Here is a 57,469-nt window from a genome sequence, read left to right as displayed (position 1 = left end):
ATGTGTTTCCACGCTTCGCGGTGACTCAAAAAGCAACCAATCTGAGAAGGCGTCAAATCATAGTAGTAACGCGCTTTATTTAAATCGGGGCAATAGTGCTTTAGATACACGTCTTCACAAAGAGATTGACCGCACACAGCAGCAATGCGCTCATAATGCAATTGATGCGCCTCTAATTGCGCTTTCGATTTTGCTAAACGATCGGTACTTCTATCTAAATTAATCAGGTAGACAGGGGTCATGTTGCATTTGCCATATTCAGCAGCGCTAAACACAATGAGGGTTGCATTTAGCGGGGTAGTAACTAACTTCTAGATTGAGGGATATACATGACACCTTTACGAAGAAAGTATGACGATTTGATGTCGGTTAAGTGAAATAATACGAGGTGCGTTTAAAATGTAATGCATGTATTTATTCATAGCTTAACGACGAAGGGGAAAGTACAATATAGGCTGTTAAAAATGAGTGCTGGTGGTATTTTGTGCAAAAATAGTACGTAAAAGTAACCTTTTTGTACTTTCTTATTGAAATGATCCTACCTTTGCTGTATAAAATGCGCCCTCTAATTTATAGTAATACGTCATTTGACCCAACCACTGTTTGAGCGCTTGGGATTAACTGACGCGACAGTTATCGTTGTTCTGGAGACAAATACAATGTCAAGAGTATGCCAAGTAACAGGTAAGCGTCCAACGGTTGGTAATAACCGTTCACACGCACGAAATGCGACTCGTCGTCGCTTTTTACCAAACCTTCAAACACACCGTTTTTGGGTTGAGAGCGAAAGCCGTTTTGTAAAACTACGTTTGTCTGCTAAAGGCATGCGTATCATCGATAAGAAAGGTATTGATTCAGTACTAACTGACATCCGTGCCCGTGGTGAGAAAATCTAAGGAAGCCGACAATGCGTGATAAAATTAAACTAGTTTCTTCAGCAGGTACAGGTTTCTTCTACACCACTGATAAAAACAAGCGTAACATGCCTGGCAAGATGGAGATCAAAAAATACGATCCCGTTGTGCGTAAGCACGTTATGTTCAAAGAGGCCAAAATCAAGTAATTAGCTTGCTTTTGTCTCCACGAAAACCCAGCCTTTGCTGGGTTTTTTGCGTTTTACCCCTCAATTATTATCCCCTTTACAGATCGCAGCAGATCATCCTAGCGCATACGACAGATCCCTATCTATGCGGATTGGTATACAGACTTTTTTCGAATTGAATTAGCGTCTGTATCAATGAGGCATTAGTATATTGGGCTATCGGTTACTTTTAATGTTCATGGGTGTAAAGCGTGGCTAGAATTTCACAGCGAGCAATGAATAACGTCGTTATCATCGCTATGCTCATCATGATCGCGCTGTTTAATTTAGACAGTCTCCGTCCTCAAAAAAATAACGTGCAGACACGGCGATTATTGCCTGAAGACACTTATGTGCTAAAAATTGAGCACGATGGAAACAGCTTAGAGCGAGTGGGGCAGCAGTGGCGTCAAAAAGGACAGGTTCAACACCTAGCCATTACGCCCGATGTGCAGTTCTCTCATTGGCAGCGCGCCGAATTAACGCCTGCCACTGAAATTCCAGAATCGGTGTTAGCAATTCAGCCGTATATTACCGTTGTATGGCTCGCTGGTAACGCTAATGGCCTTTTGTATGCCATCTACCCAGATCCAACATCAACAGTGATCAAATTTGAAAATAACTGGTACACATTAACCAATACCGACCTTGATAAGCTTTTACCCTGGATTAAATAAATGCCTGAGTTACCAGAAGTTGAAGTAAGCCGTATGGGCGTTTCTCCCCACCTTATTGGCAACACCATTACAAAAGTAGTGGTTCGTGAGCGAAGAATGCGCTGGCCGATACCTGATGAGGTGTTTAGTGTTGAAGGACAAGCGGTGACATCCGTTAGTCGCCGAGCGAAATACCTGCTCATTGAAACGGCTACAGGCACGCTAGTTTTACATTTAGGTATGTCGGGCAAATTACGGGTCATTGATGCAACAACACCCGTTATCAAACATGATCATGTCGACATAGTATTAAACACAGGTAAATGTTTGCGTTTAAATGACCCTAGACGCTTCGGTGCTGTGTTATATCAAGCGCCTGATACCCAACTTGCCATGCTAGACAATTTGGGCCCAGAGCCACTTACAGACGATTTTGATGATACCCGATTGTTTTCGTTATCGCGCAACCGAAAAGGCCCAGTCAAAAACTTTATCATGGACAATGCTATTGTGGTGGGAGTTGGTAATATTTATGCAAACGAAGCGCTGTTTTTAGCAGGCATAGACCCCCGAAGAGCTGCGGGCAACATAAGTGAAGCGCGCTATAAAGCACTCACCGCAAGAATAAAACAAGTGTTAGCCAAGGCCATTGAACAAGGTGGGACCACCTTAAGAGACTTTGCGCAAACCGATGGAAAACCGGGCTACTTTGCTCAGCACTTAAACGTGTATGGAAGGAAGGGAGAGCCGTGCGAAGTGTGTGGAAAAGCGATAGAAAGCAAGGTCATTGGGCAGCGCAATACGTTTTTCTGTACCCGCTGCCAGCGTTAGGTTTGTACTGCGCTTGTTTAAGGCGTTCAGTCTTTTTTACCTAGCCTATCTCTTAATGCTTGTTCCACAACGGGATGACAAAACCCGCTCACTGCGCCTCGGTGTAGTGCAACTTCTTTAACCAATGTGGAAGAAATAAACGAGTTTTCTTCTGCTGGCGTTAAGAACACGCTTTCAAGTTTCGGATTTAAGCGTCGATTCATGTTGGCCAATTGAAACTCATACTCAAAATCAGACACGGCGCGCAGACCTCGAATTAAGATTGTAGCATTTTGCTCATCGGCAAAATCAGCGAGCAGGCCAGTAAAACCGACGACTTCAACATTAGGTAAGTCGGCGGTAACTTTCTTAATCATTTCTACGCGTTCTTCTAACGTAAACAGCGGCTTTTTACTGGGGTTGGATGCGATGGCTACGATTACATGAGAAAATAGCTGCGATGCGCGTTCAATGAGATCGGCATGCCCGTTAGTAATTGGGTCGAAGGTGCCGGGATAAAGTGCTCGTGTGTGCATAAGGTATAGTCTTATCGTTATAAGTAATTTATGTGTTGAACGTGGTTAATGTAACACAATAATCACGTAAGTTTAGCGCTGCTGGCAACACTACCTGACAAGAACGCATTATTTCGCTATCACCGCATTATATCCGTCCATGCACCATGCCCAATGCGTTTCTTCCCAATGGAAAACGGTATTTTTTACTTTTTCTTTGCGTAACGAACGCAGTAAACGGTCCATGTTACCTTGTTTCCATCCTTCGCCCTCTTTTTTACAACAACGATCAAAATCGATTAGCCAAACCTGTTTGCTATCGTCAATCATAATATTTCGGACGTTGGCATCGTGATGGTACACTTGGCAGTTGTGCATCGCCGCGAGCGCGTGTCCTACTTTTTGCCATTCGTCTTTCGATAGCGATTGGCTTGAAAGTAAATGGTGCAAATCCCGACTGTTAGGAATGTTAAGCGTGATGAGATCGCCGCGATATATGAGCCCCCTGCGGTGAATGCGAGCTGCGACGGGGACAGGAACACACAAACCTTTTTCACGCATATGTGTGAGCAATCTAAACTCTTCGAAAGGGCGTGAACGTTCAACGCCAAGAAAGGCATACTGATCGCTCAGTATTCTTCCCACTAGACCACCGCGTTTGAAATGACGCAAAACCCAGTGCTGGCGCTCGTGCTCGATAAAGAAAGTGGTACCACGTCCTTTTGCTTGACCTGTAATCTTGTTTTGCCCATGCCAGAACTCGGGGTTAAACATATCTGTGTTGGGCTGCTTGATCAGCGTGTCGTCGAAAATAAAGTGGTGTCCAGCACCGATGTCTCGTCGTATTGTCGCCATGTTGCCCACAACTTATGGTAAATTTCACATTCTAATGATTTATTTTAGTTTTTCAGCAACGAGAGAGCTTCTGTGGGTAAAAAGATTTGTTTAATGCGCTTATCAGCCATAGGTGATGTTTGTCACGCCGTGGCTATGGTCACTCGAATTCAAACACAGTGGCACGATGCTGAAATTACATGGGTCATAGGAAAAGTGGAATACCAGCTGGTTAAGCTGATGCCCAATGTCAGATTCATTATTTTTGATAAATCACAGGGCAAAGCTGCGGTTGAATCGTTAAAAGCTGCTGTAGCAAATGAAACCTTTGACGCACTCCTGATGATGCAGGTGGCCCTGCGGGCAAATATGGCGTCACGCGTAATTAAAGCGAAGCAACGCATTGGGTTTGACTGGGCGCGTAGCAAAGAACTGCATTGGTTATTTGCAAATAAGCGTATTGCTGCAACAAAACACGCCCATGTACTTAAAGGTTTTATGGATTTTGCCGATGCACTAGGCGTTCCTGAAAGTGAGTCGCTGGCGTGGAATATTCCAGTCAGTTCAGAAGATGAAGCTTGGGGAGCAGAACAAGCCAATGCACTTGGAAAATATGTGGTTATTTCCCCTGCTGCGAGTAAGGCAGAAAGAAATTGGTTACCGCAGCGATACGCGAGTATCGCTGATTATATCCAAGAGGCGGGAGTCAACGTGATATTGTGCGGTGGTCCGGGGAAACTCGATCGGCAAACAGCCGATGCAATCAAAGCTAACGTAAAACATCCGCTTAAAGACTTCACTGGGCAAACGTCATTGCATCAACTCCTTATGTTGTTAAAGCATGCTCACCTTGTTATTGCTCCTGACACAGGCCCGGCCCATATGGCCACGACCGTAGGCACGCCGGTGATTGGGCTGTATGCGCATTCAAACCCTCGTCGAACAGGGCCTTATTTGGACCTTGATAAAGTGGTGTCTGTTTATGATGAATGCATTGAAGCGCAAAAGGGGAAATCGTGGGAACGTCTTTCGTGGGGAGTCCGTGCGAAAGGCAGTGCGTTAATGGAAAAAATCACAGTGGAGATGGTGCAGAAGAAAGTCGCCCCATTTATCCAGTGATTTACTTTGTTGTAAGGTAAAACAATCAGCTATTATCTACACTTAGCTTTGCAAAGTGTACCTCCGTTATAACAGGGAGTCGTTTCTGAATGAAAAAGCCAGCGTTGCGGTGGCTAACTCACGTGCTTGCTTTAAAAAAGCTTAAATTGGTGCTGCTTATCATGGCGGCGCTCGTTATAAGTGTGCCTAAAGTAAACGCCTCAGAGCTATACGTCATGGTGAACGAAAGTGTGATGGTAGCAGAGTTAAGCCGGTCTGAGCTTCGTCAGATTTTTACAGGGCAGCGTCAGTATTGGAACAACGGCACTAAGATCACCGTATTTGTACTTGAAGATAGAGACGAACTGCACAAGCAGTTTTGCCGCGACATACTTCAAATGTTTCCTTATCAACTGTCTCGTATATGGGACCAAATCACCTATTCAGGTCAAGGAGTGACGCCGGTGAGAGTAACGTCGTATCAAGCGTTAATAGACGCTTTGGAAAATACCGAGGGTGCCATAGGCTATGTCGAGCGCAATGATATCGTGAAGCTACGACGCGTAGAGGTAAATTTATAATGAAAAAGTATATTGTTTACGCGTTGTGGTTAGCCAGCTTCAATACTGTTGCTTCCTCCTCCGACTTTTCATGGCATGGTTATGTTTCCCAAGGGGTTACCCAGTCGAAAGGAAGCCGCTTTATTACTGACAATGATGATGTGACGGGAGAGCTTACCGAAATCGGTCTCAATGGCTATTATCAACTGGCTGAAAACATATCGATTGCGGGGCAAATTAACTACTTAGATGGTGGCAACCGTTTTGAGCAAGGGGCTCGTCTAGATTACTTATTTGTAGATTGGAAATTGCCAGATTTGCCCGGCGGATGGCGCGGTCAAATTCATGCAGGGCGATTTAAAAATAGACATTGGCTCTATTCGGTAACGCGAGACGTACCGCAGACACGCTATACCTCTGTACTTCCCCAATCGGTCTATTTTGACGGCTTTCGAGATGTCGCGCTTGGCAGCAACGGTATTCAGACGAGCTTTTCCCATTTTGGAGAAAACAATATATGGGAACTTAACTGGAGTTATGGACGCTCGAACATCAATGACTCTCAGCGAGATTTCCTGTTAGGGAATGAAGCAAAAGGTAAAATTAAACAGGACTTTGTGCATCAAGCCAGTGTGTTTTGGCAGCCTGCTTCAATGACTTGGAAGCTAGGAGCAAGCTGGCTGAATTCTGACTTTAGGTATACACCGTCAGAAGAGGATAGCCGTATTGCAGGTGGCGCGAACATTGAGCGAATTATGCTATCGGGCCAATACTTCGCCGAGAATTGGGAAGTTTCAGCTGAATTGATCCGTGAAGTTCAAGACAGCCAGGGATTGTTCTTTCCCGACTTCGTTTCGAAACGTACAGGTGAAGGTGGTTTTGTTCAACTTAGATATTTGTTCAACAACGACGTAAGCGGGCTTATTGGCTACGACACTTATGTCAATGACACCTCAGACAGGGACGGCAAACAGCTTGAGGCGATGTCAGGCGGTCTAGTACCTGCGTATTTTGGTTATCAAGATACCTATACAGTTGGTGTGCGCTGGGACATTGCACCTAAGTGGAGACTTCAGGGCGAGTATCATTGGGTAGAGGGGGCAACGCGTGTGGTCAGTCTATTAAATATGGACGTTGCATCTCATGCAGACAAACACTGGGAAATGTGGTCTCTGCAGTTGATGTATTGGTTTTAAGGGAAAAAATGAAGGTTCAGGTATCGTTTACCACCAAAACCATCCTCATCTTGTTGGCAATGGTATTAACCGTTGCTATTGTCATTTCGGCTGTTTTGATCCAAGAGTCTGACGCGCGCGTGCTGCTTCAGCAGCGGGAAAGCCAAATAAGCAACCATCGCCGCGTTCAGCTTTTTGAAGATATACTTCATGGGCGTATGGTCACCCTTATCGACATCATCAGTCGAAGAAATGATGCTTACTCGACAAACATAAATGAATTACACCAGTCGTTGAGTGATCTGAGTGAGTACCTCACATTAACTTATCAAGTAGAGTCACTGTTATTATTCGACGAAGAGGGCGTAGTAGGAAGTCCGGGTAGACCCGTCGATACAGACATTCAAAACCTTGTTAACACAACACGCGTAACGTTTGAAAGTCGCTCGTTATTGGCCTGCGACACGGTGTGTACCCACTACATTTCAATACCGGTGATGGCAGACGGTGACGTTATACCCATTATTGTCGTTTCAACATCAATGCGCGAATTATTGTACTTGTTCAGTCGCGCGACAGATGTGCACAAGGTCGCCATTGTCCAAGTCAAAGAAACGCCAAATAATGCAGCAAGGTTTACCATTGCAAGCCAAGTCTCTGCAGCAAACCGCCAGTATTTACAGTCGCTTTTTAACGCGTTGCCCGAGCAATGGCGACTGGATGACTTGGTGATAAAAGGCATCAAGGTTGAGCTTGAAACTAAACAATTACTCGTAAGTTTACTGCCATTTGAACACGCTACAGGCGATCGGCCCTATATGCTGATAGTGCAAGACGTGTCTGCTACCGTGCGTCAAAATGAACAATATCAATTTGTGGTAATTTCAAGTGCAATTGGGCTTTTCTTAGTTTTTTCATCACTTCTTTATCTGTTCTTAAATCAATATCGCACTCGGCTTGTAGGTATAAGCGAGCGCTTACCTATGTTAGCCGAGCATAAATTTAGTGAGTTTTATACCAGTGCTGCCAAGCGCCGTGCGTCACCTGTTTTCAATTTCACTGATGAACTTGACGTTGTGGAAGAGGCCGCTAACGATTTAGCTCGCCAACTCGAGAGTTTTGACGGTCAAATGGCAATAAACACCGCTAAACTAGAAAAAATGGCGATGTTCGATGTGCTAACAGGGTTGCCCAATAGAAACATGCTGACCTTTCAAATAGAGAAGCAGTTGGCTCGCTCTATCAGAGATGAGCGGCTAGTGGCATTGATGTTTATGGACTTAGATGACTTCAAAAAAGTGAACGACAGCCATGGCCATGACGTAGGCGATAAGCTGTTAAAAGCGGCTGCCATGCGCATCTCCCGTCCTATCAGAGAATCTGACATTGCCTCGCGATTCGGCGGCGATGAGTTCGTGATTCTGTTGTCAAATATTGAGAATAAGAACCATATCGGTTATGTAGCGCAAAAAATAATCGATGAATTCAAAGAGCCTATAATCGTTGATGGGGTGACATTTTACGTCTCTATCAGTATTGGTATTGCGATAACCAGCCATGCTCGAGCAACGCCGGTGGAGCTATTACGTCATGCTGATATTGCCATGTATGAAGCAAAAGCCAAAAAGGGCGCTGCGTTTAGGGTTTATGATGCCACCATGAACCTTAAAGTTATGCAAAAAGTGGAATTAGAGTCTGAGGCAAGAGAAGCGCTGAGAGACAACCAGTTCAGCCTAGCCCTGCAGCCTCAAATAGAAATGCATAGTGGCAGGTTAGTGGGGTTTGAAGCGCTACTGCGTTGGAGCCATCCAACCAAAGGGCATATCTCACCGGCAGAGTTTATTCCATTGCTTGAGAATACCTCGTTTATGCTTGAATTAGATTACTGGGTGATCGCGCGTTCCACCTATCTTATTCGCGAATTCAACAATAACGGTTATTCAGATATCAAGATTGCTATTAATTTGTCGGCTGGCCAGTTTTTAGACCCAACGCTGCCTGAGTTTTTACAACAGCAGATCATTCAGAATGACATTGCCCCTAACCAAGTCTGTTTAGAGCTGACTGAAACCGTGCTCGTTTCTGACATCAAACGTGCAACCAGCATTATGAAAACCATCCAAGGCATGGGGTGTATGCTTGCAATTGACGATTTTGGAACGGGCTACTCATCGCTTAGCTATTTGAAATCGCTGCCGGCCGACTACATTAAAATCGACCGCTCATTTGTGGCAAACATAGCCAGCAGTGCTGACGACAGAAACATCGTTCACTCTACGATATCCATGGTTCGTAACATGGGAATGCAAGTAGTGGCAGAAGGTATCGAAACCAGCGAGCAGTATGAATTATTGTGTCGTTTTGACTGTGATATCGGTCAGGGCTACCTGATTAGTAAGCCGGTGTCAGAGACCGATATTTGGGAAGTACTGAAAAGCAAAGTTGAATATAACCTTTGGAAAGATTTCGCCTAGCGATTTACTTCACCGCTGCGCGCACGTATTCCCCCCAAGTGTGCTGAATAATTTACAAACTTAGTCGACAAACCCATTAAATACACCGCACGGGTGTGTACCCTTTAACTTGCTTTCATTACACTATTGGCTTTTATATATCTACACTCGGAGAATGGCATGTCTGCGGCATTTATCTCTCATTTGCAATCGCAAATTGAAGCCACGAAAGAAGATGGTTTGTACAAGAAAGAACGTGTTATCACGTCGCAACAGCAAGCAGATATAGGCGTTGCTGGTGGCGAGCACGTTATTAACTTTTGTGCTAACAACTACCTTGGTCTAGCAAACAATGAAAGCCTGATCGAAGCGGCGAAAAACGGCCTGGATAGCCATGGTTTTGGTGTAGCATCTGTACGATTCATTTGCGGCACACAAGACATTCACAAGCAACTGGAAGCGTCTATTAGCGACTTTTTAGGTACAGAAGACACCATTCTTTATCCGTCTTGCTTCGACGCCAACGGTGGTTTGTTTGAAACCCTACTTGGCCCAGAAGATGCCATTATCTCTGACGCGTTAAATCACGCCAGTATCATTGACGGTGTGCGTTTGTCGAAAGCCAAGCGCTATCGCTACGCCAATAACGACATGGCGGCGCTAGAAGAGCAGTTAAAGCAGGCGAATGCCGATGGCGCGCGCTTTAAAATTATTGCGACTGACGGCGTATTCTCGATGGACGGTGTTATTGCCGACCTTGCCTCAATTTGCGACCTGGCAGATAAATACGATGCCATGGTAATGGTTGATGACTGCCACGCAACAGGCTTTCTTGGTGAAAACGGTAAAGGTAGCCATGAATATTGCGGCGTAATGGGCCGTGTCGATATAATCACCGGTACCCTAGGTAAAGCCCTTGGCGGCGCGTCAGGCGGTTACACGTCGGGCAAAAAAGAAGTCGTAGAATGGCTGCGTCAGCGTTCGCGTCCTTACCTTTTCTCTAACTCTGTTGCGCCACCTATTGTTTCAGCGTCACTAAAAGTGTTCGAAATGATGAAAGACGGCGATGAGCTACGTGCTAACTTATGGCGAAACGCCAATCATTTCCGCAAGCGTATGGAAGAGGCGGGCTTTACCCTTGCAGGTAAAGATCACGCTATCATCCCCGTCATGCTTGGCGATGCACGCCTAGCCAGCGAAATGGCCGATAAGCTTCTAGAAAAAGGCATTTATGTTATCGGCTTCTCTTACCCAGTTGTGCCAAAAGGCCAAGCCCGAATTCGTACGCAAATGTCAGCAGGCCACAGCCTTGAGCACGTTGATAAAGCCATTGACGCGTTCATTGAAGTGGGCCGTGAAATGGGAGTTATCTCATGAAGTCGCTAGTAAAAGCGAAAGCAGAAAAAGGCATTTGGCTTCAAGATACGCCAAAGCCAGAAGTAGGGCATAACGACCTACTCATTAAAATTCGCAAAACCGCGATATGCGGTACCGATATGCACATTTACAACTGGGACGAGTGGTCACAAAACACCATTCCAGTTCCTATGGTTGTAGGTCACGAATACGTGGGCGAAGTTGTGGGTATGGGCCAAGAAGTAAAAGGCTTCAAGGTTGGTGACCGTGTATCTGGTGAAGGCCATATTACTTGCGGTCATTGCCGCAACTGTCGTGCTGGCCGCGTACACCTATGCCGTAACACAGAAGGTGTAGGCGTGAACCGCCCGGGCGCATTCGCAGAGTACTTGGTAATTCCTGCGTTTAATGCATTTAAAATTCCTGACAATATCAGTGACGACCTTGCGTCTATCTTCGACCCGTTTGGCAATGCGGTTCACACCGCGCTGAGCTTCGATCTCGTTGGTGAAGACGTGCTAATCACCGGTGCGGGCCCAATTGGCATTATGGCAGCAGCGGTAGCGAAGCACGTAGGTGCGCGTCACGTCGTTGTTACCGACATCAATCCATACCGTCTGGAACTTGCTAAAAAAATGGGTGCAACCCGTGCGGTTGACGTTAGTAAGGAAGATTTAAAAGACGTCATGAAAGAGTTAGGCATGACAGAAGGCTTCGACGTGGGCCTTGAGATGTCAGGTGTGCCGGTTGCTTTCAGAGACATGCTTAACAAAATGAATCACGGTGGAAAAATAGCGATGCTAGGTATTCCGCCACAAGATGTCGCTATCGACTGGAACCAAGTTATTTTCAAAGGCTTAGTGATAAAAGGTATCTACGGTCGTGAGATGTTTGAAACCTGGTACAAAATGGCAAGCCTGCTGCAAAGCGGCTTAGATTTGTCGCCTATTATCACTCACACCTTTTCTGTTGATGACTTTCAGAAAGGGTTTGATACCATGGGGTCAGGACAATCAGGTAAAGTTATTCTGGACTGGCAATAATGACAACATTTACACACATTAGCGTAAACGACGTAGCGAATTTTCAAGGCGACGTCGCCATTGTGGACATCCGCGATCCTCAATCGTTTGCTAATGGGCATATGCCGAACGCAGCACCACTAAACAACGACAACTTTGCAGCGTTTATCGAAAAAACGCCTAAAGACATGCCTGTGGTGGTGGTTTGTTATCACGGCGTCAGCAGCCAACAAGCTGCACAAGTCATTGCGCAACAAGGTTTTGAAACCGTCTATAGTATGGACGGCGGCTTTGAGGCGTGGCGACAGGCAAATCCGGTAGTAACCGAATAGCAATTTGATAAAGGTGCACAGTGTGCACCTTTTTTTATACTTTTCAGACCCAATACATTCCAGTATAAAGGGGTTATCTATCGCCCCGTCACGACACGTTACATCGCGTTATTCATTTTATGCTTTAGGGTAATAACTAGCTTATGGGCCATCCTTTAATTGCGTTCAACCAACAAAGTCCAGCACATCTTCTCGCAAACTACTTAACCAGTCAGGGTATTGCTGCATCGGTAGTACAAGACGAGAAAGAGTTCGTCGTCGTCCTTGATGATGCTGTTCATCTCGACCGCGCAAAACGCATCGCAGAAGACTTTTTGACCAACCCTACCCACCCAAAATATCAGCAAGCCGCTTGGGACAGTGGAAAGAACGTGCAGTTAGCGCCGTCTGGTAGTGGTTTTTCAATGGGAAATATCATAGAGGATGCGATTAAAGCACCGTTCACATCCATCGTGTTTCTTCTTTGTGTGGCGGTTTATGTGTTGTCTTTACTGGGGCTTTTTGCGCCAATTGCGCAACACTTACTCATGCAACCTTTCTCTGTATTATCGGAAAACCACGAATGGTGGCGATTGCTGGGCCCCGCATTTATTCACTTTTCAGCGCTACACATCATATTTAATCTACTATGGTGGGGCATGCTAGGCGCAAAAATAGAACGGACGCTCGGCGTTAGCATGTTACTTATTGTGTTCTTAGTGTCGGCCGCGATCTCCAACGCCGCTCAGGCGCTATTTAGCGAGCCGGTACAGGCCAATTTATATTTGTTCGGCGGATTATCTGGTGTTGTCTATGCCGTTATGGGCTTTGTATGGTGGTTAGGCTGGCTTAGACCAAGCTGGGGCTTGTCACTACCAAACTCTATAGTGGGCTTTATGCTGGTATGGTTGGTTTTAGGTTATGCAGACATCTTGTGGGTAAATATGGCAAATGCTGCTCACACGGCGGGTCTTATATCGGGCTGCTTACTGGCCGCGGCATTAAGCTTAGGCGCTAAAAAGCGCTAAAAGGTGATAACAGGGTTAACGTTAACCGCCTTGGTATAAATATTTAGTAAAGATGACATTTTTAACTACTTCGCCGCCAGTCTCTTGTTTCATGTGATCTTGAAGGGCTTTAAGGATCGCGCGGCGAATTTCTTCACGACCGGTTAGTGATTTGACCTTCTCTGCAGGCTGCTGACCAAATATCTCAATGGTTGTAGAGCGCAATAGAGGCAGGTGGTGCTCGGCTATTTCCAGTTGGCCAACATCGTTGATCATCAATTCTACCGATACACGCACATAGCCTAATTTTTGCGCGCTCTCGCTTATGTAGTTGGTAACAATTTCTGGTTCTAAACTTAAGTAAGCAAAATTAGCTTTCTCTTGTGCAATCGCTGGGCTACTGCCGATAACCATTAAACCAAGCGCAAAAACGCGTAAAACTAACGACTTAAGCATAGTGAAATCCGAAACACCAAAGTAAAAAATTCAGTAGTAGTTTAGCAAAACTCTGATTAAACACACTACTGCAAAAGTTTAACCTAATGAAAATATTTGAATATGACGTGTTATCATACTAACAGATTCATTATTCGGGTTTTTCGTGTGAGTTTTAATGCCACTTTTCCAGTGGGGTTGGCGGTTAACTGGCAAGCACCGTCTGGCATCACTATTCCTAATGCGCAGTTAAAAAGCTGGCTGCTAGACACAGGTTCGCTAACTGAACGCGTTCAATCGTCAAGCAAACATTTTGCTCTCGAGTTAATAGGTCAACAAACTCAAGTACCTCACGACAATGAACTGTCTCTTTTGCACGCTAATGGCGAAACCAGCTATCAAGCGCGGGAAATATTGCTTTGTGGTGATCATACGCCGTGGGTATTTGCGCGCTCTATAATCCCTCAAGCGTTTGTTGATAGTGAGCTATCAAACTTAGGGCGAGAGCCTTTAGGAAAGCGGCTGTTCAACGATACCCGCTTCATACGCTCTGCGTTCCAAGTATGCCAGGTATCAGCTTCCCAATTTGGTATCAGCAGCAATCAAACCCTGTGGGGCAGGCGATCGTTGTTTACATTAGATAATTACAGCATGATAGTGGCAGAGGTCTTTCTTCCCGATTCACCGGCTTATAGTCACCTAGCTACAAGCGAAAAGGAACGCGAACAACACTTATGAAGCACAATTGGAATGCGTATGCGCGACTTATGCGCCTTGATAAACCCGTAGGCATTTATTTACTGCTGTGGCCAACACTGTGGGCACTGCTAATGGCGGCGCAAGGTCTCCCCCCTCTGAGCACGGCATTCATTTTTGTGGCCGGTGTAGTGGTGATGCGCTCGGCAGGGTGTGTCATTAACGATTATGCAGACAGAAAAGTAGACGGTAGCGTAAAGCGCACCGCGCAGCGCCCACTAGCGACGGGCGAAGTCACAGCTAAACAAGCGCTTCAGTTATTTGGGGCGCTTATTGCTATCGCATTTGTGTTAGTGCTATTCCTCAACTGGCAAACCATTGCGCTGTCGGTGGTAGCCTTACTCCTTGCAGCAAGCTATCCCTTCATGAAGCGCTACACCAATTTACCACAGGTAGTATTGGGCGCAGCATTCGGTTGGGCTATTCCTATGGCATTTATGGCCGTAATAGAAACAGTACCCACGTACGGCTGGTGGTTGTTTGTGGCAAACCTATTATGGACGGTCGCTTACGACACCATGTACGCCATGGTAGACCGCGATGACGACTTACAAATAGGCATCAAATCTACAGCCATATTGTTTGGCAAAAACGACGTGCTCATAGTCATGCTGTTACAGGCTGCTGCTCTAACCATACTTTGGTGTATAGGCAGCGCTATTAACGCCACTTGGCCATACTACATCGCAGTACTGTTTTCGGCCCTATTGTGCGTACGCCAATATCAACTGATTAAACGCCGTCAGCGCGAAGGTTGCTTCACTGCATTTATCGAAAACCACTATATCGGGCTTGTTATTACGCTGGGTACGGCGCTTCACTTTTATTTGGTTTAGTTAGGTAAAACTAACCAACAGCAAAATGGATTGCTATTGTGCGCTGGAATGGCCTTAAGGAATCGCAGTACTACAAGACGGTATCAACCTGTACCAACGTCCCCCTTTAGCTTAAAGATAGCCAGTTTAAAGTATTTGCTAGCTAATTCAGGCACGCACTTTCATCACGCAATATTTTCAAAGTCGTGCACAAAGTGTGTTACTAGGTGTTATACTTTAGGTGTTGAATGGAATCTATACGCATATACAAATTGAAGTGGTTCAAGAGGTGGGCGAGTAAAGAAGGCGTATCAGACGGTTTGCTAAAAGTAGCAATTGCAGAGATGCAAAAGGGATTAGTTGACGCAGATTTAGGTGCAAACGTATATAAAAAGCGAGTGCCTCTTTTGGGGCAAGGAAAAAGTGGAAGTGTAAGAACCCTCATCGCCTTTCAAGTAGATAACAAAGCCTTTTTTATTTACGGTTTTTCTAAAAACGTCCGCTCTAACGTTAGTGTCAAAGAGACAAAGGCTTTAAAACTCTTAGCTAAAGAACTATTGAACTATAGCGATGCTCAGCTTAAGAAAGCTATTGATTCAGGTAGTGTTGAAGAGGTGAAATAACGTGAAAGAAAGTATTTTAGATGTAGTGCATAGTGCCGCAGAAGACTTAAGCGAAGCCGGGGTAATGGATATGCAGACTATGCATCGTTTCGATGCATTATGTTTGCCCAAACTAGATCAATACGATGGTCAGCGAATTAAGGCAATACGTGAAAAAGCAAGGGTAAGCCAAGCCGTTTTTGCGGCTTATTTAAACATCACGCCATCTACAGTGAAGCAGTGGGAGCAGGGGAGCAAAAAGCCTCGAGGTACGTCTTTAAAGCTATTAAATCTCGTTGAGCAAAAAGGCTTAGAGATCTTGATGTAAGGTTGTAGCGCTTTAAGCGTTTAAGAACGTTAAAGGCTGAGAATGAATATTCTCTTTTATCCAGCTCAACAAAAAGCGCCATAAAGGCGCTTCTTAATTTTTATAAATAGAAAGTGATTACTTTTCTGCTAGCTTCGCTTCAAGCTCAGCAATGCGGCTTTCCATGGCGTCTAATTTTTCGCGAGTGCGAATGAGCACTTGGCTTTGAATGTCGAATTCTTCGCGAGTCACCAAATCGAGCTTCGATAACTGCGACTGCAAAACCGCCTTCACGCGGCTCTCGGCTCCTTCAGCCATATTTTTAACACCGGGTGGTACAGCATCAGCAATTTGTTTCGCTAAATCTTCGAGTTTCTTCGGATCCAACATGGAATTCCCTTATAATGCGCAGCTCAAATTATAAAAGCCATTCTATCGGTATCGACACGACATGCAATGAAAAGTGTGTCGAACCTACGTGAACGTTGTTTTAGGAATTAAATGAAACTAAATGAAGCTCAAGAATCTGCCGTAACCTACGTATCTGGACCGTGCTTGGTGCTAGCGGGTGCTGGTAGCGGTAAAACCCGTGTTATTACTAACAAGATTGCTCATTTAGTACGAAACTGCGATATGCCGGCGCGCTATATTGCAGCGGTAACTTTTACCAACAAAGCTGCACGTGAAATGAAAGAGCGTGTGGCGCAAACCTTGGGTAAGCCCGAGGCCCGCGGGTTAAAAGTATCTACCTTTCACACCATGGGTTTAACCATTATCAAAGCCCATGTGAAAGACTTAGGCCTAAAACCAGGTTTCTCGTTATTCGATGACAAAGACTCGTTTGCCCTGCTTAACGACTTAACGTCCGACACCCTAGATGGCGACAAAGATCAGCTTCAGCTTTTACAAAGCTGCATATCGAACTGGAAAAACGACCTCATTTTACCCGACGCGTTATTAAAGTCGGCAACGAGCACCGGCGAGCGAGAGTTTGCAGAAGCCTACAAGCGTTACCAAGACAATTTAAAGGCGTATAACGCGCTGGATTTTGACGATCTTATTCTGCTGCCTACGCTACTTTTAAAAAGCAGCGAGGCAATTAGAACAAAATGGCAAAGCAAAATTCGTTACCTGCTGGTGGATGAGTACCAAGATACCAACACCAGTCAGTACGAATTAGTAAAGCTGTTAGTAGGCGAGCGCGCACGCTTTACCGTGGTGGGTGATGACGACCAATCTATTTATTCATGGCGTGGCGCGAAGCCGCAAAATCTGCATTTGCTAAAACAAGACTTTCCGCGCTTGAACGTAATAAAGCTTCAGCAAAACTACCGCTCATCAGGGCGTATTCTTCATTGTGCGAATATTCTTATTCAAAACAACCCGCACTTGTTTGATAAAACGTTGTTCTCAGAGCTGCAGTACGGCGAGCCGCTTAAAGTGATCGAGGCGAAAAACGAAGAGCATGAAGGCGAGCGTGTGGTGGCAGAATTACTGGCGCACAAGTTTATGAACCGAACCCAGTTTAAAGACTACGCCATTTTGTATCGCGGAAATCACCAAAGCCGTATTTTCGAAAAGCTACTGATGAGCAACCGCATTCCTTACAAAATAAGTGGCGGTATGTCGTTCTTTGGCCGTGCAGAAGTAAAAGACATCATGGCCTACTTGCGGCTGTTGGTGAACCAAGATGACGACAATGCTTTACTTCGTATCATCAACACGCCGGGGCGGGGTATCGGCCGTGCTACGCTAGAAAAATTGGGTAACTTTGCGAATAGCTTGGGCGTATCCATGTTTGAAGCGGCGACACACCCGAACCTTAATAGTGTGCTGCCCGATAAAGCTTTTCATGCGGTTTCTTCCTTCGCCCGCTGGGTAGTGGAACTGTCGGACAACGCCGAGCGTGGTAACACGGCAGAAGCCGTACGTACCATGATCCGCACTATGGGCTATGAAGAATGGCTATATGAAACCAGTGCCAGCCCAAAAGCCGCGGAAATGGCCATGGCTAACGTGAGTACGTTATTTGGTTGGGTGAACGATATGCTTGAAGGTAACGACCTAGATCAGCCTATGACCCTAACCGAAGTGGTAAACCGTTTAATATTGCGTGACATGATGGAGCGTGGTGAAGACGACGGAGAAGGGGACCAAGTACAGTTAATGACGCTACACGCGTCTAAAGGCTTAGAGTTCCCCATTGTATTCTTAGTCGGCATGGAAGAGGGGTTATTGCCCCACCAAAGCAGTATTGATGAAGATAACGTGGAAGAAGAGCGCAGACTCGCCTACGTAGGAATCACCCGCGCCCAACGAGAACTGATTTTTAGCCTTGCCAAAGAACGCCGACAGTTTGGAGAAGTCATCAACCCAGAGCCCAGTCGCTTTCTATTCGAGCTTCCGCCTGATGATGTGCAGTGGGAAAATCAAAAGCCTAAAGTGACAAAAGAAGAGCGCCAACAAAAAGCGCAAGTGGGTATTGCGAACCTTCGAGGTATTCTTGGGAAAAAGTAAAGGGATTTAATAGGTCAGGCTTAAGTGAGTTTTTATTAGTAGTAAATACTTACTTTTAGCCTGCCAGCAAGTTCATATCAAGCACTTTTGCATGTTTCAATATTTTGCCTTGCCCATAAATACATTCAATTTCATTAAGTGCATCTAGCTGGGCTTGAGAGTCAACGCCTTCGGCTATTACCTTAAACTTCAAATGCTCAGAAATAAGCATGACAGATTGAATCAGTTTGAGATTACGTTGAGACCGTGGCAGCGACTTCACAAATCGATGGTCAATTTTAATATAGTCAAACGGGTAGGCAAATAAATAACTCAGTGAGGCCAAACCGCTTCCGAAGTTATCTAATACCAAGGTTACCCCTGCTCGTTTTAACTTTTTAATGGCTGGGAGAATAAATTGAGAACGACGGTTCAAATCGTTTTCGTCAAACTCGAAAACCAGCTGACTTGGGGTAATGCCAGACGTTTCTATGACATTCAACATTTGATTGACCATAGAGGCCTGCAATAAATGGTTGATTGAAACGTTCACGGCAATCTTGTTGATAGGATCGTCGGTATTGGCGTAATAGTTGAGTAACTCGCAAGCCTTGGTAAGCTGAAACAGGTCGAGATCTAACGTCAATCCACTTTGCTCAGCGACCTGTCTAAATTGCTCTCTGGCTATTTTGCCGTAAGCTGGGTGCGACCAGCGAACATACATCTCTCGATAAAGCGTACTATTATCGTTAAGCTTTATTACGGGCTGCAAGAAGTAGTCGAACTCCTCTTCACGCAACGCGCGTCTAAATTCGTTTTCAAGTTCAAGCTCTTCAATAAGCCTGTCGCGCATACTTTTATCAAACATGACAAAGCGACCGCGTCCAAGCGTTTTGGCTTGATACATCGCGGCATCGGCATCACGCAATACTTCGTCTGCGCCGCGATAATAACTCTCTAAATGCGCGATACCAATACTGGCGCCGGAATACATTTCACGGCCATCCAGTAAAAACGGTTCAGAGATAGAAGAAATAATGCGGTTAGCCACTTCTTCCACATCGGCCTCATCTTCAAAGTTATCCAGCAGCACAACAAACTCATCGCCCCCGAGTCGGGCCAATAAATCGTGGCCGCGAATACAAAGCGTAATACGCCGCGCAACTTCAATAAGGAACTCGTCACCGGCATGGTGACCTAGTGTGTCATTAATAACCTTAAATCTATCCAAATCTATGAACAGAACCGCAAACATGCTATCGCTGTAGCGTTGCTTGCTGGCTATCGCTAACTCTAAGCGGCTGGTAAACATCGAGCGGTTAGGCAAATCCGTTAACGCATCGTGATGCGCATCGTGAATCAACTTAAGCTCAATTTCTTTACGCTCTTCTATCTGCTGTTTTAAAAACTTATTGGTACGGTTTAGTTCGGCCGTGCGTTCCTTCACGCGTTCTTCAAGCTGCATGTTATAGCGCTGCATCGATTCAGTATTGCGTTTACGTTCAATGGCAACCGCAATATGGTGCGACACAAAGCGCAACAGCTCTTGGTCTCGTAAATTGTATTTCGCCAACTTTCCGTATGTTTGTACCGCGATAACACCCGCTATTTCGCCATCAACAACAAGTGGCGAGCCCAGCCATGAGTTTGCGCTATTCAACATGGTTTGTGCTAGCGAAACGTCTATCTCGCCTGACTCTGCTAGTTCCAATACTCTTGGTGGGTTGATAAGTTCTGCTTGACCCGTACGCAATACAAATTCAGTAAGCCCCAAGCCGAGCGGCCTGGCGCTAATTTCACTTTGCTTGGAATCGCTGAAGTAAGGGAATTCTAACAGCCCTTCTTCTTTGTTATGAATGGCAATGTAACAGTTCGGTGCGCTGATAAGCCTTGCCAATATCTCATGTAGGCTGGAGTAAAATACATCCATATCGCCTTCGAGATTCGCGGCAAGTTCAGAAATCTCAAAGAGTGCCTGCTGTAACGACTCCACCTTTTGGCGTTCAAGAATTTCTTCTTGAAGATCGTCGTTAATTCTACGCAGTTGACGGGTACGTTCGCGAATAGTGCGTTCGGTAAGTTCTCTGTTTTTTACTCTGTCGACGGTAGTCACAATGTGCTGTGAGACAAAAAGCAGCACTTCTAAATCTTCTTGGGAATAATGCACACCGTCGTCGTAGGTTTGCACAACCATCGCGCCTATCACTTGGCTACCGCGTTTTAGCGGCACGCCCAACCATTCAACCGGCGGAGACCCGACAAGTTTAATGCCGTATTCTTCCGATAGTTTGTCTTCGTCATCACGTTTGTAGAATAAATGATGACCGGTCTTCAAAATGTAACCGGTCATGCCATCCATCAATTGCTCTGCAGGCAGTTGCCTAACGGTTTTTTCGTCAAATTCATCAACAAAATAGGCAAAGTCAACAACGTGAGTTTCTGGTTCGTAGAAGGCGACAAAAAAGTTATCGGCATTCATGAAATCGGCAATGATTTCGTGAATAGCGGAATAAAGGCGGTTTAAGTGGCTTACAGAGCTGGCAAGTTCGGAAATATCAAAAAGCGCCTTCTGAACACGTTCAGCACGCTTATATTTATCGGTGAGTTGTTGAAGCTGCGGAATAAGTTCGCGCAGTTCTTCTTCCGTCAACTCGTATTGCGTCGAATCTTTTGACATTCCGCTCGCCAGTTAAAAAAGTAACGTCTACCCAACCGGTTAAATTACCCGATTAGTCGGTAAAACGCTACTTTTTCCATCAAGTTGTAGACATTGTGCAGGTATTAGATACCTTCAATCATATACTCGATTGCCGCTTTAATTTCGTCATCAGAACAGTTGCCACATGTGCCGCGCGGAGGCATGGCGTTAATACCGTTCAATGCGTTTTGCCATACACCGTCAAGACCGCGTTCGTCTAAACGTGGCTGCCAATCCGCCGCATTGTGAAGTTTAGGTGCACCTAATACGCCTGCTGAGTGACAGGCAACACATGCTGAGTTGTAAACGTCTTCACCTGACTTTGCACCGCCTGCTGCCGCAGCGCTACCTTCAGCTGCTGCGCCTGCCACGTGTACCTGACCTAACGGTTTAATACGCTCGGCAATTTCATCGTTACTCATTTCTTGTGCTTGTGCTGCAAAAACGGTTAGCGCAGTAGCAGCAACAGTTAACCAAGTCTTTAATTTCACATCTGTCTCCAGGCAATGATGAATTTGTTTAAAATATAACTGGCCAGATTATAACGGTAAATTGGGGCTGAACAACTATTTGAGGCCAATTACCCATAAAAAGTAAGGATTTTTAACGCAAGAGCCAACCCATCTGAAGAGATTTTAATAAATGAGTTGAAGCTAACTCTTAGCGTAAGTATGATTACGCCCCGTTTACAGCACACGTGTTGCCTCATAGCTCGTTGATGTAAGCGTTCAGTTTTTATTACACTGGTTCTACAAACCGCCCTTAGCTCAGCTGGATAGAGCGCGGCCCTCCGGAGGCCGAGGTCAGAGGTTCGAATCCTCTAGGGCGGGCCATTTCCTTTTCTGATGACCTATGAAGGAATAATCCCCTTAAGCGTTTCTATATCAGTATCGGGTACTCCAACCCTATTAAAATAAACTATCCATTCATTAGTTAAGGCTTGCACGCTAGAAAGGATGGTTCTAGCTTTTGCTTGAGAAAGTCCAAACCTTTTAGATTGAGACAGCGCATTTTCAAGCGTTCCTTCTCTGCCGTGAACCCCTATTCCAATTCCATGTTGGCGAGAATTGTTTATCGGCAATACGTCGTAGGCTGGAGATAAGCGCCAGTTTCTATCTGAGAAAGAATATAAAAACGCGTGATTCCTAGAATGATCATCAGTGTTACCCATTAAGATGTTAAAAACCATGCGTGTATACAGTTCATGGGAGTCTCTAGGTTCTGCTCCGTGCTTCATCACAAACTCCGCTAAAGCACCATAACTATAATTCTCGGTTAGTGCCTGATTCGTCAGCGTTTCTTGGTTTATTAGTGAGTTAGCACTTAAGAAATGGTGTGTTGGTCTATCACTGTTACAGTCGAAGCGCTCTACTAATAATATATCTTCTTGTTGGCTGTTCACTATAGACGTGGCTGCAACTCTCACGCCTAGTTCTTTTAGCATTGTCATTGTTGCGTGTTCTACTAAACATACGTTGTATAAATCATCTGGACGGTTGAATTTCGCTAAGTAATTTATGCCGTTGTTTTCAATCAGTGTTTTAGGTCGTGCGCCACCCGTACTGGACCCGTATTCAAATGCTTTTTTGACTTCCTTAGGAATATCTTCATTTTTCAAAATTGCCCTTTTTCCCTGCAATAGCATGGGGATATCGCCAAGCGTATTCTTATTCTTCTTTGGTTTACTTGCACTTCTAGATAAGCTAAACATAAGTGCGCCAACACCCATACCAGAACCAGCCAGAACGAGTTCTAGGTCATTGTTAGGTTTAGTTGAATGCAGCGACAAAATAAGCCTTTTACCCCAGCTATCTGCCCCAGCATCTAAGATAGCGCCAAACATTCCCTTATTTACTCTAGTAAGAAACTGATTGCTAAGTAGGGGCAGGTGAATTGGATCTAGTGGAAATGCATCATCCCTTTGAAGGTAGCTTTGTCCATATCGAAACTTTCCGATATTAGTCTTTGGATCTAACTCAACAACGGCACATATAACCGGATTATTTTCGAGTCCATCAATAAAAACATAAGCTCTAGAAGTCATTAGGTAACTCCTTTTCTACGAGTGAGCTTTTTCTCAAAGGGTTATTGCTTACTAACTCGTACTCCTTTTCGATGGTTTCAATAAGTGGGTCAAGCACTTCCAGTTGATTTAATATTGTAAGCAGCGTATCTGAATTTATGCCTTTTCCACGCTCTAACCTACTAACAGTATTTTTGCTAGTGCCGGTTCTAAGCGCTAACTCTTGTTGATCCATAGAAGTGGCTCTCGCTTGCTTTACGAGGTTACCAAGTAGTTTTTTCGTATATTCAACCTTGTCCATAAAACACCAAAAATAGCCATTAGTAACGTAATTATTTACTATGGCTACTTAATAGGGTGTGTCAATTAAATAACCATAAATGGCTAATAGGGCTTTAATTTGCCATTTATGATGTTTTATAAGTAAAGCAAACTTTCATTTTGTTCTTTTAGGCAGCACTTATTGGCTGAAAGAGCCATTGTTTTCGAAGGCACTATGCGCATCCTAAGCCTATCCAACGTTAAAGTCATTCCAACGCATAGCAAAGTCGCTATACTGTTTTCACAACTTTATTTTTTAGCGTATTAACAGGACTTTCATGTCGCCTCAGTCTTTGCGTTGCCCTAGTTTTGCTCAGTCATTGCTTTGTTTTAGCGTTATTGTTGCGCTAATAGCGGGTGGGTTGTTTGGCCTAGGTATTAGCCTGCACGCGCTCATGTTTTTATGTTTACTGTGGGCCGGTATCAATGCCACTAGTTTGGGGTACTCGTACCTGCAAATTCGGGAATTAATGACCGGCGCATTAGCCCGGGCCATGCCGGCAATCTATATCTTTATCCTTATAGGCATGGTTATCGCCAGCTTTATGCAAAGCGGCACTATTTCAACGCTCATTTATTACGGGTTAAGTTGGCTAAACCCCAGTGTGTTTCTGGCGGTGGGGTTAATTTTGTGTGCGGTAATGTCGGTGGCTACAGGTACATCGTGGGGAACGGTGGGCACTATGGGCGTAGTGCTAATGGGCATTGGCGGCGCCATGAATATACCGTTACCCATTGTTGCTGCCATGGTGGTGTGTGGTGCAACCTTTGGCGACAAAATGTCTCCGGTGTCTGATACCACCAATCTCGCGTCAATGAGTGCGGGCACTAATCTTTATCGGCACATGTATGCCATGCTGCTTACTACGCTGCCTAGTTTTCTTCTAACCTCAATCATTTTCTTAGTCATAGGCTTTAGTTACGCCAACCAAACGTTAAATGTTGAAGAGATAGATGAAATCAAAGCTGCGCTTGCCGGCCACTATAATCTTGCGCCTTACATAACACTGTTACCTTTAGTGTTGCTAACGGTAATGAGCATTAAAAAAGTACCCGCTGAAGTGACGATGTCGTCCAGTATTCTGCTTGCCGTGGTTATTGCTATTTTTTATCAAGATACCAATACAATACATGTGCTTAATGCGCTGTGGGAAAATACCCCTCAAAACACGGGAATTGCGAATTTAGATGCACTATTAGGCCGGGGCGGCATCAGCAGCATGAGTTGGACGCTATTACTCGCTTTAATGGCAATAGCATTAGGCGGCATATTGCATGGCGCAGGCTTTTTAGCAGCCCTGTTGGCCGGTATTATTAAACAGGTCAAACGCACGGCAACGTTAATCGCGGTCACCATTGCTTCGGGCTTTTTAGGTAACGTAGCCATGGGCGAGGCCTATATTTCTATCATTTTAAACTGCCAACTATTTAAACCAACGTATGAACAGCAGAATCTTGACCCTGCGGTGTTATCACGGTCAGTAGAAGAAGGCGCAACCATGACCACTGGCCTAATTCCGTGGACAACCGCCGGCGCGTTTTACTCGGCAACCCTGGGTGTTGACGTGCTTGATTACGCGCCCTATGCGTTTTTCAACTATTTGAATGGCGTTGTTGCGGTAACCATGGCCGCACTGGGAGTGGGGTTACTGAAAGGGAAGGGAGCTAAACGTTGAAAAGGTTTGGCTCAATAAAATGGCTTTTATTGTGCATTTTATTACTTGGCGGTATCAGTTTTTTTGCGTTTACTGAAAAGGCTGATACAAAAAGCGATGCTCAAACATCCGCGCTCAATCAAAGCCGCGCACGGTTAATTTCACAAGCGGTGTGCAATTTGCTGAAAGAGAAAGACGAGAAGCGTTCAGTAAACGCGTTAGCGAATGTCTTAAGTGATGCTTTTTCGTCGGAGCCCTCACAGTTAGCCTTGGAACAGCAAGTTAGCCAATGTGAGCAACCTCTTGATGAAAGAGAGGCTACGCTGCTTACTACACTATTTTTAACGCTACCTTTAGGGCAAGATAACGCAATGTTATTGCACAACTTTTCCCTGCAGAAAAACACAGCGCTAGAGCTAATAGAAGCGTTGAAATCTGATGTTGTTGGTACCTTCGATGTTTATCATACTGATGAGATGAGACAGCTTCTGGCTTTTTCCGTGGCAACAGAGGAAAGGCGTATCTACGCTGCTGTGAACTTGTCTTACGATACCCATGAAATGCCCCTTCCGTTAGGGTTTATGGCTTCAACGAAAGTTAAGCTATGGAAAAGTGATGCGGCTGAATTAAGCGAGTTTGTGACGCAAGGTCCGCTAAGTATTGCTGCATTTTCAACCGCACTCGTTATTCTAGAATAGCCATGGTCTAAGCGGCCCAGCCGAGTGACGTATTCACATCGCGCTTTAACAAGGTAAATAGGGGAGTGAGCTACACAGCGAGTACTTTCGCCAACGCGCTTTTATAGACTATGCCCGCAAACGGATGAGGCAGCGATTATCCTTGGCAGGGGATAATGTAGATATCATCCCCTACCCAGAAAGACGTTACTCGCAACGGGCATTGCAAACCTAAACATCGCCGTATGGATAAGTGAACCAACAGCTTATGTGCGAGGTGTAAAGGCCAATTAAGCGCTTAGGCCGATTTAGGCTTTAACCAATGCTGCGCCAGCATGCCAACGATCATCGCGCCCACAAACAACAGCACATCAGTTTGAAGTGAGGCGATAGCTACCACAGCAGGCCCAGGGCAAAAACCACTGATACCCCAGCCGATGCCAAACGCCGCAGAGCCCAGTATTAACTTAGCGTCGATTGTCGTACTTGTTGGAATATCGAATTTGTCGCCAAACAACGGCTTATTGCGCTTACGTACCCAATACATACCCGGCGCGGCAACCATAATAGCGCCGCCCATCACAAAGGCTAACGTGGCATCCCAGTTGGCGCTTAAATCTAAAAAGTTCAGCACGCGCGCAGGGTTGCTCATCCCTGATATTAGAAGGCCTAAGCCAAATAAAAGCCCGCAAACGAGAGAGGCGATAATTGATTTCATTGTTTTTCTCCTCAGTAATTTACAGGTGTCTGATAATGGTGGTGGTAAGTACAGCCGCACCCATGAAAGTAAGTGTGGCAACAATAGAGCGGGGTGATAGCCTAGACAGGCCTGCCACACCATGGCCTGACGTACAGCCAGAGCCAAGGCGGGTACCGAAGCCCACTAATAAGCCTGCTACTATCAACCAACCTGAGCCCATTTGGGTTTGAACCTGTAAATCGCCTACAAACACCATGTACAGTACGGCAGACAAAACAATGCCAGCTAGAAAGGCCAGTCGCCAGTAGCGCTCAGCGCCGCGTTGCGTCATCGCGCCTGCTGCAATTCCCGATATCCCCGCAATACGGCCAAGCGTATACAGCAGCAATACCACTGACGAACCAATAAGTAGCCCGCCTGCCAAACCGGCTAACGGCTCAAACGGTGTTGTAGTCCAGTTTTCCAATTTTCTCTCCTAACCCTTATGCAGTGCCCTTTTTAGAGGCGCTGTCGTGAAGAAACATCAAACAAACAGAAGCCCTACACAGGCCTTCTATTCAACGTCTATAAAATCGATAGCAAGGTGCATGGCCAGTGCGCCTTCTCTGTCTTTAACCAAATCATGAAGCGTAAACCGATCAAGCTCGCTGACAAATTTATCTGCGGCGTTTTGTAGAATAGATTTCAAACGACACGCAGGTGAAATAACACACTTATTCGTTGGCGACGCAAAACATTCCGCCAGCGCCACGTCTTCCACCGTTAAGCGAAAAACCTGGCCTAAATTAATTTCTTCCGCCTCTTTTGACAGCCTGATACCGCCGCCGCGCCCCTTTGCGGCCGTGATATATCCCTCATCAATAAGCAGCGTAATGACTTTTTTTAAGTGATTGAAAGATACGAAGTACGCATCTGCTATGTCGCTTGTCTTCACAAGATGGTTCTTTCGCAGTGCAAGATAAATCAAGACACGAAACGCTAAGTTAGTAAAGGTATTGATTTTCATGGAATTTATCATAAGCGCTAAGTTCATTTGTTCAGATCTTACAGCAGCACAAAAATTAAATATATATTTGAGATGTACATTATTGTATATTTTGTTCTATCATATAACAAAACGAAATAAGGTGTCGATATGATTTTTCTTGGTTACATCGCTGCCGTTCTTATGGGAATGGTATTAGGCGTGATAGGTGGCGGGGGCTCTATCCTTACCGTGCCTATTCTTGTCTATTTAATGGGCGTCACGCCAGATATCGCCACCGGTTATTCGTTGCTTATTGTGGGGGCCACAGCCGCATTCGGTGCGGTAAGGTACTTCAAGGAAGGCTTGGTCGACGTGAAGGCATCTATACTGTTTGCTGTGCCGTCCATCATAGCTGTTTACCTTTCGCGGGCCTATTTAATGCCCGCCATTCCCGACACCATCTCTTTTCTATCGCTAACCATAAACAAGAATCTTGGCATCATGGTGTTGTTTGCCACGCTAATGCTGGCCTCGGCAGCCATGATGCTGAAAAAGGCCTATAGCAAATCGGCAACGGCAACCAAGGTAATCGAGCACAAACAACCCAACATTGGGTTGATAGTTATTGAAGGCGCAGTAGTGGGGGTTATCACCGGCATACTCGGCGCAGGTGGGGGCTTTCTTATCATACCCGCCTTGGTACTTATTCTAGGCATGCCCATGAAAAACGCGGTGGGCGCGTCGTTATTCATCATTGCCTTAAAGTCGTTACTGGGCTTTATAGGCGATTTACAAACCGGAATTCAACTGGAGATGCCCTTGCTGCCGCTTATGCTGGTGGCCACGTTTGTCGGGATGGCTGTCTCCACAAAGGTAGCGGGAAAACTAGACGGTGCAGCATTGCAGAAATTCTTTGCCTTTTTCACCCTGGTTATTGCCGTTTTCATCATGATCAAAGAGCTTCTTTAGGAAAAAACCATGAACGTTGAAACATTCTACGACGACCAAACCTCTACGTTTACCTATGTGCTATTCGACCCCATCTCAAAAGAAAGCGCGGTGATAGATTCAGTTGCCGACTTCGATATCTTTTCAGGTCGCGCATCAACCCAAAGCGCCGATAAGATTATCGACTTCATCACCCAAAATGGGCTTAAGAACAAGTGGATTCTAGAAACCCACGTGCATGCTGACCACATTACTGCGGCACACTATTTAAAGGCCAAAATTGGCGGCCAAATTGGTATTGGCTCGGGTATTAAAGCCGTACTTGATATGTGGGTTGATATATTCGAGACGTCGAACGACACACCCCGCGATGGTAGTCAGTTCGATGTATTGTTCGAAGAAGGCGACACGTTCAATATTGGTCGCTACGACGTAAGTGTATGGCATACGCCCGGGCATACCCCGGCATGTGCAAGCTACTTGGTTGATGGCAAAGCTTTTGTTGGCGACACCATGTTTGCGCCTAGCCTAGGTACTGCGCGGTGCGACTTTCCGGGCGGCAGCGCCGAGCAACTTTACAACACCGTTCAGCGCTTATTTACGCTTCCCGATGACACTACGGTGTACCTTGCTCACGACTACCCCAAAAAAGGTACAGCACCCCAATCAACGGTATCGATAAAAGAAGCGAAAGAAACAAACGCGCAAATTCGCCCCAACGTAACCCTTCAAGAATATGTGGAAAAACGCGAGGCAAGAGATGCAACACTTGCCGTGCCCAAATTACTTTTACCCGCTATTCAGGCAAACCTGCGTAACGGGCAGTTCGGGGCACCCTCTGAAGGTGGTAAGCAGTTCATAAAAATTCCTGTGAACGCCATTTAAAGGGGGAAGTTATGCAATACGCCAAGGTCACACCACAGCTATCTGTTAGCACCCAACTATCACTTGACGATATAGACGCTATTAAAGCGGCAGGGTTTAAATCAATTATTTGTAACCGCCCAGACGGTGAAGGTGAAGGCCAGCTCACCTTTGCTGAAATAGAAGCCAAAGCGTTGTTACTGGGTTTAACCTGCGTATACCAACCTATAGTAAGCGGTAAAATAACGCCAGACGATGCAATAACGTTTGAAGCAAACCTACAAAAGCTAGAAGCCCCGGTGCTGGCCTACTGCAGAACAGGTACACGGTCTATTACACTGTGGGCAATGACCGCAACCAAAACCCTGCCTTGTGAAGCCATACTTAGCATTTCACAACAAGCCGGTTACAACGTAAGCGAGGCATTGTCGCAAGTTAAACCCGCATAATTCACTTTTTCAAACACCCGACTGTGTTACCGTAAATAGCACAGTTAGCGTTTGGCCGTTTGCAAAAAAAGCATGTCAGTAAAAAATTATCAAAAATTCTACAGCCCATTAAGCGCCGTACACTCGGCAGATTTTGGGCGCTGTATTTACTGCGGCTGCGAGGCAGCCAAGCCCGACTTTATTCCACCCATAAAATTCATTCACGACTGGCAAGACGGCCACCTACAGGCCGACTTCATCTCCGTACCTTCATGCAACGAATGCTTCGACCTGCTAAAAAACGAAAACAACGCCACATTAGAGCCCAGAATAACGGTGTTAAAAAAGCTATTGGCAGAAAAGTACAAAAAGGCCATTAGGGTATTTAACCACTGGAGCATGGAAGAAATAGAAGAAATGGACGCGGCATTTCAAATAAGCCTGAAAGGCGGCATGCGATTAGGCAAAGAAACACTTTCACGCCTTCAATATTCAGGCTTCGACTATGAAGTAAACGGCAACATAACGCGGGTGGCAAAACCACAGCGCGAGGTGTTTAAGGTGTTCGATGAAGAATTTAGCAGTTTTAGAGAAGCGCTAGCCTTTGCCAGCGCGACCTACAAAATTAAGAAAAGCCGACTAAGCCAGCTTTATTTCGACAATGATGAAAGCTTTGATAAGGCGATTGAGGCTTTTCATGGGTTGGTTGGTGGGAGGCCATAAAAATTTAATTGATGGTTCTGCACTCCGGGTTCATAGGTTCAAACCCTATCGGGCCCACTATTTTTTAAGATTTGACCGTTAATCCCCAAAAGCAAAGTGTTTCAGAGTTCTAATATGCGTTGTAGGGAGCAAACATCATTCCTGACCGTTTTTTAAGAAGTACAATTCAGAAAACCCCATTTTTACAAATTCGGAATCTCTGAAATTTCTTACGGTTTTTTTGTCTTTACTAATAGCGGCAAGTTGCTGTTCAGTTTGCAGGAACTGGGAAAGGTCTATTCCCTCAGCTTCGGCCACGGCTTCATGCATATTTTGATAGCGGCTGTAAGAAAAATTTATCTCTTTTGCCACACCTTTAAACTTATAACGTACTTTATGGGCCATGTTCTACTCAAGTTGGTCGATGTAATTCAAAAACTGTTTAACCACTATTATAAACTCAATTAACGCCAATAATTACCGTATTAAGAAAAGCGGGAGGCAAAACCACTGCGCGAGGTGTTTAAAGTATTCGATGGAGAGTTAATTAGCTTAAGAGAAACAGCAGCCTTTGCCAGCGCGACCTACAAAATGAAGAAAAGCTGGCTAAGCGAGCTTTATTTCGACAATGATGAAAGCTTTGATAGGCCGATTGAGGTTTAACCCACGAAGAGCTGATCAGTGGTTTTTACACTCCGGAGGCAAAGGTCACAGGTTCGAATCCTGTCGGTTGCGCCATTTTTAAAGGGCTGTAGCTGGATTCTGTTTTTCTAAAAATCTCTCTTTTGAAATATGTAGCAAATATGTAGCAGTCTGCCGTCAAATTTTTCCACCACAATCAAGATTGTCCGTATTCGGGTGTGGTGAAATAGCGTCTGCTAGTCCATCAAAACATCCGCTCTCCCTAGTGCCATTGTGCGCATTTATGAAATTGCTTTTCATCTCAGGGTAATCATTGAAAACCTTCATCCAAATACTGAAATATCCACTGGTGACCATAGACTTTACTGTTGCTCTTTTCAGTGCTTCGTTGTTTGGATCTGATTTAAAGTCTTCTAGAGAGTCTATAGCTGATAGATATGCATTTATTCTCTGATTTCTCCTATCTTTTGAAACAACTGTGCCGTTATTTACAATCCCTGCATTAAGGCCAACTAAATCAATCGTACGTTGTGCTAATGATTTTTGTTCGTCGGTAAGGCCAGCCGCTGGGGCTACCACGCCATTGGTATCATAATCAAAAGCAAGGAAGGTATTATCCCTATCGGGGAGAAACAGTTCGTTGAAATTTACCGCTTTGTTACCTTTAGATGAGTTGCAGTTAACGCAAGCTAAAAGGAAATTGGCCCATTCATTTTTCAAATCAGGTCTTCCGTCTGGACCATCTTTAGGCTGTAAATGTTCAACAGCAAGATTAGTGACAATTACTCGTTCACAATAGCTACAGTATTGTGCGATAGGTTTTCCTTGCGAATAACCTTTACCTATTGCATTTAAAAGATGATCAAATGCATCTCTGTAGTGAGTAAAACCTTGAGGTTTTGGGGAATCACCGCGTTTGCAAGGCCTCACAGTTCATGGCCTGTCTTAGAAGTGTATTTTCGCTCCAAAAACGCTTGGAAAGCTGGATTATCAGAATAAGGAGCAATTAATTCAGCTAGCTGTTGTCTATATCTCTCGTGAAACTCTTCTTTAGAAAGCTCTTCACTGTCTAAAATATCTAAAAAGTCATGACTAATTTGTTTCATTTCTTTATAGCGTAGCGAAAATTCAGGGCTCTGTACGCCCATATTCCGGGCTATTTCCTCAATTCCTTTACTGTCATACTCTAACAATGGTTCGCCATCGAGTAAGAGGAGTTCTTCAGCTGAACGTAGAGACTGGATAAGAAACGCTGAGTGGGTCGTGCAAATAAACTGCATTTTAGGAAAAATGGTTCTTAGGTCTTCTATAACTCTTCTTTGCCATTTCGGATGTAGATGCAAATCCAATTCATCGATAAGAACAACGCCTTGTGTTTCTGTACAGACGTCTTCTTTCATATGGGGATTGAGAATTGCTGCTCGTCTAGCAATGTCACAAAATAAACCAAGAATAGTACGCTGACCATCGCTCAAGTGTTCAAAAGGGATCGAGCTACCATCTTCAAAACGAACCATAACTCTTGATTCATCAAAATCGAAACCAAAACCAATACAGTTTTCCATAGCCCCCTTAGCAGCAAACTCGATAGCCGATTTCATTGGACTTGGTGTCTTTTTTTGGATCTCACTTAACTCTAGTTTCAATAACCATTCACTAATTGCCTTATCATCCGCTCCTGTATGGAAACAGTCAGTATACGGTTCAAAACGTGAAAACTGCTTTTGTGCCGAGCTTTCAACATCTATATCACCTTTAGAAATCCACAAGCGGTCACATTCATAAAAAGCAATTACGGGCAAATCAAAAGTTTGCCCTTTCTCAATATAACTTAAAACATCCCAACCTAGAGTAGATAGGTTCAAATTATATTCTTGACTGAAGGAGCCTGTTCCACGATTTTGATATTGAATCTTTCCTGATAAAACCGTCATATCAAAGCCTTCGCTACGCGAGCGAGTCCATGACACTTTACCGTTAGTGGCACTCGCATAGCGGTTAATAATCGGGAATACGCCGTGGGCAGTAATAGAGGTTCTTTTGGTTAAATCAAACCTACCATCTAATTCTATCTCTCTTATTTCATCATCGGATATTGGTCGAAGGTTCCATTCATTCTTGATGTAAGCATGCGCCCATCCAGCAAGTGATATCGCAAGGGCTTTGAGAAGAGAACTTTTGCCACAGCCATTAACGCCAGCTATTAAATTAAACTCGCTATTGAATTTGAATGACTTTTTATCAAAAAGTTTAAAATTCTCAATGTCAATCTGGGTAATCATTTTAAGCCTTGCAACATACCAACCTGTTCGAGTATTTACGTCGTCATGATAATTCAGGGGAGAGTGCATATTAGCAAAAAATTGGACACTTGCATTCTTTTCAAGGTACAGAATAGAGCGCGTACACTTATTTACAGAACTCCAAGTAAAAGCATTAGAGCCGCTAAGCGGCTCTAATGCCACGATTTTCTATGCGCCATTCGTGAATTCTAGTAATAACTTCTTTCTCACCTAGCTTTATTCCTCGAAGCGAAATTGAAACCTCTCCGTCAAAGTAACTTTGTTTAAGTTCACCTGTTTCTGTAACAAGCTTTTCTTTGTACAGAGGGCGAATGGCTTGATCGTTGCGCTTACAGAATACGCCCCCCATAAGTTTTACAAAGTCTGCCCACTTGCCTTTATCCGCTGCTTCGAAAATATCAGAGAAGAGTTTAGTTTCGTTGCAAAGCGCTCTAAGTCTTCTTAGTTCACGCCATACAGTAACAGCCCCTGCACCTAATTGTTGAAACTGACGTATTCCCCAACAACTAGCCCATGCTTCCACACGCTGCGCCGCTTCAACAGCATTGCCGCCGTCAATATCACTATCTAGGTTTGCACCATTAACGTTTTTGCTTACATATTTAGCAATGTAGCCCGTTGCACTGCCTCTTGAATAATCAATATCTTTAAAGTCACAACGGTTTTCTATAGCGCCTGCTTCATCGCCGTCTTCTCTTAACGCGTAGTGTTCGATAACGGCTTTAAACTCATTCGATTGGTGTCGCTCTAAGAAAATAAGCATGTGCCAATGAGGTGTTCCGTCATGCTGTGGTTCAGCAATGCGGAAGCCGTATAGCTTTATGTCCTTACGGTTTAAATCAGCGCGAACAAGCGCCCACATATCATTTAAATATTGCTGCGCTTCATAAGGCGTTGAGCCATCCCATTTGGGGTTTCTATCACCAGACTTAGCGTATGTATTATGAAAGCGAGAAGGGCATGTAATCGTCACAAACAAGGCTTTGTGGTTCAGTTCCTTAGCTATTTCTTCATAACCAGCCATACGTGTCATAAGTTCATTTTTACGATTAACAGGGTTAGATACATTTTTATCTGACAATTCAGCAAGCGAAAACGACTCATTATTTTCGTTAACGATAACGAGATTTTCGAGCATTTGCCTTTGCAGTTCTTTTTGAATTAAGCGATGTTTTACAGTGTTATCACTACAGTACTTTCCTTTTCTACTGTTTACCTGTCCTAAGTGAATGAGCACTTTTTCTTCTGTACGGCGTAGCACTTTTCGTAACTTCCGGAGCCACCAGTATTTGTCCTGCATTCTTTTGATTGCACCGTTAACGTTAACGGATTTTTTTAGTTCTGGAGGGATGATGCCGTACCCGTTAACGAGCTGAGCGCATTCGTTGTAAAGCGCCATATTCCCGTTAACGGATTTTTGACCCGTTACGTTACGGTTTTCTAGTGGATAGGTGTAAAGCGCAAAACGTTCGCAACGCTTCGAACACTCATCTGAAAGTTCTCTTAGTTCATATTCACCCGCGTTAAAATAACGAATAAGCTTTTCTGGAATGAGTGCATTAAGTGTTTCAGTTTTTTCACGCAAATAGCTATTAGCGTTATACGGCTTATCAAAGGTCTGATATTGGTTGATAAGTATTTGCTGGATAACTTCATTAAAATGCGAAATACGTTCTTTTACAAACAGTCGATCTTCTTTTGATATGGAGCGGTAAAAATCACCATTAATTTTATCGAGCTCGTCAATAGAACGAGCGATTGGAGTTTCTTTATGCGTTTTCATCACGACCCTCCAGTTCGTTGTGCAGCTTCATTCCCTTTTTAGAAATCGAGAAATTGCTCCAACGAATGCCAAACTCCATTTCCTCTTTGGTTTCTTTTAATAACCCGATACGAACTAACGAAAAGAATACCGTCTTAGAAAACTTTATCGGCTTTTCTGCAGGGAAGTGATAATCCCCTAACTTGGGGCTCACGCTGGTACAAAACTCAACAATTCCGCCGTTATAGAAGAAGGTGAGCAATTCGATTTGGTGTATTGATAGTTTCTTCATTACGCTACACCTTCATCCTGATAAAGGTGGGTGCGTCGCACGAAGCTTTCTAGCCAAGCATCAAGGTCTTCTCGAAGATAACGAACAGCTCGGCCAATTTTGATAAAAGGTGGGGCTGGTGTGCGATTTTCGCGATTACCGTCCATTCTTGCCTGTCGCAAGAAAGAACGGCTCATGCAGATATACTGAGAGGCTTCTTTTTCAGATAGTAGTCGTGGTGTTATTTGGTTGCTCATGTAATGTCTCCCGACAGCATTTGTGTTTGTGGGAGTGAAATTACATGGTTAAAAAGCGCCGTTTATCTTACCGTTGAAAATTTTTTCTTAGCGTTGATTTTTTTCTCGTAGCGTTGAAGTTTTGACTTAGGAAGCATTAATCTTTTTGCGTACTTTAGAAAGGATAGTTCCTAAACTGTTCAGCTTTATGGTTTGTTGATTACCGTAAGAACTCTCCCATAATAGTTCTGTGTCTGAAATATCGAGAATGATGCCTTTCCTATCATAACTTCGTTCGTCTTTTGATAGTTCTACTTCTTGCCTTAGAATTTTTTCACATTGTTTTTTTGATAACTTCGGATGAATTCTTATTAGCTCGGTTAAAAGTTCATGAAATTGATTCGATCTGTGATTTCCAGTGCTTAAATTTGAACGGCCGATATCATCGGAGATTGTCACTTTAGGTTCGCTTAACAAATTGGCGTGAAGTAGGTGATCGCGCCTTACAACAGCGTCCTCTAGTTTAATAGAAATTGAATTGCTTTTAATGACCTGTGGAATATCTTGAGGAATATTATGAGACTTCAAAATGCTGCTTAATAATTTACGTTCATCTATTACCTCTTTCGCCATTACTATCGCTTCAATATCTGAAACAGGCATATCGCGTAGCTTCCTAGGACGCCAGCTATTCATATATGGATTGGGCAGCTTTAGTTGGAATGGGTAGTCAATAGCATGTACGGTTGCGTTTGCTCTATTAGCTAATTTTACTGAAGTTAACTGCAACGACTTCTCGTGAATCAGCCTAATTGAGTCGTCGCTTGTTAGCGAGATAATTCCTTCATAGGCTAAAACAATCTGTCCGACTTTTCCTTCGCTGTACGGTTCAACGGCTATATATAACATTTCAGGAATGAAAAAACTGAAAACTAATTCACGGCTTTGAACTGCATAAAACAAGTCGCTCTTTGAAACAGAACTTTTAATCTCAGTAATCGTAAAATACTCTTTATCTTCCACCTTTCTATACGCCTCGACTTTCCTGTTCATGTTCTGTTTATATTCAAATAGTTATTATTGCTAAAAATCGGAAGTTCATTCTAGTTCACGGAAACGTGCTAATAAACAATGAAATACACAGAGGTATAAATGGAATTTGTTAGCAAAGCATATAGAGAAGGGCGAAGATCAGGGAGATACTCTAACAACCCCTATGAAGAAGATACCAAAGAGTATAACGAATTTGAGAGAGGAGTAACTCAAACACTTCGCATAACCAAGGAAGAACCATTTAAAGCCTCCGGAGGCTTTTACATCGATCCTGACGATGATTTGACAGGCTCTGTTCCATATAAGAAGTCGGCAAATCTATATCTTCTGAAGCGCAAAAAATAATTGTATGGAGAGTTCTTGAAAAAGATAAATTTTGTGAAAAAGGTTTCTTTTTCAGTTTCTTACGGTTTAACATACGAAGCTTTGTAGATGCTTCCAAAAGGACTTGACCATGCACATGCCATACAACAAATCGATTACTGCTTCTATTCTAGCGAATCTCGATTCAGAGGAAAAAGTTAAAGCTGCAGTAGAGGAAAGTAAAAATACGCCAGAGAAAATTACCAAATTGGCCGCATTTATGCGTGGCATTAATGAAGAGCAATATCCCATTTACAAAGCTCTGATGGAAGGAAATCTAGAGCCCTTTATTGATTTGGTTAATGAAGCTGGTGAGGGATATTGGTTCGAGTCAGGTGATGTTTTGCTTATGTGTGGTGATTCTCTGAAATCAGAATTACTCGTGAAGTCTCAGAAGCCTTTCTACTCAGGTGTCCGTTCTAGCCATGTCGCTGTCTTTTTTGTAGATCATATTCTCGTCGATGCAATGCCGGGAACAGATGTAAGCCCTAGGACGTTATTAGACGTTTTAAAAGATGCAAAAGATAACTGGAGAATTATTCGAAAAAAGGGGGTTGCACGAAGGGCGAAACAAGAAAATCTGATGAAAGCTTGTATTTTTTATATTGCACAAGAGTACGAAATCTTTAAGTATCGAGAGGCAAAGAAGAAAAAATCTAAATCATATTGTTCAGAGCTTGCGAGAAAAATATTTCAACACGCAAGAGTTGAGAATACTGGTATCGCTCCGACCGGCCTTATCACACCAGCTCATTTTGATAGACTTGCTGATGAAAGTGATGAATGGGAAGATGTTACGGATAACCTAAGACCTGCCATAGAGTTTGTAAACAGATATGAGCCAATATTTAATATTCTATTTGAGCAGACTAGAAATGGGCTTCTGCTCAATAGAGATAGGTTTAAAGAGCGTGCAGACTATGAAAAACTAATCAAAAAAAAGCTGAAGAAAAAGCTTATATCGAAAGAGACAGCGGCCAAAGCTATACAAGAAATAGTTAAAATGAATAGTGAAATGAACAACCAGTTTTGGGACCATCAGAGAATGAAGAAGTCATCATGATAACTCTTACTAATTGAAAGCTTGTCTATAAAAGTCCAACTGCTCTAGCCTTATGCTCAGGTGCCAAGTGTGCGTACCTGAGCGTCATCTCTAACGAACTGTGACCTAATAGTTCCCTAACTGTATTTAAATCTACACCAGCCATTACCAATCTACTTGCAAAGTGGTGGCGTAGGTCATGGAAACGAAAATCTTTTAATTTTGCGTCCTCTAAGATCGTAGACCAAGCTTTCTTGATATCTTTGAGGGGGTGCTCAGGTTTGCCTTCAAAAACCCACAGTAATGATTCACAGTCGCTTTTCCAGTTTGCTAGCGCTGACTTAGCTTTTTGGTTTAGGGGAATGTGCCGTGCTTTTCCGCTTTTGGCATTTATCGCTTCAACAGTTAAAACATCGCGGTCAAAGTTTACGTTTTGCCATCTAAGCGAAAGTAGTTCACCTCTTCGCATACCAGTATTCATTGCTAAAATGACCAACGGTTCTAGATAGTCTGAAAATGTTCGCGTACTCAAGTCGGGAAGAAGAGGATAGCCTCTTTCTGCTCGATGTTTGTTGCCACTCTCTCGCTCTCGCTTTATTTTCAAATCTCTAGCTTTTAATGCTTCTTTTAAGCGCGCTTCTTCATCAAAACTTAAGTAACGAACACGGCTATTATCTTCTTTCAACGGTTTCAATTTTCTTAAATCATGATTAGGGATCACTTCCCATTCTACCGCTCTTGTTAAGACAGATTTTAAAGTGGTGAAACGCCTATTGATGGTTGCATTACTTCGCTTTTCATTAAGCATTTCTGTACGCAATTTTTCTAGCAAAGAAGCGTTAATGTCGCGTAACTGCATTGGAAGTAGGGTAGGAAAGTTAACCTTTAAATTTTGTAGCTCACGTTCACCTGTTTTGGGGTATTTAGCTATGTACCACTTTTCAAACTCCAATTCTATGAAAGCTTGAAGTGTGGTGAGTCTTGCTAGCTTTTCTTGTGCTTTCAGCTCTTTTTTATTTTCGTGTGGGTCAACACCTTGCACAATTGACGCGCTAGCCATTTTTGCTGCATCTCGCGCTTGTGCTGGTGTAATTTCTGGATGTGTACCCAACTTAACATTCTGCTGTCTTCCATTATGGCGATAATACAAAAAGTAGGTCACTCTGCCTTTTGGAGAGATTCGCGCATGAAAGCCTGAAATCTCGGTGTCATTTAGTCTTTTATCTTCAGGTTTAAGTGCATTAATGCTGCTGTTCGTTATCTTTTTCTTGATAGCCATAGGCAAAATATGTAGCAAATATGTAGCAAAGTGAGTGATTTTGAGTGAGTTTACATGAACAAGTATGAACAAACTCTGAATATATTTAATTTATATTAATCAATGGCTTGATGTTCTTTTTGATGCATTCTTGTTCATGGTTGTTTACCAAGAAATACCCCAAAATCAGGCTCCGGAGGCAAAGGTCATAGGTTCATTTGATATTTGTATTATGCTTTAATCAACCGAGAAGCCTTTCTTTTTGCACTCATTTCGTTGCTTCTTCAAGCTTCGCAGTTGTTCCTTCAGTTGCTCGCCTTCTTTCGTACTGTAGCCCGCGCGCATTCTGGAATTGATTTTTTCGATTCGCTGCTCTATGCCTGAGCATTGATACTTCGAAGGTTTAAAGTCAGAGTTGGCAAAAGAATAGCTAGCAGTGAGCATTAACAGAATTAAAGTGCTTGTCTTCTTCATTTTCATCCTTGAGAAATTAATCAGGCCTATAAAATTATAGAGTTAGACTAGTAGGTTAGGCTACACATTTTAAGATTGTTCCGGAATTAAAGGTGCTCTTAATTAATAACTATGTATAGAAATTCAACCCCATTTGGGCTAACTAATACTTTGTTTCTTACGTGTTGTTGTAGTCTTATTACACGTTTAGATATATGGCGGTGTTGAAGGATTAGCATGGTAAAAAGGAATGGAATTGGCGCAAAGTTTTTTATACTTGCAAGTGTAATAGTTGTTAACAGTTTAGGAGTTTTATACTTCGCGCGGGATAGTGTCAATCTACCTCAATTCCTTCATCTCGCTTTCGAACTTAAAGGAGCAAGTAATCAAGAAAGCACTACATCTAGTGCTTTAATTTCACAGTCAGATATCTCTTTTGGCCAAAACAGTTTAGTGGCTATAGATAATTCTGAAGTCAGATATACACGAAGCAATTCTTGGATAGATGAGCATGAAGCTCCTCACACATATAAATGTTTAGACAAGATGAAACCACCCGAGAGAAAGATCATTTATACATGGACAGATGGCAAAGGCGTTAAGCATATAAGTGACTCTCCTAGGAAGCTGAACAGTAATACTTCAGTACAAGTAGCCAAAATAATTAATCCAGAGGCTATATCGCTTAATTTTCTCTCGCATAATTTACCGTTTGACGTTCAGCGCGCGGTTCGAGGAAGAGTACAAGAAGCATTAGATGCTTTTGCTCCTGTCACACCTATCGAATCAATGGTTCCTGTTGTAGCTAATATAAGGAGTTTCAGCGATAAAGGTGCGTATGAAAAATATAGCAAGCGTTTTAACCTTTCTACACCCAAAAGCACAGGCTTTTATTCTTCGGGCAGAAATGAATCTGCCATTTTGATTCGGGGCAATAAGGAAACACTCCAAACTATAACGCATGAGGTAATACATACCATTAATCGATATTGGTATGGTCAAGTGGCGAAATGGTTGAATGAAGGAATGGCGGAATATTCAGAAAGCCCGGGAAGTTTGACTAACAGCGCATGGGTTAATCATTTTAAAAGTAATCAGCCGCTAGCATTGACCACACTCTTTGAAGGGACGGAGAGTAGTTGGCGCCAAGATCCGCATCAATTCTATGCTTCTAGTTGGGCTTTCGTTGCTTTTCTAATGAGCGACAACCAAGACTTTATGAGTCGACTTCTGCTGTTAGAAAGCGAAAATGGCTGTGAAGAGCTTTCCATGAGCGATATTCAGCGATTGTACGGGAGAAATATCGCAACGCTAAACAGTGATTTTAGACGCTGGTTTAGAAGTAAGCTTCAATAAACTATCTTCCAATGTTATCGCCAATCCTCCAACTGCTGCAACGCCTTGATACGATCACGTTGCAGTGCGAACGCTTCAAACACGTCATCGAAACTAGTGTTATTTGGCTTAAGGTTAGGTAAGGCTAAATTGGCTTGGCTAAAAAACTCAGTTTGATTGTTTTGCCAGCCCTGTTTCCACCAAGAGACGATTAGTTCACGAGAACTAGAAAGCTTCAAACCTGTGGGTAACTTATCAGATTTGTTAGCGTTTATAGTTGATTTGGTAGGTAGCAAATTCCAAAGGTCGTTATTGGGCCATCTCGCAAATGGAAATGCATGGTCGATAGCGTAGCCAGAATGTTTTAATCGCTTACCAGACCAGCAGCATGCAACGCCTTCATTGGTGAGCAACTCATTTACTCGGTTTCGAATTTTAGAAGTGGAACGTTCTGGGTCCTCCCACCGAAGTGCATTAAGATAATCGACTTTAGTAAGCGGCTTTTGTTTGTTTAAACCATAACCTGCCATTAAAGATGACCACTCGTTAATCAATGTCGGCTCTATCCATACGCTAAACTGAGTTAATGAATCCCAAATATGCACGGGTACATAGAACTTTCCCAACGAAGACAAAAACTCGAAGTCTAGTAACAAATCGTTCTTAGGCTTTCGAGTTTGATTAAGCTCTACGTGAAAAACACCTTTATCAGTGCCAGGCAACGTGGTGTGCTTAGCGGGCATATTTTTTACAGTCGAAGCGATGTCTTTTAGAGTTCGGTAAATTGCTTGTACCGTTGCACTATCTGAATAGTGCGCGCCAATATAAAAATCATTACTAGAAAAGGCTGTAATCTGCTGCCAGCCGTCAGTTTTAACAAACCCCAACCCTCTACTAGAGTTGCTGTTTTGTTGCATCTCGAACTTATCTATTAGCGGTTTATAAAGCTTCAACCAATAAAGGGCTACTAATCCAACAGGCAGAATTACGTGTTCGTTAGTTTGTTCCATAACCGCGCCAGGATGGCCTTCGGCTATTCTGAGTAGTGTCCGTAAAAGTGCAACCTTGTATGTTGAGGATTTACTGTCGTTTATTACGATGTTTCTAATTAACGGGAATGCACCCGTCCCGTTATCGGGAAGTGTAAGTAAAACCGTCTGCCATTGGACTTCAGCGCGGCCCAACGCATCGTTCGATTTTTCAGGAGAAAGTAGGCGATAGGTAAGCCCAAATTGACTCGCAAGCTTAGCCAGTTCATCTGCTGAAACAGGGTACATAGTGCGTTCATCAGCGCAACTACCATGGCGTAAAGATATTACAAGCTTACCGTTAGGTTTTAGTAATGAAGATAATTTTCTAAAGGCGCGTTCTCGCGACGACGGTGCAACATGCATCCAAACTGCACTTAGAAGAATTAGGTCAAATTTCGTTTGTAAGCGAAAGACTTCAGTTAGTTCAGGTAATGAATCGGATATCCAGTGAATAGGGCTTGAAACCGTATAAGCTTGCGCGATTTCTCGAATGCCAGAGGCAGGTTCAACTGCAACCACACCTAAGCCCTTTGCAGCTAAATAACGAGCGTCCCGACCTGAACCTGCACCCACATCAAGTACCATTCCTTCTTTAGGAATTTCCTCAAGCCAATCTTTATGCACAGACTCGAACGGAACGCTGTCGTATTGATTCGCGAGCACTGAGGCGTTAGCTGAATAGTAGGTGATATTTGTAGTCAATTCGCAAACTTAGTTAACCAATCCATTGAGGTTTCTTTTCTAAATCATTTGATGAATAAACTCAAACAATGATTCTGATATATCTACCAGTCAAAAATGTAAATAATAACGATTATCATTTAAATTAAGTTTAAGGTGTTTTATACTCCTGCCCCGAAAACATCCTAACCCATCAAAACCAAGAACAGAGAAAACCATGAAACTAAGCAGTTTATTTGCACTAACGCCTATCGCGTTTGCTTTGTCAGTAAATGCGCAAACCACACAAAGCGATACGGTAGAAGTAAAAGAAAGTGATGTTGAAAAAATTCGTATTGTGGGCGTTCGTCAAAACCGTGTTAGCCGCGGTGCAACGGGCTTAACCATGGAAATTAGTGAAACGCCGCAGTCTATAAGCATTCTTTCTGAAGACTTAATGCAGTCGTTCGGTGCGTTTACTATTAACGATGCGCTGAAGCTTGCGCCAGGTATTAACGTAGAAGAGTGGGAAACGAACCGTACCAACTACACTGCGCGCGGTTTTGAAATTAAAAACACCCAAATAGACGGCGTGGGCCTGCCGAACGACTGGGGCATTGTTACCGGTGCCGTGGAAGCCTACGGCTATGAAAAAATTGAAGTTATTCGCGGTGCCAACGGCTTGCTAACGGGGGTGGGTAATGCGTCGGGTACCATTAACTATGTGCGTAAGCGCCCAACCAATGAAGAAGGCGGTGAAATTGGTGCCAGCATTGGCTCGTACAACTTTAAGCGCGTGCAGGGCGATTACTCTATGCTGCTTACCGAAGACGGCAGCTGGGCGGCGCGTGTAGTAGGCAGTGTGGAAGATAAAGAATCTCACCTTGATGGCCTAGAGAACAACCGCAGCTTTGCTTATGGTGTGATAGACGGTCAGCTTACCGACAACGCAACGGTGACCTTTGGGTTGTCTTATCAAGATGCCAATACCGATGGCAACACGTGGGGTGGGCTAGTATTTAACTATACTGATGGCACCCAGGCCGAGTGGGACATTAGCGATACTACTACCCAAGAATGGACAAAGTGGGATACCGAAACCACCAATGCCTTCGTGGAACTCGATTATGTGTTCGATAACGATTGGCAGCTGCTGCTTAGCTATAACTACCGCGATTTTGAAGATCAGAGCAAACTGTTTTATGCCTACGGAGCCATTGATAAAGACACAGGCTTAGGCCTTATTGGTTGGCCTGGTCGCTACGACTCTGATATCGACTCCCATTTGGTGGAAGGCCGCGTATTTGGTGATTTTGAGCTATTTGGCCGCTCGCATGAAGTGAATTTTGGCATAAGTCACGCCACCAGTGATGATGTGTCTTTCGTTCATGGGTTTGATTATGCGGCTACGCCTGCCTTTGGGCCAACACCTGCGTTCCCTTATGCGTTGGATGCGATTGCCGAGCCTGAATGGCTGGCGGCTACCGAATATTCAAACATTGAGCAAACGCTAACCCGTTATTTTGGTTCTGCTCGCTTTAGCATTTCTGATGAATTACACGTCATTGCCGGCTTTAACGCCATTGATTTTGAGCGTAAAGGCCAAAACGCCGGTGCCGTTATCGATAACTCAGAAAGCGAAGCCAGCCCTTACGTTGGCGCTACGTATGCGATAACGGAAGAGGTGAACGCATACGTAAGCTATTCTGATGTGTATCAGCCGCAAGAACAGTACGACATTAACGGCCAGTACCTCGACCCTACCAAAGGTCAAAACTTTGAGGCGGGTGTGAAAGCCCAGTGGTTCGATGACCGTCTATTAACGACGTTTGCTTACTTCACGGCAGAGCAAGACAATCTGGCTGCTTATGCAGGCACCAACCCAGACACGCTGCAGTTTTACTACAAAGGTGTGTCGGTAGAATCCGATGGTTTTGAGATTGAAGTGGCCGGGCAGGTGACGGATGCGCTGCGTGCAAATGCGTCTTATACCAAGATTGACGTAGAAGACGAGCAAGGCTTTGATGCCAATTTATGGGCGCCGCGCGATGTGGTTACGTTCCAGCTAGCGTACACCGTGCCGCAAGCACCTGAAGTGGAATTGGGCGTTGGTGGTCGCTGGCAGTCTGAAATAAGCAATGTGGATTATAACGTTAAGCAAGGCGCGTATTTCTTAGGGAATGTGTATGCATCTCGCGCGTTCAGCGACGACTTAACGGTTCGTATGAACATTAACAACATTTTCGACAAGAAATACATTAATAGCCTTCATACCGTGGGCTACTACGGCGCTGGTATCAATGCGCAGTTAAGCGCCTCATATACGTTTTAATTGAAACGTTAATCAATACGCCATGGCCAGCAGCAATTGCTCTGATCTAAAAGGCCTGTTGATTGTTTAGGTCGCGCATTCGCCCGTCGTGCTCTTGTTTGTTTTAGCGAAGCGCGGCGGGCGCAATGTCGCCATACAGCCCATCTTCATGCCGACATATTTACTGTTTAGGTCAGCAAGACATTGCCCTTTCATTACCCAGCCATCGATTGGCTGTCGGCAAGCGGCAGGGCTATCGTAAATGTGGTGCCTACGCCTTCCTTGCTCTTTACGGAAATACTGCCGTTGTGAGTTTCAATAATGCCGTGGCTTATGGCTAAGCCAAGCCCAGTGCCGGTTCCTACTTCTTTCGTTGTGAAAAAAGGCTGAAAGAGTTTTGATAAGTGATCTGGCGAGATACCACAGCCATTGTCGGCGATGTGTATTTTTACCCAGCCATCTACTTTTTCTGTGTTAATGGAAATAACGCCGCCTTTTTCTACCGCCTGCGTTGCGTTCATAACAATGTTGATAAACACCTGACTGAGCTCGGTTAAGTTGCCTTGAACATACACGTCATCTCCCCGCTCATAATTCAGCGTCACGTGGTGTCGCAATTCATTGTTTAAGAGTGATAACGTTAAATCGATAGCCTGCTGAACCGACATGATCTCTTGCGTTGAGTCAGACGGGTGGGCAAAGCTTTTTAAGCCTGCTACGGTTTTGCTTACCCGCTTGCTGCCGTCTATGCTCTGTTCAATCAAAGGCCCAATATCGTCGCAAATAAAATCAATGTTGTCCCAGTTCACCGCAATGTTGCTCAGGGTGTCGAGTTTCTCTTTCTCTTGGTCTGACATATTGCTGAGCGACGTAAGAAGGGGGGCAATTTCGCTCATGTAACTTTTCAGCGTATTTAAGTTACTAAGCAAAAAACCTATCGGGTTATTGATTTCGTGGGCTACACCGGCTGCCAGCACACCAAGCGACGCCATTTTTTCCGAGTGCAATAGCTCTTGCGTACGCTGCTCTACCAATTGTTTTAGGTGCTTGGCGCTTGCTTTTAAATCGTCATTGAGCTGTATCATTTCCTGATACATGCTCTCTTTCAACTGAAGTGTGCCAATGTAGAAGTTGATGGGGTCGTGGTGCACAAAGTCATTTAGCGACAGGTTCATTTTTGACAACTGGCCCATGTTCGTTAACTGTGGGTAGCCCATAAAGCGATATCCGCTTTCTACTTCGTAAAATGCACCGCCAAACACGAAAGAAGGGCTGCTTATGGGGCAAAGGGTAATCAGTTGCCCATTGAACATTTTTATAATTTGTGCGCTCAACGGTAACTGGGGGGCAACAAGTTTGAACAGGTCTGAAAACGGGGCGTCCACCGTCATTTCAGGGCACACTTTGCTAAACGCCTTACTGAAATCAACGATGTTAAGTTGGTCATTTAAATCTAATTGAAACGTTTGTGATTGCACGAGCCAGCTTACTTAAAGTCGATAAGAAAAGTGCTAAACGGGTTGTTTTCGTCTCGCAATTTAACGGTTGATATTGAAGCGGGTTGATTGAAGTGATTACACACGCCCATCAATAAACCTTCCACGAAGGGCTCAAGACCTTCTCTTGATGAGTGATAGTGGATCGTAATGCTGCCGTCTTCATTTTTTTCACACAGAAATGATGGAGGCACAAGCGCTTCTAACTGTGCTGAAATGACTTGATGCATGTTGTTTAGGTTTGAAATAAATTCGAATGCACCGCCCGACACCAGCGAGTACATGTCTTTATAGCTGCCTTGTGACGTTTCTTTTACCCAGTCTTCCCCCATTTGACGAAGAAATACAGCTAAATCGACGTTTAAATGTTCAACTGACGCACCTACGATGCCAAACGTCACCTCATCACTATACGGTTGTACTTCCAGAAAAGTAGACTCGTAATCACCCAAGGATGCTTTTATTTCATCCCATGCCGATTGGCCGTATCGATTAATCACTGTAGTGGATATAAATTTGTTTATCATGCCGTACACGGGGCATCTCCTTTACACTGCTTTTGAGAAAAACATAGCACAGGGTCGTTAAACTTCTAGAGAGACGTGCATTTTTTTGAATATTTTTTGATAGTTTAGCTAATATTGTTCGCAGTAAGTATGTGCCCCCACTAACGTGCATGTTTGATCGCGTGTTTTAACGCGCAGCGATGCTGAAAATCTTGATAATTAATCATCCGTTATCCTTAATCTCTTCCCAATAAAACAACTGTCTTGATTAAAATTAAGGCAGTTGCTAGTGTTTTGATACCCCAAAAATGGACTTTAAATGACATGTGTTTAGCAATCACAGGTTCACTTAACTGGCCGCATTTAGCTTTTGTCTACTGAAGAAAGCAAAGAATAATAACGTAGGTGAACATGATGTTTTCAACCGCGCTATCACGCGCATTATTTAAAGGCTTAATTGCCACCTCAGCTTGTGTATCTCACTTTTGCTTGGCGCAAGCTTCTGAACCCTGCATTAATTCTGATGTGGTGTTTCATAACGGCGTTATTTATACCGCAGACGATAAAAATTGGCAGGCAGACGTTATTGCGGTTAAAAACGGGCGTGTCGCATTTGTAGGCGCAAAAGAAGATGCGGCACCATGGCAATGCGGTGCAGCCAAGCATATCGATTTAAAAGGCAGCACGCTGTTTCCAGGCTTTACCGACAGCCATCAGCATTTAGAAGGCATAGGTAAGCGTACGCGCACGTTGAGTTTGTTCGGCATTTCTACGTTAAAGGCCACAGTGGCAGAAATAAAGGCGTTTGCTGACACCGTGCCAGAAGGCGAATGGGTATTAGGCCGAGGCTGGATAGAACGAGAGTGGCAAGATGAACAGCGTTTTTTAACGGCTGCCGACCTCGACCCGTTCACTCAAAATAAGCCTTTGTTCATGCCCCGCGCTGACGGCGTGTCAGCGGTGGTTAACTCAAAAGCTTTGGCGCTTGCTGGTATTACCAAGGATACGCCCGACCCTGAGGGCGGCAAGTTTGAACGCAATGATGATGGCACGCCCACCGGATATGTGCTTGCCACAGCAATGGATTTTTTTCGAGATATATTGCCGCCAGAGTCAGACCAATACATTAAAGACAACTTAGCGCGCGGCATGCAAGTGAATGTGTCGCAAGGGTGGACCGCTACTCACGACGCGGGTATGAAGTGGCGAGAGGTACAGCAGCTCAAAAGCCTAGCGAGCGATAACCAGATGTTACATCGGGTTTATATTGCTATTCCCATAAGCGAAGCCAACAACCTGTTTGAAAACGGTAAAGAAACCTTGGCCGACGGGTTGTTTTACTTAAATGGGATAAAAGTGTTCATCGACGGCACACTGGGCTCACGTGGCGCCGCACTTTTAGCGCCCTATAGCGATGCCGATCATAGCGGATTTATGAACCGTACCACGAAGGCCGAGCTTATGCCGGTGCTAGAGCAGGCACTAACACAAGGGTTTCAGGTAATGACCCACGTTATTGGCGATCGCGCCTTGTATGCCACGCTTAATTGGTACGAAGAGGCCTGGAATGCCCTGCCAAAAGCCAAGTGGAAAACTGAAGATTTACGCTGGCGTTTAGAGCATGCGCAAATTATTCCGCCAGAACAGCAAGACCGACTTGCAAAAATGGACATTGTGGCATCGATGCAGCCTAGTCATGCCATTGGCGATTTGAACTTCGCGCCAAGCCGGTTGGGATATAACCGTTTAGCGTACGCCTACCCGTGGAAATCGCTGGTGGACAAAGGCGTAGTAATAGTGGGGGGTTCGGATGCCCCTGTTGAGGTGGGCGACCCGCGCATTGAATTTTACGCTGCCATTACCCGCAGCAGGTTAGACGGTACGCAAGACAAAGGCTGGCACCCAGAGCTATCGCTATCTCGGGAAGACGCGCTTCGCATGTTTACCCTTTGGCCTGCCTACGCATCGTTTCAAGAAGAGGACGCAGGCTCTATCGAAGTAGGTAAATACGCCGACTTTTCCGTTTTCGACACTAACTTTATGACCGCAGAACCCAGCGAGATTTTGAACGCTAACGTGGTAATGACGGTAGTGAATGGCAACGTGGTTTTTGAGAACCTTACAAATCATTAATTAATGCTTTATGGGCGCTACACACCCGTTTGTGTGGCGCTATGCCCATCACATCCAATCCTTCATAAGTGCCTTTATCCTAAAGGCTAATATAAATATTACTTAATGAGTGATATTTATCTCGTTGATGTTTATTTTTTAGTTATTCTATTCTAATTTAGTAATGCTTATTAGTTTGGTTGTCATACATTTTTTTAACAACTGCTGGTAGGTGTTACCCACGCCAATAATAAAAACATTTAAAAACTTAGAAACTACAAGTCTTGAAGGAGAAACACATTGGATCAAGGTAACTTCCCTAGTGGAAAAAAACTTAATCGAATAACCTCGGCCATAATCGCCAGCTCATTACCGTTTTTTGCGGCAATGTCAGCGCCTGCTCTAGCACAGGAAGCAGAGGAAAAAGCAGAAGATTTTGAAAATATCATCGTAACCGGTACGCGTATGAGCAACCGCTCAGCGGCAGATTCACCTGTTCCGGTAGACGTGATTACTGGTGAAGAGTTCCGCCAGAACTCGTCAAGCGACGTGCAAGACATGTTACGTACCAACGTACCGTCGTTCGATGTAAACACCCAGCCAATCAGTGATGCGGCTACCATTGTACGCCCGGCTAACATGCGCGGCCTATCGCCAGATAACGTGTTAGTTTTGGTAAACGGCAAGCGTCGTCACCGTGGCTCAATCATCTCTTTCCTAGGTGGTGGTATTTCTGATGGTGCACAGGGTGTTGATATTTCAGCAATTCCATCACTTGCACTTAAACAGGTAGAAGTATTGCGTGACGGTGCGTCGTCTCAGTACGGTTCAGACGCTATCGCCGGTGTGCTTAACTTCTTGCTTCGCGATGACGACGAGGGTTTTGAGTTCCGCGCTAACTACGGTTCTACCTATGAAGGCGATGGCGATAACTACACCATCTCTGCTAACGCAGGTTTCTCGCTTGGCGCAGACGGCTTCTTAAACATCACCGGTGAACTTCGCGACGTTGAAGGTACCGTACGCTCGGTAGTACGAAACGACGTGCAGGGTATGGTTGATGCGGGCTACCTAACCCAGTCTGATTTCTCTACCATTAACACGTACACCAATGAAGTGCCGCAGTATTGGGGCCAACCAGATGTTGAAGACGACTACAAACTGTTCATCAACTCTGCGTACGAGCTAAACGATAAAGCAGAGCTTTACTTGTTTGGTAACTACGGCAAACGTACGGTTACCGGTGGTTTCTTCTATCGTAACCCAGTTACTGAAGGCAGTCAGCGTGGTGGCGTATACGCCGGTCCGTTGGTTGACCCTCTAACGGGCTTAGAAGATCCAAACGGCGTTCACTCAGTGCTTGTTGGTGACCTAGACGGCGTAGGTGTAGGTGGAAGCTGTATCGACGGTATTCCAATTGGTGGCCAAGGCAATGTATTCCCTGACCCATCTTTCCTTGCTCAGGTTCAAGCTGATGACAACTGTTTCTCATTCATAGAAACTATTCCAACAGGCTTCGTGCCGCGCTTCGGTGGCGACAATGAAGACATGGCATTTACGGTAGGTGTACGCGGCGATTTAGAAGTTGGTAACGGTTTAGGTTATGACTTCAGTGCACAGCGTGGTTCAAACCGTACTGATTTCTTCATTAAAAACACCATTAACGCGTCTTTGGGCCCAGCAACCCCTCGTGATTTTGTCCCTGGTGGCCAAGAGCAAACCGAAACACTTGTTAACCTAAACTTCGTGTACGGTGTAGATGTAGGCTTAGCGTCTGATCTAAACGTGGCATTCGGTGCTGAATACCGCAAAGAAGAGTTCGATTTATTTGCGGGTGATGAAGCATCTTATGCGCTAGGTCCACTAGCAAGCCAAGGCTTCTCATCAAGCTCTAACGGTTTTGGGGGTTTCCCTCGCGATACCAGTGCTTCGCAAGACAGTACAGCGGTCTATATCGATTTAGAAGCTGATGTAACTGAGCAACTAACGCTACAAGCGGCTGTGCGTCGTGAAGATTTTAGCGAGTTTGGCGATACAACCGACTTTAAAATTGCGGGTATTTTCCACGTAACTGATGACTTCCGTTTACGCGGTGCATATTCAACGGGCTTCCACGCGCCAACAGCGGGTCAGGCAAGTATCACTAACGTTACCACGCAAAACGTGAATGGCGTACTGATTGACCAAGGTACATTGCCACTGTCGTCGGCAGCAGGGCAACTAGCAGCTGACTTCATCGAAAGCCAAGGTAACGGTCGTCCAGACTTAGGCCCTGAAGAAGCGGTTAACTTCTCATTTGGTGCGTCAATTGATATCGCAGATATGAGCTGGACTATCGACTTCTACAACATTGAAATGGAAAATCGCGTGGCACTTGGTGCTAACGTAAACTTCCTAGATGCGCTTAACTTCGCTGGTGGCGGTACTAACTACGCAACGGTGTCAGAAGCGCTTACCGAGCTTGATGCATCGGGTATTATCAATCGTTCAGACTTTATCGGTTTAGACGACTTGTCGCAGTTCCGCTTCTTCTCGAACAGCTTCGATACCACTACTCGCGGTATCGACATTGTAGGTAACTACAGCTTCGATTTATGGGAAGGTAATTCACGTATTACGCTAGCGGCTAACTACAACGAAACCGAAGTGGACGATGTAGGTACACTTAACCCAATTGGTGCAGGCCGTGTTGCTGCTATTGAAGATTTACTGCCAAACCTTCGCGGTAATATTTCATGGACACACACGCAAGGCGCACTTCGCACTTTAGTTCGCGCTAACTACTACGGTGGTTGGGACGACACGGGCAACGGTGTAAACGGTATTGATGCGGCTGTCTTGATCGACGTAGAAGCCAAGTACTCGTACAGTGAAAACCTAGATCTTGTTATTGGTGTGAACAACCTGTTCGACGAATATCCAGAAGAAAACCCAAGCGCAGGCAGCTTAGGTCAGCTTTACTCAGAAGCTAGCCCGTTTGGTTTCAACGGTGGTATGTGGTACGTGCAGGCACGCTATACTTACTAAGCTAGCTCGCTAGTTTATAAACAAAATTAAATGCCGCTTCTTGTGACAAGAAGCGGCATTTTTTTATTGGTATTTTTTAAGCTCTAGACGAGACACCATACCTTTGTGTACTTCGTCAGGGCCGTCAGCTAGGCGAAGGGCTCTTGCGCCTGCGGCAAAACGGGCTAGTGGGAAGTCACTACACATACCTGCGCCACCGTGAAGTTGTAGGGCCATATCTACCACGTTTTGTAGCATGTTTGGCACGACCACTTTAATGGCAGAGATCTCTGTCATCGCGTGTTTAACGCCTAAGTTGTCAATTTTCCATGCCGCGTGAAGGGTCAGTAAACGCGCTTGCTCTATTGCCATGCGAGCGTCGGCCACGCGTTCCAAGTTGCCCCCTAATCGGATAATTGGCTTACCAAAAGCAACCCGTTCGTGTCCGCGTTTAAGCGCAAGCTCTAATGCTTTTTCTGCCATACCGATAGCGCGCATGCAGTGGTGAATGCGGCCAGGGCCTAAGCGACCTTGTGCTATCGCAAACCCTTTGCCCAACCCCATAATAAGGTTGTCTTTGCTAACGCGTACATTTTCGAAGTGCATTTCGCCATGGCCGTATGGTGCATCATAATCACCGTAAGCATCTAGCATACGCTTAATGGTAATTCCCGGTGTGTCCAGCGGCACTATCACCATACTGTGGCGGCTGTGCTTGTCATTCTCTGGGTTCGATAAACCCATGAATATCGTGAATGCCGCGTTAGGGTGGCCTAAGCCTGTCGACCACCACTTCTTGCCGTTAATGACCACGTCGTCACCATCTTCAATGATGGTTGCGGCCATATTGGTCGCATCAGACGATGCAACATCAGGTTCTGTCATACCAAATACGGAACGTATTTCACCGGCGAGTAATGGTTTAAGCCACTTCTCTTTTTGACCTTCGCTACCAAAGTGATACAGCACTTCCATGTTGCCCGTATCAGGTGCATTACAGTTAAATATTTCAGGCGCAAACAAGTATTTACCCATGCGCTCAGCCATTGGCGCATATTCTAGTGTGGTAAGACCCTTGCCTAGCTCAGCATCGGGTAAAAACAAATTTGCTAAGCCCGCTTCACGCGCTTTGGCTTTAAGCGCTTCTGTGCCTGGGTGAAGCTTCCAGTTTTTCCAGTCGCCGTGATTATTTTCTTTATGATGAAAGTCGTAAACTTCATTTTCAATTGGCGCTATATGCTCGGCTATAAAGTTATCGAGCTTTTCTAATAAGGCTTTGGTTTTGTCGTTATGTGAAAAATCCATAGGGCACCTTTTTACGGTTCGTTTAGTTTGTAATCGTTAAATATCGAGTATTTGTGCTTCGTATTACGCCATCGAGCACCGCAAGGCAAAATGTATGGTGTGGTGTCGAGGGCGTGCAATTCTCTTCGTTGATTCCATACTAGAGAAAGTTGCTTAGTGAATGAAATGAAATATAATCCTTAAATGGTGTGAATTTTGTTCATGGTTTTGGCGATGCTGGAAAGCAGACAATTTGAGAAGTTAGATCTAAACCTGCTTAAGGTTTTTGAAGCGCTTTGGCAGCATCGAAACATGACGCGCGTAGCCGAGGTGCTGCACATTACGCCCTCTGCCGTTAGCCATGCTATGCGCCGATTCCGAGATATCTTGGGCGACCCGCTTTTTGTAAAAGAAAAGCAAAGCATGCTGCCAACGGCTGCCTGCGAACGCTTAGCGCCCGCTATTCTAAAAGCCTTGGGCGACATTCGAAAAGCACTCGGAGAGTTTGCCGATTTCGACCCGCTTCACAGCCATCAGCGATTTGTTGTTGCTATGCAAGAGTCGCTAGAGTTAGGCGTTTTGCCCGTACTGCTTTCAACCCTTGAAAAGCAAGCCCCCAATATTGAAATAGTAAGTACTCGCTTACATCGCGATACTATGCTGGCTGATTTGACCAATCGAAATTTACACCTAGTTATCGATATTGGCCGTGCGATATCTGCGCCTATTTCTCACTCGCTGTTGCGTCGTGATACCTACAAGGTGCTTATGAATAAGCAAAACCCCTTGGCACAGAGTTTAGATAAGAAAAAATACGTGGCGGCACGGCATATTACGGTGTCTAATCGCGCAAAAGGGGCGTCGGTGGAAGAAATTGCGCTGCAACAGCTAGGCGTTAGCCGGCCTTCTTTGTGGCGCTGCCAGAACTATCGTGCTGCTGCGGATGTGGTGGCCAATACCGATGCACTACTGACATTGCCTGGTTCGGTCGCCGATGCAGTGAATGACGTAAATCTGATAAGCACCAAATTGCCTTTTCAACTGCCTGCATTGGAAACGCACCTTTACTGGCATAGCCAACAGGAAGGCGAACCTGGGTTAATGTGGCTGCGCGATTTAATGCTACACTTGTTCGCTGAATCTGGTCATACCAGATAGGTTCTGATAGGATTTAGCCTGTCGGCGTTTTTGGCGGTATCTGTTTGAGCGGTATCAAACTCTTGCTTTGACTAAACGTGATGAGATAACAGGCGACGCTTGCAGTAAAAGGCGTGAAGAGCAGCGCGTCAATAAAAGAGGGTTGGCAGAATTCGATGCTTAGGCTTACTAGGCAGTATGAGTTGGCAAGTGGCGCGGACGCGAGTGAAAAGGAAGCAGTGATGAAGATTCACACATTAGCTGGCTACATACAGCACATTTATCTTGTTGAAGACAGCAAAGGGTTGCTATTGCTTGATGGCTGCAGTCGCGCTGACGTTGATAAGGTGTGCCAATATATAACGCAGACACTATCTCGCCCGCTTACAGACTTAAAGCTTATTGTGGTTACACATATGCACCCCGATCACGCCGGCGGCGCGATTAAATTGCGCAAGCGAACCGGTGCACAGGTGGCTTCCCACCCTAAAGCTATCAACTGGTATGCGGGTCTTGCTGGGCGCGCGGCCCACGTTATCGATTTATGGCTCACATGGTGGGTAGCCAATCGTATTGGTAAGCCAAGAATGCCTATTTGGTACAACCCTATCTTAGCGCCAGATATAACGCTTGCCGATAACCAGCGATTACCCGGTTTTCCAGATTGGCAAGTGATTTACACACCGGGTCACACGGACCACGATTTAACGCTTGCGCACCTTCCCACCCAGCAGGCCTATATTGCTGATGTATTGGTGCAGGTTAAAGGCGAGTTAGTGCCCCCGTATCCCTTATGCCACCCAAACCAATATCGAGATAGCTTAGACAGGCTGGCTCAGTCACAAATTGATACATTCTTTTGCGCGCATGTGCCGCCGACAAAAAAATCGGATATCGATTTTGAACACGTGATCGAAAATGCCCCACGCAAGCCCAAGAATCACTGGCATTCCAGTAAAAACCGCATAAAGAAAAAGCTCTTTAACCAAACGCGCGAACACTAAACCGGCTACACTGCTTTTCTGCAGTGCAGCGCATTTAGATGGCATCGCCCTTGCTTTTCTTCTTTTAAAGCCGCATTACTCTTACAGTGCTGTCGCTATAATAAAGTGGGGGCAGTGGATATAGAGCCGCCCTCGCGGCACGCTTTTTAGCGGGTATAGGTTAAAGAGAATAGGTTCACAAGTATTGGAGCTGCAAAGGCAGAAAATCAAAAAATAATGCAAAAGAATATCGCCACGCTTTTTGACAAGACTCGCGCAATGGCGTCGCTAACTGGCGACAAACTTAGCAGTGTGTTTAACAAAGAAACGCACCGATTCACCATTACCGGTCTGAGTCGAAGCGGTAAATCAATGCTGTTTACCAGCCTTATCACTATGCTGAAAAGCCGCAGTGAAGAGGGCTATGCGTGTTTGCCTCTGCTGCGTTATTTACCGCCTTCTCACGTGCTCGACATGCGTATAGAGCCCATTGAAGGCTACAAACCTTTTCCGCACCTGCAAAACATTGCTGATCTTGAAAACGGGCAGTGGCCTAAAGCCACCGAAGAGGCATTTGGTTTTAAACTGGTAGTGCGTTTAAAAGAAACGGCTTCACTTAAGCGTCATGTCCTGCCGCATAACGATGTGGTGTTCGAGTTTATTGATTACCCAGGCGAATGGGTGACCGACATCCCCATGCTCAGTAAAACCTATGCCCATTGGTCAGACTCAGCGTGGGCGCAGCTTAGCAGTGGGCCGCAGCAGTATTTTGCCAATCAGTGGAAAGCGTTCGTCAATCAGTTCGATTTCGAGCAAGAGCCAACAGAGCAGCGCATACAGCTGTTAGTTAACGCCTACCGCGATTACTTGGTAGACGCCAAATCGAACGGTATATCGCTACTTCAGCCGGGCAGTTTTCTGTTGGAATCGAGCGATTTTGATTGGCAGGCTTTTGGCTTTACGCCATTGCCGTCAAGCATTACCAGCGATGTGTCGCACCCGTGGTTTAAAATATTCGATAAGCACTTTGCGAAGTTTCAACGTGGGTGGTTAACACCGCTCAAACAGTCCATTTTCAAAGAAACCGACAAGCAAATTATTCTGGTCGATTTGTTTGAGGGGCTTAATCACAGCAGACAGCATTTATATCAGCTGAAGGAAACCCTGAGTCATCTGGCCGATACCTTTGTGTACGGGCAAAGCTCGTGGTTTTCACGTAATGTGCTTAAAAAAGAACAAATAGGTAAAGTGGCATTTGTGGCCACAAAGTCTGATCTTGTGCCGGTCAGTCAGCGCGCTAACTTACTGAGTTTACTTACCCAAATCACCGAAGGGGCCAGAGCCCGGTTCGACGGGAAACCTATTCAATTTGAACATTTTTTAGTGTCTAGTATGCAAGTCACCGATGATGGCAGTAATGAAGATGCCATTCGCTACAAGGACGCCGATGGCCGCTATGTTGAATCTACATTTGAAGCTTTACCCAGCACACTGAAAGAGATGGAAGAGGGGAGTCATTTTCCCGTGCCTAATGTGAGTGTGCCTAGCGATTTTAAAGCGCGCATTTTAGCGGGTAAGGGTGTAGACAGGTTGCTTCAGTTTTTACTGGGCAAAGAGGAGCAATAATGAGCGATAAACCTTATAAATTTGATGAAAGCCCAGAGCCGATGAGGCCGCCTACGCTAAGAAGCGATGCGCTTTATGGAAGTGATGATTCACAGTACAGCCCCCATGCTGAAGAGAATGAACAGCATAGCGAGGCAACTGAACACGGTAAATTGCCTAATGAGAGTGAGGGCAACACGGCTAATAAGCCGCGTTATAAAACCAAAGTTAAAACACAAACCTTAGACATCGCACAGCCTGAAACTAAGCTTCCGCAGCAAGTTACTGAAGATGTATGGGAAGTGGATGCGAATAAAAGTGGCCTGTCGTTAGGCGCCGCAACCTTAG

The 57,469-nt window shown here is 44.7% G+C and carries 58 protein-coding genes, 1 tRNA gene and 1 pseudogene (1 of these 60 cut by a window edge); 35 read left to right on the top strand and 25 right to left on the bottom strand.

The window, feature by feature from the left end:
* A protein-coding gene (locus GVO63_RS11455; RefSeq protein WP_159579972.1) for a glycosyltransferase family 25 protein crosses the window boundary here: on the bottom strand, window positions 1–242 show its beginning. Its footprint begins 520 nt before the window's first position; 242 of the gene's 762 nt are visible here — the first part of the coding sequence; its start codon is at window positions 240–242; the stop codon falls past the left edge of the window.
* A 417-nt stretch (window positions 243–659) separates the two neighbouring features.
* Between GVO63_RS11455 and rpmB the strand changes: the two genes are divergently transcribed.
* The 4 genes from rpmB to mutM all read left to right on the top strand — a co-directional run bounded on the left by rpmB (window position 660) and on the right by mutM (window position 2,568).
* Entirely contained in the window at window positions 660–896 is a 237-nt protein-coding gene (gene rpmB / locus GVO63_RS11450) for a 50S ribosomal protein L28 (RefSeq protein WP_012516576.1), read from the top strand.
* 11 nt (window positions 897–907) lie between these two features.
* Window positions 908–1,063 carry a 50S ribosomal protein L33 gene (rpmG, locus tag GVO63_RS11445; protein WP_012516577.1) on the top strand — a complete coding sequence of 52 codons (156 nt, stop codon included), beginning with the start codon at window positions 908–910 and terminating at the stop codon, window positions 1,061–1,063.
* Window positions 1,064–1,293: 230 nt separating this feature from the next.
* Window positions 1,294–1,758, top strand: a complete 465-nt coding sequence (locus GVO63_RS11440; protein ID WP_159579970.1) for a hypothetical protein — start codon at window positions 1,294–1,296, stop codon at window positions 1,756–1,758.
* Window positions 1,759–2,568: a bifunctional DNA-formamidopyrimidine glycosylase/DNA-(apurinic or apyrimidinic site) lyase gene (gene mutM / locus GVO63_RS11435; protein ID WP_159492000.1), complete on the top strand. Its 810-nt coding sequence runs from the start codon at window positions 1,759–1,761 to the stop codon at window positions 2,566–2,568.
* Between the two features lie 26 nt (window positions 2,569–2,594).
* Here mutM and coaD read toward each other — a convergent pair whose 3' ends face one another.
* Both coaD and GVO63_RS11425 read right to left on the bottom strand, forming a co-directional pair.
* On the bottom strand, window positions 2,595–3,083 hold the full coding sequence (gene coaD / locus GVO63_RS11430) for a pantetheine-phosphate adenylyltransferase (protein ID WP_159492002.1): 489 nt from the start codon (window positions 3,081–3,083) through the stop codon (window positions 2,595–2,597).
* A 108-nt stretch (window positions 3,084–3,191) separates the two neighbouring features.
* Window positions 3,192–3,917 (bottom strand): 3-deoxy-D-manno-octulosonic acid kinase, encoded by a 726-nt coding sequence (locus GVO63_RS11425; protein ID WP_201285140.1) that lies wholly within the window; start codon window positions 3,915–3,917, stop codon window positions 3,192–3,194.
* A gap of 93 nt (window positions 3,918–4,010) precedes the next feature.
* Here GVO63_RS11425 and GVO63_RS11420 point away from each other — a divergent pair, with 93 nt between their 5' ends.
* The 8 genes from GVO63_RS11420 to glpG all read left to right on the top strand — a co-directional run bounded on the left by GVO63_RS11420 (window position 4,011) and on the right by glpG (window position 12,899).
* Window positions 4,011–5,015 (top strand): glycosyltransferase family 9 protein, encoded by a 1,005-nt coding sequence (locus tag GVO63_RS11420; RefSeq protein ID WP_159579966.1) that lies wholly within the window; start codon window positions 4,011–4,013, stop codon window positions 5,013–5,015.
* An 89-nt stretch (window positions 5,016–5,104) separates the two neighbouring features.
* The gene (locus GVO63_RS11415; protein WP_159579964.1) at window positions 5,105–5,575 is read left to right on the top strand and encodes a hypothetical protein; all 471 of its coding nucleotides are present in this window, start codon (window positions 5,105–5,107) and stop codon (window positions 5,573–5,575) included.
* Window positions 5,575–6,750: a hypothetical protein gene (locus tag GVO63_RS11410; RefSeq protein WP_159579962.1), complete on the top strand. Its 1,176-nt coding sequence runs from the start codon at window positions 5,575–5,577 to the stop codon at window positions 6,748–6,750. The genes GVO63_RS11415 and GVO63_RS11410 overlap by 1 nt, the downstream gene beginning before the upstream one ends.
* 8 nt (window positions 6,751–6,758) lie before the next feature.
* Window positions 6,759–9,203: a bifunctional diguanylate cyclase/phosphodiesterase gene (locus tag GVO63_RS11405; RefSeq protein ID WP_159579960.1), complete on the top strand. Its 2,445-nt coding sequence runs from the start codon at window positions 6,759–6,761 to the stop codon at window positions 9,201–9,203.
* Window positions 9,204–9,362: 159 nt separating this feature from the next.
* Window positions 9,363–10,559, top strand: coding sequence for a glycine C-acetyltransferase (locus tag GVO63_RS11400; RefSeq protein ID WP_159579958.1), 1,197 nt, complete (start codon window positions 9,363–9,365; stop codon window positions 10,557–10,559).
* Window positions 10,556–11,581: an L-threonine 3-dehydrogenase gene (gene tdh, locus GVO63_RS11395; RefSeq protein WP_159579956.1), complete on the top strand. Its 1,026-nt coding sequence runs from the start codon at window positions 10,556–10,558 to the stop codon at window positions 11,579–11,581. The genes GVO63_RS11400 and tdh overlap by 4 nt, the downstream gene beginning before the upstream one ends.
* On the top strand, window positions 11,581–11,892 hold the full coding sequence (gene glpE / locus GVO63_RS11390; protein WP_159492016.1) for a thiosulfate sulfurtransferase GlpE: 312 nt from the start codon (window positions 11,581–11,583) through the stop codon (window positions 11,890–11,892). Before tdh ends, glpE begins: the two co-directional genes overlap by 1 nt.
* A gap of 143 nt (window positions 11,893–12,035) precedes the next feature.
* Entirely contained in the window at window positions 12,036–12,899 is an 864-nt protein-coding gene (gene glpG, locus GVO63_RS11385) for a rhomboid family intramembrane serine protease GlpG (protein ID WP_159579954.1), read from the top strand.
* Window positions 12,900–12,920: 21 nt separating this feature from the next.
* On the opposite strand, the gene GVO63_RS11380 is transcribed toward glpG, so the two are convergent.
* Complete coding sequence (locus GVO63_RS11380; protein WP_159492020.1) at window positions 12,921–13,334, bottom strand: flagellar basal body-associated protein FliL; 414 nt, start codon at window positions 13,332–13,334, stop codon at window positions 12,921–12,923.
* A gap of 147 nt (window positions 13,335–13,481) precedes the next feature.
* On the opposite strand from GVO63_RS11380, the gene GVO63_RS11375 reads away from it, so the two are divergent.
* The 4 genes from GVO63_RS11375 to GVO63_RS11360 all read left to right on the top strand — a co-directional run bounded on the left by GVO63_RS11375 (window position 13,482) and on the right by GVO63_RS11360 (window position 15,814).
* Window positions 13,482–14,051 carry a chorismate lyase gene (locus GVO63_RS11375; RefSeq protein ID WP_159579952.1) on the top strand — a complete coding sequence of 190 codons (570 nt, stop codon included), beginning with the start codon at window positions 13,482–13,484 and terminating at the stop codon, window positions 14,049–14,051.
* Window positions 14,048–14,905 carry a 4-hydroxybenzoate octaprenyltransferase gene (ubiA, locus tag GVO63_RS11370; protein WP_159579950.1) on the top strand — a complete coding sequence of 286 codons (858 nt, stop codon included), beginning with the start codon at window positions 14,048–14,050 and terminating at the stop codon, window positions 14,903–14,905. Before GVO63_RS11375 ends, ubiA begins: the two co-directional genes overlap by 4 nt.
* 227 nt (window positions 14,906–15,132) lie before the next feature.
* Entirely contained in the window at window positions 15,133–15,507 is a 375-nt protein-coding gene (locus GVO63_RS11365; protein ID WP_159492026.1) for a type II toxin-antitoxin system RelE/ParE family toxin, read from the top strand.
* Window position 15,508: 1 nt separating this feature from the next.
* Window positions 15,509–15,814, top strand: coding sequence for a DNA-binding transcriptional regulator (locus GVO63_RS11360; RefSeq protein ID WP_159492028.1), 306 nt, complete (start codon window positions 15,509–15,511; stop codon window positions 15,812–15,814).
* 117 nt (window positions 15,815–15,931) lie between these two features.
* Here the strand turns inward: GVO63_RS11360 and GVO63_RS11355 are convergent, their stop codons facing one another.
* Window positions 15,932–16,183, bottom strand: coding sequence for an accessory factor UbiK family protein (locus GVO63_RS11355; RefSeq protein WP_159492030.1), 252 nt, complete (start codon window positions 16,181–16,183; stop codon window positions 15,932–15,934).
* A 111-nt stretch (window positions 16,184–16,294) separates the two neighbouring features.
* Here GVO63_RS11355 and rep point away from each other — a divergent pair, with 111 nt between their 5' ends.
* A complete protein-coding gene (gene rep, locus GVO63_RS11350) occupies window positions 16,295–18,310 on the top strand; it encodes a DNA helicase Rep (RefSeq protein ID WP_159579948.1) in 2,016 nt (671 codons plus the stop codon).
* 55 nt (window positions 18,311–18,365) lie between these two features.
* Here the strand turns inward: rep and GVO63_RS11345 are convergent, their stop codons facing one another.
* On the bottom strand, window positions 18,366–20,966 hold the full coding sequence (locus GVO63_RS11345; protein WP_159492034.1) for an EAL domain-containing protein: 2,601 nt from the start codon (window positions 20,964–20,966) through the stop codon (window positions 18,366–18,368).
* A gap of 104 nt (window positions 20,967–21,070) precedes the next feature.
* Complete coding sequence (locus GVO63_RS11340) at window positions 21,071–21,478, bottom strand: cytochrome c5 family protein (protein WP_159492036.1); 408 nt, start codon at window positions 21,476–21,478, stop codon at window positions 21,071–21,073.
* A gap of 265 nt (window positions 21,479–21,743) precedes the next feature.
* Between GVO63_RS11340 and GVO63_RS11335 the strand changes: the two genes are divergently transcribed.
* Window positions 21,744–21,820: transfer RNA gene (locus GVO63_RS11335), tRNA-Arg, on the top strand.
* A 17-nt stretch (window positions 21,821–21,837) separates the two neighbouring features.
* On the opposite strand, the gene GVO63_RS11330 is transcribed toward GVO63_RS11335, so the two are convergent.
* Together GVO63_RS11330 and GVO63_RS11325 are read right to left on the bottom strand one after the other, a co-directional pair.
* Window positions 21,838–23,031: a type II toxin-antitoxin system HipA family toxin gene (locus GVO63_RS11330; protein WP_159579946.1), complete on the bottom strand. Its 1,194-nt coding sequence runs from the start codon at window positions 23,029–23,031 to the stop codon at window positions 21,838–21,840.
* A complete protein-coding gene (locus tag GVO63_RS11325; RefSeq protein ID WP_159579944.1) occupies window positions 23,021–23,311 on the bottom strand; it encodes a helix-turn-helix domain-containing protein in 291 nt (96 codons plus the stop codon). The genes GVO63_RS11330 and GVO63_RS11325 overlap by 11 nt, the downstream gene beginning before the upstream one ends.
* Before the next feature lie 298 nt (window positions 23,312–23,609).
* On the opposite strand from GVO63_RS11325, the gene nhaC reads away from it, so the two are divergent.
* Complete coding sequence (gene nhaC / locus GVO63_RS11320; protein WP_159579942.1) at window positions 23,610–25,007, top strand: Na+/H+ antiporter NhaC; 1,398 nt, start codon at window positions 23,610–23,612, stop codon at window positions 25,005–25,007.
* Complete coding sequence (locus GVO63_RS11315; protein ID WP_159579940.1) at window positions 25,004–25,684, top strand: hypothetical protein; 681 nt, start codon at window positions 25,004–25,006, stop codon at window positions 25,682–25,684. Before nhaC ends, GVO63_RS11315 begins: the two co-directional genes overlap by 4 nt.
* Window positions 25,685–25,961: 277 nt before the next feature.
* On the opposite strand, the gene GVO63_RS11310 is transcribed toward GVO63_RS11315, so the two are convergent.
* From GVO63_RS11310 to GVO63_RS11300, 3 genes are all read right to left on the bottom strand, one after another.
* The gene (locus GVO63_RS11310; RefSeq protein WP_159579938.1) at window positions 25,962–26,381 is read right to left on the bottom strand and encodes a YeeE/YedE family protein; all 420 of its coding nucleotides are present in this window, start codon (window positions 26,379–26,381) and stop codon (window positions 25,962–25,964) included.
* A gap of 19 nt (window positions 26,382–26,400) precedes the next feature.
* On the bottom strand, window positions 26,401–26,829 hold the full coding sequence (locus tag GVO63_RS11305; RefSeq protein ID WP_159579936.1) for a YeeE/YedE family protein: 429 nt from the start codon (window positions 26,827–26,829) through the stop codon (window positions 26,401–26,403).
* Window positions 26,830–26,916: 87 nt separating this feature from the next.
* Window positions 26,917–27,369 (bottom strand): Rrf2 family transcriptional regulator, encoded by a 453-nt coding sequence (locus tag GVO63_RS11300; RefSeq protein ID WP_159492050.1) that lies wholly within the window; start codon window positions 27,367–27,369, stop codon window positions 26,917–26,919.
* Between the two features lie 129 nt (window positions 27,370–27,498).
* Here GVO63_RS11300 and GVO63_RS11295 point away from each other — a divergent pair, with 129 nt between their 5' ends.
* From GVO63_RS11295 to GVO63_RS11280, 4 genes are all read left to right on the top strand, one after another.
* The gene (locus GVO63_RS11295; protein WP_159579934.1) at window positions 27,499–28,299 is read left to right on the top strand and encodes a sulfite exporter TauE/SafE family protein; all 801 of its coding nucleotides are present in this window, start codon (window positions 27,499–27,501) and stop codon (window positions 28,297–28,299) included.
* Between the two features lie 9 nt (window positions 28,300–28,308).
* Window positions 28,309–29,163 (top strand): MBL fold metallo-hydrolase, encoded by an 855-nt coding sequence (locus tag GVO63_RS11290; RefSeq protein ID WP_159579932.1) that lies wholly within the window; start codon window positions 28,309–28,311, stop codon window positions 29,161–29,163.
* A gap of 11 nt (window positions 29,164–29,174) precedes the next feature.
* Complete coding sequence (locus GVO63_RS11285; protein ID WP_159579930.1) at window positions 29,175–29,591, top strand: TIGR01244 family sulfur transferase; 417 nt, start codon at window positions 29,175–29,177, stop codon at window positions 29,589–29,591.
* A gap of 72 nt (window positions 29,592–29,663) precedes the next feature.
* Complete coding sequence (locus tag GVO63_RS11280) at window positions 29,664–30,293, top strand: hypothetical protein (RefSeq protein WP_159579928.1); 630 nt, start codon at window positions 29,664–29,666, stop codon at window positions 30,291–30,293.
* Between the two features lie 135 nt (window positions 30,294–30,428).
* Here GVO63_RS11280 and GVO63_RS11275 read toward each other — a convergent pair whose 3' ends face one another.
* Window positions 30,429–30,677, bottom strand: coding sequence for a DUF2960 family protein (locus tag GVO63_RS11275; RefSeq protein WP_159492060.1), 249 nt, complete (start codon window positions 30,675–30,677; stop codon window positions 30,429–30,431).
* A gap of 114 nt (window positions 30,678–30,791) precedes the next feature.
* Between GVO63_RS11275 and GVO63_RS11270 the strand changes: the two genes are divergently transcribed.
* On the top strand, window positions 30,792–30,935 hold the full coding sequence (locus GVO63_RS11270) for a hypothetical protein (protein ID WP_159579926.1): 144 nt from the start codon (window positions 30,792–30,794) through the stop codon (window positions 30,933–30,935).
* A 156-nt stretch (window positions 30,936–31,091) separates the two neighbouring features.
* Here GVO63_RS11270 and GVO63_RS11265 read toward each other — a convergent pair whose 3' ends face one another.
* From GVO63_RS11265 to GVO63_RS11240, 6 genes are all read right to left on the bottom strand, one after another.
* Window positions 31,092–31,844 (bottom strand): HNH endonuclease, encoded by a 753-nt coding sequence (locus GVO63_RS11265; RefSeq protein WP_159579924.1) that lies wholly within the window; start codon window positions 31,842–31,844, stop codon window positions 31,092–31,094.
* A complete protein-coding gene (locus tag GVO63_RS11260; RefSeq protein WP_201281907.1) occupies window positions 31,841–33,379 on the bottom strand; it encodes an AAA family ATPase in 1,539 nt (512 codons plus the stop codon). The genes GVO63_RS11265 and GVO63_RS11260 overlap by 4 nt, the downstream gene beginning before the upstream one ends.
* On the bottom strand, window positions 33,360–35,000 hold the full coding sequence (locus GVO63_RS11255) for a replication endonuclease (RefSeq protein WP_159579922.1): 1,641 nt from the start codon (window positions 34,998–35,000) through the stop codon (window positions 33,360–33,362). Before GVO63_RS11255 ends, GVO63_RS11260 begins: the two co-directional genes overlap by 20 nt.
* The gene (locus GVO63_RS11250; RefSeq protein WP_159579920.1) at window positions 34,987–35,271 is read right to left on the bottom strand and encodes a hypothetical protein; all 285 of its coding nucleotides are present in this window, start codon (window positions 35,269–35,271) and stop codon (window positions 34,987–34,989) included. Before GVO63_RS11250 ends, GVO63_RS11255 begins: the two co-directional genes overlap by 14 nt.
* A complete protein-coding gene (locus tag GVO63_RS11245; protein WP_159579918.1) occupies window positions 35,271–35,507 on the bottom strand; it encodes an AlpA family transcriptional regulator in 237 nt (78 codons plus the stop codon). Before GVO63_RS11245 ends, GVO63_RS11250 begins: the two co-directional genes overlap by 1 nt.
* Before the next feature lie 126 nt (window positions 35,508–35,633).
* On the bottom strand, window positions 35,634–36,509 hold the full coding sequence (locus GVO63_RS11240) for a hypothetical protein (protein ID WP_159579916.1): 876 nt from the start codon (window positions 36,507–36,509) through the stop codon (window positions 35,634–35,636).
* A gap of 129 nt (window positions 36,510–36,638) precedes the next feature.
* Between GVO63_RS11240 and GVO63_RS11235 the strand changes: the two genes are divergently transcribed.
* The gene (locus GVO63_RS11235) at window positions 36,639–36,884 is read left to right on the top strand and encodes a hypothetical protein (protein WP_159579914.1); all 246 of its coding nucleotides are present in this window, start codon (window positions 36,639–36,641) and stop codon (window positions 36,882–36,884) included.
* Between the two features lie 109 nt (window positions 36,885–36,993).
* Window positions 36,994–37,965, top strand: coding sequence for a hypothetical protein (locus GVO63_RS11230; RefSeq protein WP_159579912.1), 972 nt, complete (start codon window positions 36,994–36,996; stop codon window positions 37,963–37,965).
* A 25-nt stretch (window positions 37,966–37,990) separates the two neighbouring features.
* Here the strand turns inward: GVO63_RS11230 and GVO63_RS11225 are convergent, their stop codons facing one another.
* Together GVO63_RS11225 and GVO63_RS11220 are read right to left on the bottom strand one after the other, a co-directional pair.
* The gene (locus tag GVO63_RS11225) at window positions 37,991–39,223 is read right to left on the bottom strand and encodes a site-specific integrase (RefSeq protein WP_159579910.1); all 1,233 of its coding nucleotides are present in this window, start codon (window positions 39,221–39,223) and stop codon (window positions 37,991–37,993) included.
* A gap of 216 nt (window positions 39,224–39,439) precedes the next feature.
* Window positions 39,440–39,676, bottom strand: coding sequence for a hypothetical protein (locus GVO63_RS11220; RefSeq protein ID WP_159579908.1), 237 nt, complete (start codon window positions 39,674–39,676; stop codon window positions 39,440–39,442).
* Between the two features lie 216 nt (window positions 39,677–39,892).
* On the opposite strand from GVO63_RS11220, the gene GVO63_RS11215 reads away from it, so the two are divergent.
* Entirely contained in the window at window positions 39,893–41,011 is a 1,119-nt protein-coding gene (locus GVO63_RS11215) for a DUF4124 domain-containing protein (protein ID WP_159579906.1), read from the top strand.
* A gap of 14 nt (window positions 41,012–41,025) precedes the next feature.
* Here the strand turns inward: GVO63_RS11215 and GVO63_RS11210 are convergent, their stop codons facing one another.
* A complete protein-coding gene (locus GVO63_RS11210; protein WP_159579904.1) occupies window positions 41,026–42,723 on the bottom strand; it encodes a class I SAM-dependent methyltransferase in 1,698 nt (565 codons plus the stop codon).
* Between the two features lie 196 nt (window positions 42,724–42,919).
* Here GVO63_RS11210 and GVO63_RS11205 point away from each other — a divergent pair, with 196 nt between their 5' ends.
* Window positions 42,920–45,013, top strand: coding sequence for a TonB-dependent siderophore receptor (locus GVO63_RS11205; RefSeq protein WP_159579902.1), 2,094 nt, complete (start codon window positions 42,920–42,922; stop codon window positions 45,011–45,013).
* A gap of 194 nt (window positions 45,014–45,207) precedes the next feature.
* On the opposite strand, the gene GVO63_RS11200 is transcribed toward GVO63_RS11205, so the two are convergent.
* Window positions 45,208–46,470: a sensor histidine kinase gene (locus GVO63_RS11200; protein WP_159579900.1), complete on the bottom strand. Its 1,263-nt coding sequence runs from the start codon at window positions 46,468–46,470 to the stop codon at window positions 45,208–45,210.
* An 8-nt stretch (window positions 46,471–46,478) separates the two neighbouring features.
* Window positions 46,479–47,015 (bottom strand): heme NO-binding domain-containing protein, encoded by a 537-nt coding sequence (locus tag GVO63_RS11195; protein WP_159508745.1) that lies wholly within the window; start codon window positions 47,013–47,015, stop codon window positions 46,479–46,481.
* 390 nt (window positions 47,016–47,405) lie between these two features.
* Between GVO63_RS11195 and GVO63_RS11190 the strand changes: the two genes are divergently transcribed.
* Window positions 47,406–49,127: an amidohydrolase gene (locus GVO63_RS11190; protein WP_236552127.1), complete on the top strand. Its 1,722-nt coding sequence runs from the start codon at window positions 47,406–47,408 to the stop codon at window positions 49,125–49,127.
* A 279-nt stretch (window positions 49,128–49,406) separates the two neighbouring features.
* On the top strand, window positions 49,407–52,133 hold the full coding sequence (locus GVO63_RS11185) for a TonB-dependent siderophore receptor (RefSeq protein ID WP_236552126.1): 2,727 nt from the start codon (window positions 49,407–49,409) through the stop codon (window positions 52,131–52,133).
* Window positions 52,134–52,196: 63 nt separating this feature from the next.
* Here the strand turns inward: GVO63_RS11185 and GVO63_RS11180 are convergent, their stop codons facing one another.
* Window positions 52,197–53,417, bottom strand: coding sequence for an acyl-CoA dehydrogenase family protein (locus tag GVO63_RS11180; protein WP_159579898.1), 1,221 nt, complete (start codon window positions 53,415–53,417; stop codon window positions 52,197–52,199).
* Window positions 53,418–53,630: 213 nt separating this feature from the next.
* On the opposite strand from GVO63_RS11180, the gene GVO63_RS11175 reads away from it, so the two are divergent.
* The 4 genes and pseudogenes from GVO63_RS11175 to GVO63_RS11160 form a co-directional block, all read left to right on the top strand.
* Window positions 53,631–54,554 carry a LysR family transcriptional regulator gene (locus tag GVO63_RS11175; RefSeq protein ID WP_159492082.1) on the top strand — a complete coding sequence of 308 codons (924 nt, stop codon included), beginning with the start codon at window positions 53,631–53,633 and terminating at the stop codon, window positions 54,552–54,554.
* A 221-nt stretch (window positions 54,555–54,775) separates the two neighbouring features.
* Entirely contained in the window at window positions 54,776–55,537 is a 762-nt protein-coding gene (locus GVO63_RS11170; RefSeq protein ID WP_159579896.1) for an MBL fold metallo-hydrolase, read from the top strand.
* A gap of 216 nt (window positions 55,538–55,753) precedes the next feature.
* Window positions 55,754–57,142, top strand: a complete 1,389-nt coding sequence (locus GVO63_RS11165) for a YcjX family protein (RefSeq protein ID WP_159579894.1) — start codon at window positions 55,754–55,756, stop codon at window positions 57,140–57,142.
* Window positions 57,142–57,469: pseudogene (locus tag GVO63_RS11160) on the top strand (hypothetical protein); the annotation flags it as partial. The gene GVO63_RS11165 and the pseudogene GVO63_RS11160, both read left to right, overlap by 1 nt.

The organism is Alteromonas sp. KUL106 (genome assembly GCF_009811415.1).
GTDB lineage: Bacteria > Pseudomonadota > Gammaproteobacteria > Enterobacterales > Alteromonadaceae > Alteromonas.
This window is presented reverse-complemented; position numbering and strand designations above follow the sequence as displayed.

Bases quoted from the DNA above. Each gene is read 5' to 3' on its own strand.
- GVO63_RS11345 (WP_159492034.1), bottom strand. From the start codon at position 20,966: ATGTCAAAAGATTCGACGCAATACGAGTTGACGGAAGAAGAACTGCGC.
- GVO63_RS11245 (WP_159579918.1), bottom strand. From the start codon at position 35,507: ATGAGCAACCAAATAACACCACGACTACTATCTGAAAAAGAAGCCTCT.
- GVO63_RS11195 (WP_159508745.1), bottom strand. From the start codon at position 47,015: ATGATAAACAAATTTATATCCACTACAGTGATTAATCGATACGGCCAA.
- GVO63_RS11295 (WP_159579934.1), top strand. From the start codon at position 27,499: ATGATTTTTCTTGGTTACATCGCTGCCGTTCTTATGGGAATGGTATTA.
- GVO63_RS11380 (WP_159492020.1), bottom strand. From the start codon at position 13,334: ATGCTTAAGTCGTTAGTTTTACGCGTTTTTGCGCTTGGTTTAATGGTT.
- rpmB (WP_012516576.1), top strand. From the start codon at position 660: ATGTCAAGAGTATGCCAAGTAACAGGTAAGCGTCCAACGGTTGGTAAT.
- nhaC (WP_159579942.1), top strand. From the start codon at position 23,610: ATGTCGCCTCAGTCTTTGCGTTGCCCTAGTTTTGCTCAGTCATTGCTT.
- GVO63_RS11175 (WP_159492082.1), top strand. From the start codon at position 53,631: ATGCTGGAAAGCAGACAATTTGAGAAGTTAGATCTAAACCTGCTTAAG.
- GVO63_RS11415 (WP_159579964.1), top strand. From the start codon at position 5,105: ATGAAAAAGCCAGCGTTGCGGTGGCTAACTCACGTGCTTGCTTTAAAA.
- GVO63_RS11180 (WP_159579898.1), bottom strand. From the start codon at position 53,417: ATGGATTTTTCACATAACGACAAAACCAAAGCCTTATTAGAAAAGCTC.
- GVO63_RS11255 (WP_159579922.1), bottom strand. From the start codon at position 35,000: ATGAAAACGCATAAAGAAACTCCAATCGCTCGTTCTATTGACGAGCTC.
- GVO63_RS11310 (WP_159579938.1), bottom strand. From the start codon at position 26,381: ATGAAATCAATTATCGCCTCTCTCGTTTGCGGGCTTTTATTTGGCTTA.
- GVO63_RS11250 (WP_159579920.1), bottom strand. From the start codon at position 35,271: ATGAAGAAACTATCAATACACCAAATCGAATTGCTCACCTTCTTCTAT.
- GVO63_RS11220 (WP_159579908.1), bottom strand. From the start codon at position 39,676: ATGAAGAAGACAAGCACTTTAATTCTGTTAATGCTCACTGCTAGCTAT.
- GVO63_RS11355 (WP_159492030.1), bottom strand. From the start codon at position 16,183: ATGTTGGATCCGAAGAAACTCGAAGATTTAGCGAAACAAATTGCTGAT.
- GVO63_RS11280 (WP_159579928.1), top strand. From the start codon at position 29,664: ATGTCAGTAAAAAATTATCAAAAATTCTACAGCCCATTAAGCGCCGTA.
- GVO63_RS11205 (WP_159579902.1), top strand. From the start codon at position 42,920: ATGAAACTAAGCAGTTTATTTGCACTAACGCCTATCGCGTTTGCTTTG.
- ubiA (WP_159579950.1), top strand. From the start codon at position 14,048: ATGAAGCACAATTGGAATGCGTATGCGCGACTTATGCGCCTTGATAAA.
- GVO63_RS11165 (WP_159579894.1), top strand. From the start codon at position 55,754: ATGCAAAAGAATATCGCCACGCTTTTTGACAAGACTCGCGCAATGGCG.
- GVO63_RS11275 (WP_159492060.1), bottom strand. From the start codon at position 30,677: ATGGCCCATAAAGTACGTTATAAGTTTAAAGGTGTGGCAAAAGAGATA.
- GVO63_RS11330 (WP_159579946.1), bottom strand. From the start codon at position 23,031: ATGACTTCTAGAGCTTATGTTTTTATTGATGGACTCGAAAATAATCCG.
- GVO63_RS11300 (WP_159492050.1), bottom strand. From the start codon at position 27,369: ATGAAAATCAATACCTTTACTAACTTAGCGTTTCGTGTCTTGATTTAT.
- GVO63_RS11225 (WP_159579910.1), bottom strand. From the start codon at position 39,223: ATGGCTATCAAGAAAAAGATAACGAACAGCAGCATTAATGCACTTAAA.
- tdh (WP_159579956.1), top strand. From the start codon at position 10,556: ATGAAGTCGCTAGTAAAAGCGAAAGCAGAAAAAGGCATTTGGCTTCAA.
- GVO63_RS11420 (WP_159579966.1), top strand. From the start codon at position 4,011: ATGCGCTTATCAGCCATAGGTGATGTTTGTCACGCCGTGGCTATGGTC.
- glpE (WP_159492016.1), top strand. From the start codon at position 11,581: ATGACAACATTTACACACATTAGCGTAAACGACGTAGCGAATTTTCAA.
- GVO63_RS11405 (WP_159579960.1), top strand. From the start codon at position 6,759: ATGAAGGTTCAGGTATCGTTTACCACCAAAACCATCCTCATCTTGTTG.
- GVO63_RS11325 (WP_159579944.1), bottom strand. From the start codon at position 23,311: ATGGACAAGGTTGAATATACGAAAAAACTACTTGGTAACCTCGTAAAG.
- GVO63_RS11170 (WP_159579896.1), top strand. From the start codon at position 54,776: ATGAAGATTCACACATTAGCTGGCTACATACAGCACATTTATCTTGTT.
- coaD (WP_159492002.1), bottom strand. From the start codon at position 3,083: ATGCACACACGAGCACTTTATCCCGGCACCTTCGACCCAATTACTAAC.
- mutM (WP_159492000.1), top strand. From the start codon at position 1,759: ATGCCTGAGTTACCAGAAGTTGAAGTAAGCCGTATGGGCGTTTCTCCC.
- GVO63_RS11290 (WP_159579932.1), top strand. From the start codon at position 28,309: ATGAACGTTGAAACATTCTACGACGACCAAACCTCTACGTTTACCTAT.
- glpG (WP_159579954.1), top strand. From the start codon at position 12,036: ATGGGCCATCCTTTAATTGCGTTCAACCAACAAAGTCCAGCACATCTT.
- GVO63_RS11190 (WP_236552127.1), top strand. From the start codon at position 47,406: ATGATGTTTTCAACCGCGCTATCACGCGCATTATTTAAAGGCTTAATT.
- rpmG (WP_012516577.1), top strand. From the start codon at position 908: ATGCGTGATAAAATTAAACTAGTTTCTTCAGCAGGTACAGGTTTCTTC.
- rep (WP_159579948.1), top strand. From the start codon at position 16,295: ATGAAACTAAATGAAGCTCAAGAATCTGCCGTAACCTACGTATCTGGA.
- GVO63_RS11230 (WP_159579912.1), top strand. From the start codon at position 36,994: ATGCACATGCCATACAACAAATCGATTACTGCTTCTATTCTAGCGAAT.
- GVO63_RS11215 (WP_159579906.1), top strand. From the start codon at position 39,893: ATGGTAAAAAGGAATGGAATTGGCGCAAAGTTTTTTATACTTGCAAGT.
- GVO63_RS11235 (WP_159579914.1), top strand. From the start codon at position 36,639: ATGGAATTTGTTAGCAAAGCATATAGAGAAGGGCGAAGATCAGGGAGA.
- GVO63_RS11425 (WP_201285140.1), bottom strand. From the start codon at position 3,917: ATGGCGACAATACGACGAGACATCGGTGCTGGACACCACTTTATTTTC.
- GVO63_RS11410 (WP_159579962.1), top strand. From the start codon at position 5,575: ATGAAAAAGTATATTGTTTACGCGTTGTGGTTAGCCAGCTTCAATACT.
- GVO63_RS11365 (WP_159492026.1), top strand. From the start codon at position 15,133: ATGGAATCTATACGCATATACAAATTGAAGTGGTTCAAGAGGTGGGCG.
- GVO63_RS11285 (WP_159579930.1), top strand. From the start codon at position 29,175: ATGCAATACGCCAAGGTCACACCACAGCTATCTGTTAGCACCCAACTA.
- GVO63_RS11400 (WP_159579958.1), top strand. From the start codon at position 9,363: ATGTCTGCGGCATTTATCTCTCATTTGCAATCGCAAATTGAAGCCACG.